Raw genomic sequence first — 55558 nt, 5'->3', positions numbered from 1 at the left:
ATCTTTTAACTGCTTAATTGTATTTATTGTTTCGTTCGAAATTTTCTTATTTATTGAAGTTAACTTTTCTAATCTTCTTAAAGCAGTAGCTGCTAAAGGAAATAAATCTTCCTCTTTTGGCAAAATATCATTGAAATATGTATAGTCACACGTAATAAATTTCTCGTTATCTTTAAAGTCTAAAATTTTAACTCTTTTAATTCCTTCTACTAAAACTTTTACAGTTCCATCTGGTAACTTTAATAATTGTAGGATGCTTCCCTCACAACCATACATAAATACATCTGTTTTCTTAGGATCATCAATCTCTGAGTTTTTTTGTGTTACAAGAATAATCTTCTTATCTTTTTTCATCACCTCATTAAGAGCAGAAATAGATTTATCTCTTCCCACAAACAAAGGTATTACCATGCTTGGGAAGACTACAATGTCTCTTAAAGGTAATAACGGCAATGATATTTTAACATCCATGGGATTAATATGGATATTATATATTATATTGCAATAGGTTTTTGTTACTTATTAAGGATATTAAGCCGCTGATGTTTTGCCAGACTTAGATTTATTTTCGCCTTTAGAATGAACTAAAATTGGTTGTGATTGACCTCTTGCGGCACCTGCATCAACAATTACTTCTTCAATGTTATCTTGGCTTGGGAGATCATACATAGTTTTTAATAATATATTTTCTAAAATTGATCTTAAACCTCTTGCACCTGTTTTTTTGCTAATTGCTTTTTGAGCTATTTCTTTAAGAGCATTTTCTTTAAATGTTAATTTCGCTCCATCCAACTTAAAGAGTTCTTGATACTGTTTTGTTAGAGAATTTTTAGGTTCTTGTAAAATTTTGATCAATGATTTTTCATCTAAATCCTCAAGAGTTGCTATCATTGGTAGTCTTCCAATAAACTCTGGTATCAATCCAAATTTTAATAAATCCTCAGGTTCTAATCCCTTCATCCACTCTCCTGTTTTCTTGTCTTGAGTGTTTTTTACGTCAGCTCCAAAGCCGATTGAAGTGCCTTTATCTCTTTGAGAAATAATTTTGTCTAATCCAGCAAAAGCACCTCCACAAATAAAAAGAATATTTGTTGTGTCTACTTGTAAAAACTCTTGTTGAGGATGTTTTCTACCTCCTTGAGGTGGAACACTTGCGACAGTTCCTTCCATTATCTTTAATAAAGCTTGCTGAACTCCTTCTCCAGATACATCTCTTGTAATGGATGGATTCTCAGATTTTCTACTAATCTTATCAACCTCGTCGATATACACTATTCCACGTTGTGCTTTTTCAACATTATAATCTGAAGCTTGAAGTAATTTTAAAATAATATTTTCAACATCTTCACCAACATATCCTGCTTCAGTCAATGTTGTTGCATCTGCCATTGTAAATGGAACATCTAAAATTCTAGCTAAAGTTTGTGCTAATAAAGTTTTACCACAACCAGTAGGACCAACTAATAAAATGTTGGATTTAGATAATTCTACATTCTTGCTAGTTTTATTTTCATAATTAAGTCTTTTGTAATGATTATGTACAGCTACTGACAAAACTTTCTTAGCGTGAGCTTGACCAATTACATAATCATCTAGTACTGTGCAAATTTCTTTTGGTGAAGGAAGACCATCTTGGTGTTTAACAAAAGTATCTTTGCTTTCCTCCTTTATTATATCCATACAAAGCTCAACACATTCATCACAAATAAATACAGTTGGACCTGCGATTAATTTTCTAACCTCGTGTTGGCTCTTTCCACAAAAAGAACAGTAAAGAATATTTTTATTATTTGTACTCATAATTTTTTAAACGAATCAATTTCATTACTTTATTATAGATGACTCATACTAATCAAGTTTGGATTAGTAAGTTGTCAATATATTGTGTATTATGATCTTTTTTCTACTACTTCGTCAATAAGACCAAATGATTTTGCGACATCAGCGGTCATGAAATTGTCTCTCTCTAATGCAGATTTTATTTCATCAACAGTTTTACCTGTATGTTTTGAGTAAATTTCATTTAATCTTTTCTTTAATGACAAGACTTCATTTGCATGTATTTCAATATCTGTAGCTTGTCCTTGAAAACCTGCTGAAGGTTGGTGAACCATTATTCTTGAGTTGGGTAACGAAAACCTTTTACCCTTAGTTCCTGCAGCCAACAAAAATGATCCCATTGATGCAGCTTGGCCAATACATAAAGTTGATATATCAGGTTTTACATATTGCATTGTATCGTAAATCCCAAGACCAGCTGTAACCAATCCACCAGGACTATTGATATATAAATAAATTTCTTTTTTAGGATCTTCAGCTTCTAAAAATAATAACTGAGCTGTTACTAAGGATGCAATATTGTCATTTATCTGACCTGTTAAAAAAATAATTCTTTCCTTTAGAAGTCTTGAATAAATATCATAAGCTCTCTCACCTTTGCTTGATTGCTCTACAACCATCGGCACTAGATTGCTCATATGTTCTGATAATTTTGTTGTCATAAGTTGATTCTTTCTACTTATACAACTTGTGATTACTTTTTGCTAACTTTTTTTGTTTTTTTAGCGGCTGGTTTTGCTTTTGCTGTTTTTGCAGAAGGTTTTTTTTTCTCTGAAGCTTTTACTGCAGGTTTCTTTTTTGTTTCTTTTTTTGGTTCGTGATCATGTGAATGATCATGGTCATGATCGTGATCATGTTTGTGAGCTTCTTTTAAGATTTTTTCTGCCTCATCTTTTGAAATTTCTTTTTTATTTGGTTTACCTTTTTCTTTTATAAGATTTAAAATTTTCTCCTCATAAACTGTCCCTCTTAGACTGGCTAAAGCAGACGGATTTTTTTGATAAAAATCCATAACCATTTTCTCTTGTCCTGGCATCATTCTTAATTGTTTTTGAACTTCAGCTTGAATTTCTTGTTCACTAACTTTGATTTGATTTTTTTCACCAAATTCATTTAAGATTAACCCAGTTTTAATTCTTGTTTTTGCTTTTTCTTCAAAAGATTTTTTATTTTTTTTAGCCTCCTCTTCAGACATACCTTGTGAAAGAATTTTAACCTCTTCTTCAATTAAGTTTTCTGGAACTTCTTCAACTTTAATTTTTTCAATTTCTTTTAAAATTTGATTTTTTGAAAGTTGATCTAAAGAATTTTTATATTCGTCATTTATTTGTTTTGAAATTAAAGCTTTAAGATCTTTCAAATCTTTAGCTCCTAAATTTTTTGCAAAATCATCATCTATTTTCACCTCTTGTGGTTGTTTAACTGATAAAATTTTACAATTAAATTTAGCTTTTTTATTAACTAATTCTTTTTCAGGATAATTTTCTGGAAGTGTTGCTTCAACAAGTTTTTCATCATCTTTTTTAACACCAATTAGCTGCTTATCAAAACCTTTCAAAAATAAATCTTTACCTAATGTAAGCTGTGTATTTTTTCCTTCACTTCCTTTAAATTCTTTTCCATCAATTGTTGCTTTGTAATCTAATGCAACTAGATCACCTTCTTTTGCTTTCGTATCTGCTGCACCTTCCTTGAAATTTGGTTGGTTCTTAGCAATTTCTTTTATTCTTTTATCTGTCTCACTATCATCAATTTTAACAGTGTATTCATCAAATTTAATGTTTTCTAATGATTTAATCTCTACTTTAGGTAATTCTGTAACTGACAAGACATATTCCAATTCTTTATCTTCACCATATGTCTTTAGATCTAATTTTGGCTGACCTGCTGGTTTAATTTTGTTTTCTTCTAACGCTTTTGTAGATGTGTCTTTTAAAACTTTGTCTAATACTTCACCAAATACAGCTTTGCCAAATTGTCTTTTTAAAATTTCTTTTGGTACTTTTCCTGGTCGAAAACCTTTTAAATTTACTGTTCCTTTGATCTCTTCATATTTTTCATCCATATAAGAGTTCATAGTCTCTTTATCGATAAAAATTTTTAGATCTTTATTTAAACCTTTTTTATTTTCTACAGTTACTTTCATAATCATTTAATGGTAGGGCGAAAAGGACTCGAACCTTCACCGATTGCTCGACTGGTTCCTAAGACCAGCGCGTCTACCAATTCCGCCATCGCCCCAGTTAAATTAGGTGCTTTATATATTATTGAACTCATTTGTCCAATCCGAATAATAGTGTAAAAGGATATAAAAATATAAATAATATGATTATTTCGCCTTGTATTAGTATTTGCAAAACAGATCCTTCAACAGGTTATTGTTATGGTTGTGGAAGAAATAATGATGAAAAAAAACTGTGGAAACTAGAAGAAACTACAGATGAATGGAAACAAAATAATTTAGAAAGTATCAGAAAAAGATTAACTGGTTGGCAGTTAGATAGTTTTAACGAGTCTTATGAGCATAAAATAAATAACGGCATATCTCTATTCAAAAAAAATCTTAAAAATGAGTAAATCAACAATTGTAGTTATAATTTATATTATAGGACTAATCTTTGGTGCTTTAGTTTTAGATATGTGGAGCGCTGAGACTAGCCCTAAAGCATTACTGGGTATTGGGTGGACAGCACTTTTTTTAATTGGATTATTTTTTGCAGAAAAAAATGAAAAAAAATAAATTATTTTTTTTTTCTCTCATTTTATTTTCTTTCTTATTTATAAATCATTCATTTTCAGAAATTATAATTTTAAGTAAATGTGATCATAAAGAAGATAAATATTTAAAAAATGAATACATATTTAATCTTAATGAATTAATTATGACTAGAAATTATGTTTATGCAGAAAAAACTTATCAAAAATATAGAATTACTGATTTAAGTGTAAAAAAATCAAACTCCTATGTAAGAAATATTTACGAAGAGGATGGTAAAATTTTTACTTTAAAACATGGTTATCCTCAATTTTATACTCAAATATTAATTGAAAAGAACAAGCCTGAGATATTTATTAAAAGTGTTATGAACGATATCGAAGGGATTTCAAAAATTTCTACGTGTAAAAAAATAGAAAAATTTGCAAACCAAAGTTAGGTTTTCTTTTTTTTATTTTCCTTAAGTTTATCTAAATTTTTTTTTTTAAAATCAAATCTACTATTTGAAATATTAGATCTATGTTTAGCGAATGCTTGTTTTTGTGCTTGTCGCATAGCTCTTTTTGATGACATAAATTCTAATTTAATATTCTATTTCTAAAGTATCAATTACTTTTAAATTTTTATCTGAAATAACAATCTCACCTGATGATGGTGCGTAGTTTAAAAGCTCAGATATTACCACGTAATGTGTTACAAAAATTATATTTTGTTTTTGATCCCACGTGTTTAAAAATTTATTAAAATCAATAACTTGTTGTTTTCTATTTTTAGCAAATTTTGCACTAAAAAATGAATTCAAAAAATTTTTTGTTTCATAATTTTTAAAGGCTATTTCTGCAGTTTCTTTGCATCTGCACCATTCACTAGAGTAAATTTTGTTTATTAAAATATCATTTTGTTTAAAAAAATTTCCAATTTTTTTTGATTGTACTCTTCCCTCGTCATTTAAGTTTCTTTGGGTTTCACAATTATTGACATCAAAATTAGATGGATCCCCTCCTCCCGGTGCATAAGCATGACGAATAAATATTAATTTACCACCTTTTTGAAGCTCACCAATCATAGCTTCATTTGAATCTGCTTTAATTGGAGAACTTAAAAATATAAATATAATTAAAAAAAATTTTAAAATTTTCATAGATGAATAATAAATTAAAACAACTTAATAAGAAAATTATTAAATGTAGAAAATGTCCTAGATTAATTAATTTTATTAAAAAAATATCTACTGTAAAACGAAAACAAAATATTAACGAAACCTATTGGGGTAAACCGGTTCCTGGATTTGGTAAGATAAATTCGAAATTATTAATTTTAGGTTTGGCACCAGCTGCACATGGGGGAACCAGAACAGGAAGACCTTTCACTGGAGACAAATCAAGCGATTTCTTGTTTTCTTGTTTAAAAAAAGCAAATATTTCTAATCTACCTTATTCAGAAAATTTAAATGATGGATTGAAATTAAAATCAACTTTTATAACCAATATACTGAAATGTGTTCCTCCTGGTGACAAACCAACAAATGAAGAATTATCAAATTGCACAAATCATTTTCAAAATGAGATTGAAACTTTAAGCAAAATAAAAACAATTGTTGCTTTAGGTAAAGTTGCTTTTGATAATTGTGTTAAATATTACAAAAGTAAAAATAAATTAAATGGAAAGTATACTTTTAAGCACGGGAAATATTATGATTTATCAAATAAAATCAGATTGTACGCTTGTTATCATCCAAGTCCTCGAAATGTAAATACAAAATTAATATCTGAAAAAATGATAGTTAATTTTTTTAAAAAAATAAAAAGAGTAACAGCTATTTAGATTTTAAAATATAAGGCTCAAAGCTATTTAAAACTAACTCAGGAATTTTTGTAGGTTTTCCGATTGTATTTACAAATACTAAATGTATTTTTGCATCTACAATTAATAAATCATCTCTGTAAATTGATTGATCCATTACAAAAGAGGTTTTTGACAAAGAGGAAATAAAAGATTTTATTGTTAAATTATCTTCTAAGTACGCTGATTTTTTATATTCAATATTGCATGACTTAACGATTATTAAAGAATTAAACTCATCTTTAATTTTCAAATTACTTAAACCAATAGCTAATAATGCTTCTGTTCTAGCTCTTTCAAAGTATTTTAAATAATTTGCGTAATAAACTACTCCTCCAGAGTCGGTGTCTTCATAGTAAATTTTAACATTATGACTAAAAGTTTTATGCATTGTTCATTAATATCAAATAATGAGAAATTTTTATACAAACTAAGATATAATAACTACAATGAAAGTTTATATAATTTGGTTGATTGGAGTAATTTTATGGAACTTTGGTGTTCCTAATGCCACTCCAACAGAGGACGTAATTGTAGCAATCATACTGTCATTCCTGAGTATGGGTCTAAAAAAATATACTAAACTTTAATTAATTTGCTGAAAAATAAATATTCTGGAAATAGGCTATAGATTTCATTTTAGAATTATCCGTATCCGCCATAACCGCCAAGCCATCTAATTCATCTAAATCTAAATCGTGGAATTTCTTAAAATCCTCTTTTACATTTGATTTAACTGTTACCCATTCATTTAAATTAGTTTTTGTAGTTGACATTACATTATCTATAGATTTTTTTGTGTAAGGACTTGGTGAACTAACTCCAACATCTCTATTGCTTGAAAACACATAGTTAACTGCTCTGTTTGACAATGGTGTTGCACCTGTTTTTTTTACCGCAAAAACTCTAGCGGCAAAATCATGCCCTTTTTTAGTGTCTTCTTTAATTCCTGATAAATCTTTCTCAACTTTCCATGTAATATTTATAAAAGGTGTCTTATTTAGATCAATTTTAACTTCTTTGCCTAGACCAGATGCTGCATTATCGGCAACAGCCTTAAGGAAATTTCCATTTTCATTCTTACCAACAGTATAACTTGTCTCGTTCTTTGCTCCTCTTACTTTTCTGACAGTTAATTCTGAAAGTTCTGCTTCTGTAAACTCAAACACTATAACTTCATTTGCAACAACTGAGCTGATTGAAATCAAAAAAATTGAAATGAGTTTAAAAAATATTTTCATAATTTAAGTTCTTAATACATTATTTAGACAAGATTTAAACATGCAAAAATCAGAATTAATTTTTAAATAAATAATATGAAAACAATTTCAATTTTTTTACTTTTAATTTATTGGTCAATAATGATATCTGCACCAATTATGTCTAATGACCTCAAAATGGGTAGTTCTAGAGCTATAAAATTAAATTTTAATTCTAAGGTATCAGTATAATTTTAGGTGCAAAACAGGTGCCATCATGAATTTGTTTAAAGGCATCGCCGCCATTTTTTAAATCTCTAAATTCAATCCAATCTAGAGAACCTATCTCTTTGTTGGCTAATATTGCTAAAGTTTGCTCAAAATCCTTATTAGTATAACAATAAGTTCCTATTACGGTCACCTCTTGAAGTGTCATTTTTCTAAAATTAAAGGTTCCAGCTGGCTGAGTTAAGCCTATGTGAATAATTGAACCACCTGGCTTAACTACTTCAATAGCCTGTTGTCTTGAAATTTCTAAACCTACTGTATCAAATACAATATCAAACTTATTACTTTCTATTTCGTTATGGTCTGGTGCAACATATTTTGCATCTAAATATTTTGAACACTCATTCAATCTCAATTTATTAGGATCAGAAAGAATTATATTTTTACTATTTTTAATTTTAGATAAAATTAAACCACATAATAATCCTATTGCACCACCACCTTGGATCAAAATTTTACATTCAGATAAAGGTTTTTTTAAAGATTGTTCACCAATTAATACTGCATGCAAAGAAACTGCAGTTGGCTCTGCTACTGGCGCTTCATTTTTATCTAATCCATCTGGGATTTCATAAATATTTGTGTCTGGTGTTGAGACAAATTCTGCAAAAACCCCTTGTCTTTCAATTGGTTTATTCATGCCTAAAATAATTCTATGAGGACAAAGATGTTCTCTTCCACTTGTGCAGTATTCACATTTACCACAAGTTATCAGAGGATTTAAAACAACGTCTTTACCTTTAAATTTACCATTTTGGACTTCACCACTAACTTCATGGCCTAATATTAAAGGAGGAATTCTTCTCTCATCATGTCCATGATACGCGTGCATATCAGAACCACATATTCCTGAAGCATGGATTTTTAAAATACTTTCTCCCGAAACTTCAATTGGATTAGGTTCGTCTCTGTAAACTAATTCTTGTGTTCCAGTATATACTAAAGCTTTCATATTATTTTTTTGCCAACAAGTAATACGTTATCCAGCCTACAAATGCACCAATTAACCACGCATAAGACTGTAAAAACATTAAATTTGTGTTCCAAATTGTTGATGCTGAAAAAATAAAACCTAGAAATACTGAGTAAACACCTTTGATATGCCACCCTCTTGAATAATAGTAACTACTTTCTTTTTCTACTGAATACAAATCTTTGTTACTCAAGCTTTGTTTATTGATCAGGTAATAGTCAGCAACTATTACTCCAAATAACGGACCAAAAAATGCACCAAATGTATCTATAAAAGATAAAATGCCAATTTGACTCAAAATTGTAAGCCAAAAAATAGCCACCAACAAACCGAGGAAAGAAATTATATAGCTTGCACTCCTTAAAGATAATTTATTTGGAACAAAATTTATTAGTGAATATTGAGATGGAATATAATTGGCTACTAAATTCGTGGATGCTGAAGCAATTACGACAAAAAATAGTACCAATGTAGTTATTTGAATATTGTCATATTTGCCAATTATATCAGTGGGATTTGTAAAAATTCTGTCTATGTCTGAAAATTTTTGATTTAAAAGTGCATCTGATCCGGCAACAATAAATATAGAGAAAAAAGAGAAAATAATTAAATTAATAAGCAAACTTAAATTCCCTTTACCCAACTCTTTAGTATTTTTAACATTCCTAGAAATGTCCCCAAAACTAATTATTAATATTGAAAAATAAGCAAAGACAGTTCCTGCTACAGTTAAAAGTGGTAATAAATTATTAATATCAAAAAAGTTTTTGGTATTAATAATATTTACAAATGCTTTTGATGTTAATTTGACATCACTTAAAAAAACAAGAAAGAAAAAAACAACAATTCCTACATAAACACTGATTGCTGAAAAATTTATTATTTTTTTATTATATTGAGCACCAATACTAAACAAAAATGTTTGAAAAATAATTACAATTAAAATTGATGACCAATCTATAATATTTAAACCAAAAAAATAAAAAATAAATATATCTTGTACTAACAATGACTCATCGATAGTGAAAAGTAATATTCTAATAAGATAAGTTAAAATTTTTGATAAAAAATAAGTTTGAATTCCAAATAAGAAAATTCCAACCAAGCTTCTGATTAATCCAAAAAATTTCGCTCCATTAAATCCTAAAGAAGATCTCAACAAAACTACAAAAGGTAATCCAAATTTTTGTGAAGGTTTTCCAATAAAATTAGCAAATAAATAAACAAAAAATGAACCTAATAAAGTTCCTATTAAAACCACAAAGGTGTTTAAATTGTACATTATATAAAGCGAGGCAATTAGAGAAAAACCAATTACACTTTGTACATTAACTCCCCAGTAACAAAACAGGTCTTTCCAATCCCAAGTTTTATAATTTGGATTTACCGAAACTAAATCCCAATTTGATAGGGAGTATTTAACTTTAGGTTGATTCACTAGAAATTATTTTAAACTAATAATTTCTACTGTCCATATAGGAGAGTTGGTAACCAAAGTGCAATTTTAGGAAATATTATAATTAAAACCAAACCAATTATTTGAAGCACCATAAATTGCATCATTCCATAATAAATATCTTTTAAATCCCATTCAGGCACTACCCCTTTTAAGAAATACGCAGACAATGCCACTGGAGGAGATAGCCAGGCGGTCTGGAGATTGACGGCAACTAATATTGCAAACCAAGTAAGATTAAAGCCAAGAGCTTCAATTAATGGTAAAATAATTGGCACAATAATCATTACGATTGGTACCCACTCTAAAGGCCAACCCAATAAAAATATTGCCACCATTACAATCGCTAATATTAAATATTTGTTCATGTCTAAACCTAACAAGAATTCAGTTAATAAAGTTGGAGTACCTAGTCTTGCAAAAACAGCACCAAAAAAGTTTGATGCAGCAACTAAAACCATAATTAAAGCTGTTATCTCTAAAGTTTTAACAAGAGCTTCTTGAAGTTTTGAAAAGGTTAATTTTTTGTATGCTAAAGAAAGTAATAAAGCTCCCATTGCACCACAACCAGCTGCTTCTGTTGGAGTTGCAAAACCAAAAAGTATACTTCCTAATGCTGCAAACACTAACGCTGCTGGAGGAACTAAACCTAAGAAGAATTCAATCCAAACTTCTTTCATACTAGCGGCTCTCATCTCTTCAGGAATTACAGGTCCCAATTTAGGATTTATCATACATCTTATTGTTGTGTATCCAGCGTATAAACTTGCTAAAAGAATTCCTGGAATTATAGCAGCCGCAAATAAATCAATAACTGGAATTTCCATAATTGGGCCCATAACAACAAGCATGATACTTGGAGGTATTAAAATTCCTAAAGTACCACCAGCTGTTATCGTACCTGCAGCAAGCCTGACGTCATAGCCAGATCTATTCATTGATTTTGCAGCCATGATACCGAGTATGGTTACTGAAGCACCAACAATTCCTGTTGCTGCAGCAAAAATAACTGAAACAAAAAGAACAGCGTAATATAATGCACCTCTAACTCTTGCTAGCATCATTTGAAATGATGAGAATAATCTTTCCATTAAACCTGCCTGTTCCATCATAATACCCATAAAGACAAAGAGCGGGACGGCGGCGAGGGTTTGTTCGGTCATGACCATCGAAAACTGGAGGGTCATTAAATAAAAGACCAATTTTCCAAACCCTAAATATCCAAATACGAAACCTAAAAATATAAGTGTAAATGAAATAGGAAATCCTACGAAAATCGCAAAAAGCATTACTCCTACCAGAATAAAACCTAAATATGCTGGATCTATAAATTCAGCTAACATTATTCATCTTCTCCTGGCCATTTTCCTCTAGTAGCAGCCCAATAACTTTTTAATAATTCTGAAATACCTTGGATTAATAAAAATACGATACCAATCAATAAACAACTCTTAATTGGCCACATATAAGGCATCCATGTAGTATCCATTCCTCTTTCGCCTCTTTGAATAGACTCACCTACATAACCAATTGTCATATAAAGAAAGACTATTAGTCCTGGAAAATAAAATAAAATATATAACCAAAAATCAATCGTCCCTTGGTTTTTTGTTTTGAAATTTCTGTATAAAAAATCTGCTCTTATATGAACACCTTTTGAAAGTGCGTAACCTGCACCTAACATGAATAGTGCGCCATACAAAAATCTACTTATGTCATAAGCCCAAATTGTAGGTGCATGAAAAAGTTTTCTTGCCAAAACTTCGTAAGTCATAGCAAAGATAAGTGGCATCAGTATCCAACAAACAACGTTACCTATCCATTTGCTAAATTTATCAATATTTACAATAGAACTTGCCATCCATGATGGCATATCATTTGGCATCTTCCCTGAACCACCTCGCCTTTCGGCTATCATTTCATCTGATATATCTAGTTTAGTTGGTTCTTCAGCCATAAAAATTTTTTAGAAAAATTAGAGCGGACAATTAAGTCCGCTCTAATTGAATTATAGATTAATTATTGGATTACTTTAATGTTGCTGCGTGAGCCATTCCTAGCTTCGCATTAGACATTTGAGCACCACTCCAGAAAGGAACTGCTATATCAGCAAATTCTTTCATAGAGTCCCATACTTCTGCAAAGAATGCATTGTTTGCAGCGTTTGTTTCCAAACTTTTCTTAGCTGCAGCCATGTATTCTGTGAAGTAATCAGAAGGTGTGTCCTCTAATTTAACTCCATGAACTTCAGTAAGCTCTCTTAAAGCTTTACCATTTTCATAGATTCTGTAACTTAAAGATTTAGCTAATGAAGCATTAGCTGCAACTTCAAGAGACTTCTTCTCATGATCGCTCATAGCGTTGTAAGTTTTTCCAGTAATATAAAAGTCAGCATTTACGACTACTTGGTGTAGACCTTGTAGGTAGTAGTGCTTTAATACTTTTTGGAAACCAAACGTTAAGTCTGGTTTTGGACAACACCATTCAGCAGCATCAATTGTTCCTGCTTCTAAAGCTGGTAGAATATCTCCACCACCCATAGCTACAGATGCGATACCGATGTCTTTATATGTTTGTCCTGGAATTCCAGGAGGAGTTCTGAACTTATATTTTCTAAAGTCAGCCATATCTTTAATTGGTTTTGGAAACCAACCTAAAGCTTCTGGTCCAACTGGTTGAATCATAAATCCTTTGATGTCTCTTCCCATTTCTTTCCATAGTCTGTCGTATAACTCTTTTCCACCGCCATACTGGAACCATGATAAGAATGCAATGTTGTCAATACCAACACCACCACCAGCTACTGGAGAACCGAATAGCATAGCTGCAGGATGGTCACCTGACCAATAGTGAGTCCATGCGAAACCACAATCGATTAGGCCTTTGTCAACTGCATCTAAAGTTTCTTTTACACCAACAACAGCTCCAGCTGGCATAATTTCAAACTTAAGAGATCCACCAGTTAACGCTGTTACTGTGTCAGTAAAATCCTTTAACATCTTAACTTCATCAGCTTTTGTGTTAAGAACTGTCTGACATTTTAGTGTTTTTGCAGCATTAGCGTTTGAAATAAATCCAAACACCATTGCAACTGCAAATAACATTGAAATGATTTTTTTCATTTGTTTCCCTCTCTTTATTTTTAAAGTCGAAACTTTGTCAAAGAATGAAAACTAAAACAAGTGTTAATATTGGTATATTTTAAAATTTTTAACAGATTTGTTAGAAATATAATTTTTTTAATTTATAAGAGTTCTAATTTATGAATAATTTTGATTTCATTATACTAGGAGCTGGATCTGCAGGCTGTGTTTTAGCAAATAGGCTATCAGAAAATCCTTCACACAAAGTTCTTTTGATTGAGGCTGGAGGTAAAGATAATTATCCATGGATCCATATTCCAGTTGGTTATTTTAAAACGATGCACAATCCTAATACTGACTGGTGCTACAAGACAGAACCAGATGAAAGCATGAATAATATTTCAATACGTTATCCCCGTGGAAAAACTTTAGGAGGAAGCTCTTCTATCAATGGACTTTTATATATCCGAGGACAACACAGAGATTATGATATTTGGAGACAGCTTGGAAATACTGGCTGGGGTTGGGATGATGTTCTGCCCTATTTTATAAAAGCAGAAAATCAAGAAAGAGGCAAAAGTGAATACCATGGAGTTGGTGGGCCTCTCTCAGTCTCAGATCAAAGAATACATCTTCCTCTTTTAGATGAGTTTCAAAACGCTGCTGAGGAATTTGGTGTACCAAAAACAAAAGATTTTAATACAGGAGACAACCATGGCTGTGGTTATTTTCAAGTAACAGAAAAAGATGGATTTAGATGCAGTACTGCTGTTGGTTATTTAAACCCTGTTAAGCATAGAAAAAATTTAACAATTATTACTCACGCTCATGTTAAAAAAATTAACTTTGAAAATAAAAAGGCAAAATCAGTTGAGTATTGGCAGGATAATGAATTGAAAACAGCTGAGGCAAACAGAGAAATTATAGTTTCTTCAGGTGCAATTGGTTCTCCTCAAATATTGCAAGTATCAGGAATTGGAAATCCAGAAAAACTAAAAAATTTGGGAATTGATATGGTTCATAATTTAAATGGTGTAGGTGAAAATCTACACGATCACTTAATGTTAAGACCTATTTATAAAATTAACGGTTTAAAATCTCTTAATAAAAAAATTAATAGCTTGTTTGGAAATTTGCTTATCGGATTAGAGTATGTTTTTAAAAGAAGTGGTCCAATGACTATGGGAGCAAGTCAACTTTGTATGTTTGCAAAAAGTGATCCTTCTTTAGAATTACCTGATTTACAATGGCACGTTCAACCGATGAGTATGGATACTTTAGGAGCTACAAAAAATCATGATTTTCACGCGTTTACTCCAACTGTTTCAAATATAAGACCTACAAGCAGAGGTCACGTAAGTATTGTTGATAAAGACTCGCGTGTTTACGCAAAAATAAAACAAAATTACCTATCAACTGATCACGATAGAATGATTGCTGCTAAAGGATTAAAATTGACAAGAAAAATTATAATGGAATCTGAAACTTTTAAGAAATATACACCTGAGGAATATAGACCTGGTATTCATATTGATGATGACGAGGAATTGGTGAAAGAAGCATCAAATTTTGCACAAACTATCTTTCATCCTGTTGGTACATGTAAGATGGGACAAGATGAGATGTCAGTAGTCGATGAAAAATTAAAAGTAAGAGGAATAGAAAATCTTAGAGTTATTGATGCATCAATAATGCCTAACATTACTTCAGGAAATACTAATGCACCTACGATTATGATTGCAGAAAAAGGTGCTGACATGATACTACAACAATAATGTTTGCAGAATTTTTTACTCCCGAACAAATTGCTATTTTAACACAAATAATTTTTATTGATTTAGTGTTAGCTGGTGACAATGCCATTATAATTGGAATGGTAGCCTCAAAATTTCCAGTTGAACAAAGGAAGAAAGTTATATTTTGGGGAATTGGTGGTGCAGTAATATTACGGATAATATTAACGTTACTAACAGCTTATTTGTTACAAATTACAGGACTAAGACTTATTGGGGGAATTTTACTTCTTTATATTGTTTACAAACTTTATGTTGATGTAATCAAAGGCTCAGATTCAGAGGAAGATATAAAAGTAGACAACTCAAGTTTTTTAAAAGCAATTTGGACTGTTTTACTTGCTGATTTTACAATGAGTTTAGATAATGTTTTGGGTGTTGCTGGTGCTGCAGGTGATCATTATGGATTACTTGTATTTGGATTGGTTCTATCGATTGTTTTAATGGCAACTGCTGCAACATTAATTTCTGGATGGATAAAAAAATACAAATGGATTGCATGGGTTGGTTTATTAGCAATATTAATAGTAGCTGTTGAGTTGATTTATACAGATATTAAAATAATATTCTTTTAATGTATCTTCAAAAAATTAATCTTAAAAATAAGTACGCACTAGTTACTGGTGCTGGTAAAGGACTTGGGAGAGCTTGCTCTATTGCACTCGCAGAAGCTGGGGCAACTGTAATAGCTTTAAGCAGAACTCCATCTGATTTAAATAAATTAGAAAAAGATATTAAAAAAATTAAAGGTAAAGTAATTAAAGTTCCTTGTGATGTAATGAATTATGAAGATCTAAAAGCAAAATTAGAAAAAATCAAAATTATTGATGTGTTAGTAAACAATGCTGGAACTAATATTCCTGAACCTTTTGAAAAAATTAAACAAAAAAGTATGAACTACTTGGTAGATTTAAATCTAAAAGCTGCATTTAATGTTGCACAATTAGTAGTTAAGAAAATGCTTAAAAATAAAAAGAGACCTGGCTCTATTATTAATATGTCTTCTCAATTAGGTCATGTCGGTATGAGTGGGAGAAATGTTTACAATATGACTAAATTTGGGATTGAAGGTTTGACAAAAGGTATGGGTGTAGAGTTAGCTAAAAAGAATATAAGAGTTAACACAGTAGCTCCTACGTTTGTTGAAACTCCAATGGTTAAAAATTTCTTTAAAAATAAAAAATTTAAAAAACTAGCACTTGGAAATATTCCAATGGGAAAAGCAGCAACTGAAAGTGATGTGGCAACAACAGTTTGTTTCTTAGCCTCACCTGCTTCCTCAATGATAACTGGAACATCAATTATAATAGATGGTGGATGGACAGCTCAGTAATAAATAGATTTTTTTTAATATTTTTCTTATTTTTTTCATCTGCAAACGCAATAGAATTTCAAGGTAAATTCTTACAAGGTCATTTTATTTTAGGGAAAACAAATCCTGATGCAAAGATAATTGTTGGAAAAAAAGAAGTAAGAGTATCAAAAGATGGTTTTTTTGTTTTTGGTATTGATAGAGATCAAAAATATGATCTTATTTTTACAAAAATCTTTGATGGAAAAAAAACTACAATAACCAAAAAAGTTTTAAAAAGAAAATACAACATTCAAAGAATAGATGGCTTAGAAGAAAGCAAAGTAACCCCACCCGAGTCAGTCTATAAAAGAATAAAAAAAGAAAATAATGCAATTGGTGAAGCAAGAGCAATTAATTCTGAATTACAGTTTTTTAAGCAAAAGTTTATAATGCCTGTTGAAGGAATAATTAGTGGTGTATATGGGAGTCAAAGAATTTTAAACGGTAAACCTAGATGGCCACATTATGGAATTGATATAGCAGCAAAACAAGGGACAATGATTAAATCATCAGGTTCAGGTAAAGTTACAATGGCTGAAGATGATTTATATTACACCGGTGGAACAGTAATTATGGATCACGGTCATGGTATATCAACTATATATTCGCATTTAGAAAATGTTTTAGTTTCTGTAGGAGACTTAATTAATCAAGGAGATATTATTGGAACCGTCGGATCGACAGGTAGATCAACTGGACCTCATCTTGATTTTAGAATTAATTGGTTTCAAACTAGATTGGACCCAATGTCTGTTTTGGAAAATTAATAAAAAAACATCCAAATACCAACAAGAATTAATATAAATCCGCCAATTTTATTTAAAAATTTTAAATATTTTGATGCTATGAATTCTCTAAACTTGCCAAATACAAATGCATATGAGCTATCAAATATTGTAGCTACAATTATAAAGATAATTCCAAAATAAATTATCTGATAACTAACAGGTTTATTTATATTAATAAATTGAGGAATAAATGCACCAAGGAACAAAAATATTTTTGGATTAGTTAAAATCACTATTAATCCTTGGAGAAAATATTTTTTTTCAAATTTAGTTACTTGAGTTTTTTTTAAATCAATATCTGACTTAATTGTAATTACTCCAAGTGAAATTAAATAAATTGAACCTAGAATTCTTACATATTTAATAATCACTTCTAGAAAAGGCGAAACTATCTCAAATCCAAGTGCTAATAAAAATAACAAAATTAAAACGCCAACTTGGGTACCAAAAACGTTTAATAATCCTGCTTTTACACCAGATCTTAGAGAATTGGCAATTATCAGACTGACAGTGGGGCCCGGTACTATCACTATTAAAAAACTTGCTATAACAAAATATAGTAATACAAAATCCATGACAGTCTGAATTAATCAATAACAACTTGAAATAAAATTAAAACAAAAAAAATGAAATTTAAATCAAGAGAAACACTGGGAATTATTTTTGCAATAATTGCTTACTTTTCATTTTCAATCCTTGATGCAATTCAAAAAACTGCAGTTATTCATTACTCTATATTTCAATTATTATTTATCAAATATACTTTTGTGCTTTTGTTAGGCTTGATAGAAGCAAAAAGAGCTAACAATAATAATTTTTTTAGATCTAATAATTTAAAACTTCAAATTATAAGAAGTCTACTATCTATTTTAGAGTCTGGTTTCTTTGTTTTATCTTTTAAACACCTATCTTTAGCGAACGCTCATAGCATAGGTGCACTAGCACCTATAATTATAGTTGCATTATCTGTATTTATTTTAAATGAGAGAGTATCAATCAAAACATGGATAGCAATCTTTATAGGTTTTATTGGAGTTTTGATAATTATTAGACCTGCATCTGATGTATTTAGTATAAATTCTTTTATTCCATTGTTAGCAGCTTTTTTTCTGGGTCTTTATCAAATAGCAACAAAAAAAATAACTGAATATGATGCTCCTGAAGTATCCTTGTTCTACTCTTCTTTAGTTGGGATTGTTATAACCTCAATAATGGCGTTTAATTTTTGGCAACCTGTTAATTTTAATTCTTTATATTTCTTTGTGCCAATTGGTTTATTTTTTTCATTAGGTATATACTTCCAAATATTAGCACTTAAAAATGCAAGAGCTAGCATAATACAACCATTTCATTATACTTTAATTTTTTGGGCAATAATTTTTGGATTTTTCTTCTATGATGATGTTCCAGATTTATTTACTATTATAGGTGCAATAATAATTACAACTTCAGGAATATTTGTTATTAATCAAACATCAAAAAAAATAAATTAAAAATTCTTATGACAAAAACACTTAGAGATAAAATTTCCGATAAATTGGTTAATGCTTTTCAAAATAATAAAATTATTTCTCCAATACCTGGCAAATTTACAAAAAAACTTATTGAAGCGGACAAATTTAGAAAATTATGTGAAAGCAAAATAGAAGATCCAACAATAGGTTTTAAAGCTGGTGGAACTGGAATTCCGTTAATGAAAAAATTAAAAGAAAAAGAGCCTTTTATTGCATCTGTTTTCAAAAAAAACTTAATAAAAAGTGGAAAGAAAGTAAAAATAAATAAATATGCTTTAGGGATTGAACTTGAAGTTTGTTATTTGATCAAAAAAACTTTTTTCACTTCAAAAGGTAAGATCACTAATAGTAACGTAACTAAATATATTTCACACATGGCACCCTGTGTCGAAGTAGTTGGATATAGGCAAAAAAGAAAAGGTATTACTTCTTTTGGAGATTTAAGTAGTGACTTTGGAGGTAATATTAAATTTTTGATTGGTCAAAAGAAAAAATTTAAAAAAATTAACATAGGTAATTTAAAAACAAATATTTCAAATAAAAAAGCTAAGCAAAGTGTAGATGGAAACACAAATGCTGTTTATGTAAATCCAATAAATTCATTAAGATTTGTTTTAAATAAAGTTAAAAAAGATAAAATTAATTTAGACAAAGATTTTTATGTTTTTACAGGATCCACAGTTGGGGTTGTGCCTATTATAAAAAAAGGAACATATACAGCAAAAATTGATAAACTTGGATCTGTAAGAGCAGTTATTTCATAATATTATAATCATAAGGATAATTTTATTCATAGAATACGTGTGTAAAAATTAATTAATCATGAATAATTTTATTCTTTTTATAATCACTCTTTTTTGTTGGTCACCCACCTGGTATCTAATTAAATTTCAATTAGGCTATGTTGATCCACTGGTTTCTGTATTTTACAGATTTTTAATAGCTGCATTTATAATTTTTATTTTTTTAATAATTAAAAAAGAAAACTTAAAATTTTCAATCAATCAGCATTTTTGGTTTTTGTTTTTTGGAATTTGCTTGTATTCGGTAAATTATGTTTTCTTCTATTTATCTAACACTTATTTAATTAGTGCTTTTCCAGCAATTGTATTTTCAACTGTGGTAATAATGAATATAGTTGGTGAAACATTCTATTTTAAAAAGAAGCCTTCATTAAAAACTTTAATCGGAGCATCAATTGGTATGGTGGGTATAATGATCATTTTTAATGATGAAATTTTCAATTTTAGTTTTAGCGAAGGAACTCATATAGGATTGTTTCTAGCTCTAGTTGGAACATTTTGTGCATCAACAGGTAATATGGTTCATCAAAGAAACTTAAACAATAATTTTCCTCCAATACAAACAATAGCATACTCTATGTTTTATGGTTCAATTGTTACATTGGTAATTGCAAAATTTCGAGGAGCTGAATTATTATTTGAAACTAGTTTCAGCTACATCTCTTCACTATTTTATCTTTCAATTTTTGGTTCAATATTTGCTTTTGTATCTTATTTGAAGTTGCTTGAAAAAGTTGGACCTGGAAGAGCTGGTTATGTTGGTGTTGTAATGCCCGTATTAGCATTAATTATTTCAACAATATTTGAAAATTTAGAATGGCAATATGATCTAATAATGGGTCTTCCAATTTTAATCATTGGTGCAGTTCTTGTGATAAATCAAAAAATTAGAACCAATTAGATTTCTGATTTAGCTCTCAAACGTTCATAAACTAATCTAGTTTTTATTCCTAAATTCAAAAATGGTTGCGGAGGTAACCATGTAGGTTTGTTCCTCGCTTCTATTGTTTTTATTTCACAAGTACTTTCATTAATCGCTTTAAGAGCAATTTGTTCACCAAATAAAGTTCCTACACCAATACCTGAACCGTTATAACAACCAGCGGCAAAAATATTACTATCAATTTTTTCAAATATTTGAGAACTATTCCTTGTTCTTGATACTATTCCAGACCAAGATGATTTAATTATATCATTGGGTAATTGTGGAAATCTTTTTTGTATTCCAAGTTTCTGATTGAAAGATCTTTTTTTAAGAGTGGAATTTGACATAACAAATGGATTGTGTACTTCAGCTGTATTTCTAATCAAAATTCGTCTGTCTTTTGTCATTCTAATTGTTGCACCCATTGGCCTTACAGGTAGTACGCCCCATTCTTTTGGTTCACCAATAGATTTAAATTCTTCATCAGATAATCTTCTTGTCATGCTAGCAGTTAAAGTAATGGGAAAGTTATAATTTGATTTTATTCCTAATGATTTTAAAAAACCATTCGTAGCAAAAATAATATTTTTTGTTTTAATTTTTCCATTTTTGAAATTACAAAAAATGAAATCTTTATTTTTAGACCAATTTAACAAACAAGAATTTTCATACAAAATAACATTAGTAGGAAGAGCATCAACCATTGCTCTAACTAATTTTCCTGGATGTAGTAGAATACCACCCTTTGTGTAAAGTCCGATATTATAAAAACTAGTACCTAATTTTTCAGACAATTCTTTGTATCCTAATAAACTGTGTTCAAAGCCTAACTTAGATAATGTATTTGAAAAATTTTCTAAAATTTTTTTATCTTGAATTTTTGATGAAGCGAAATATTTACCACTTTCATTCCAATCACAATCTACTTGATGTTCTTTAATAAATTTTTTAACTACATCTATTCCTAATGAATAAATATCAGCTTTCTTTTTGTAATTTTGCAGTTCTTTATTTGATGTAAAACCATCATTCAAAGTTGTATCAACCAAATAACCAGAATTTCTTCCACTAGCACCTTCACCTGCTAGTTGGGCATCTGCTAGTATAATTTTTAAATTTGAATTTATTTGAGCTAATTTTCTTGCAGCAGACAGACCTGTGTAACCAGCCCCTATTATTAACCAATCACACTCATCGTTTGATAGAAGAGACTTGATGTTTGTTCTTGGATTAAGGTCATTAATCCAACTACAGCTATTATCGTTAGTCACTTCCATGAAGTGACTTTACGATAATTGATAAATTTTTAAAAGATTTTAAGAGTTTAATGAAGGTTGTTTCTTCATATCTGCTTTGTTGATACCAGCAACTCTTACCGGTTTCTTCATCGCATCTCTTCTAAATGGTTCTCCAAGTTCTTGGTTTAGAATTACTTCTATAAATGTTGTAATTCCTTTCTTTTGGTCTTCACAAGATTGCTTGATTGCATTTGTTGTTTCTTCCATTGTTCTAACAGTTACACCTTTTAAACCACATGCATCAGCAACTTTAGCGTAACTTAATTCAGGGTCTAACTCAGTTCCAACAAAATTGTTATCAAACCATAGAGTAGTATTTCTTTTTTCTGCACCCCATTGATAATTTCTAAAAATTACCATTGTAATTGCAGGCCATTCTTCCCTAGCGCATGAACTCATTTCGTTCATGCTAATTCCAAAAGCGCCATCTCCCGCAAAACCAATTACCGGAGTATCAGGACAACCAATTTTTGCACCTAATATTGATGGAAATCCATATCCACAAGGTCCAAATAAACCTGGAGCTAAATATTTTCTTGGTTTTTCAAAAGTAGGATAAGCATTTCCTATTGCACAGTTATTTCCAATATCACTTGAAATAATTACGTCATCAGGCATACCAGATTGAATTGCTCTCCAAGCTTGTCTTGGTGACATTCTATCTGAATCTCTTTCTCTAGCTTCTTTATTCCAAACTGTTCCTTCATCATCATCTTCATGATCTAAACTTGAAAGTTTTTGTAACCATGCAGATTTTGTTTGGTGAATTAAATCTTTTCTAGCTTGCCTATCAGTATCTCCTGCGTTCGAAGATAGTTTTGCTAAAATTTGCTCTGCAACTAATTTTGCATCACCACTAATTCCAACTGTTACTTTTTTTGTTAAACCAATTCTATCAGGATTAATATCTACCTGAATGATGTTTGCATTTTTTGGCCAATAATCAATTCCATACCCTGGTAAAGTTGAAAATGGATTTAATCTTGTACCTAGTGCTAAAACAACATCGGCTTTTGAAATTAATTCCATTGCAGCTTTAGAACCATTGTAACCTAAAGGTCCTACTGCTAATGGGTGGCTTCCTGGAAAACTATCGTTATGTTGATAACCAGAACATACTGGTGCATCTAATTTTTCAGCAAGATTTTTAGTAGCATCAATAGCTCCACCAATAACAACACCAGCACCTGAAAGTATTACTGGAAATTTTGCATTAGATAACAAATCAGCAGCTTTAGAAACAGCATCGTTACCTCCACCTTGTCTTTCTAATCTTACAATTGGTGGTAAATCTATATCAATAACCTGACACCAATAATCTCTTGGAACGTTTATTTGTGCTGGAGCTGAGCCTCTTATAGCTTTTTCGATTACTCTGTTTAGAACTTCTGCCATTCTTGATGGGTCTCTAACTTCTTCTTGATAACAAACCATATCTTTAAACAGGTTCATTTGCTCTACTTCTTGAAAACCACCTTGGCCCATAGTTTTGTTTGCAGCTTGTGGTGTTACCAATAATAGAGGAGTGTGATTCCAGTATGCAGTTTTAATTGGAGTTACTAATCCTGTTATTCCTGGTCCATTTTGTGCAATGACCATAGACATTTTGCCTGTAGCTCTTGTGTAACCATCAGCAATTAAACCACCATTTGTTTCATGGGCTACATCCCAAAAAGTAATTCCTGCATCAGGAAAAATATCTGATATTGGCATGAAAGCAGAACCGATAATTCCAAAAGCGTGCTCAATGCCGTGCATTTGTAAAACTTTTACAAAAGCTTCTTCTGTTGTCATTTTTGTCATAAGACTAGAACCCCTCTAAAGTATAATTATTAAGAATTTATAAAATTCGTTTGTCAAATTTCGCGATTAATATATAAGATTTTCTAAATTTCAAACAAACAATTCGACACAACATTATGGCTACAGACATCATTATACACGACGAAAAAGACAACGTAGGAGTAGTTGTTATTGAAAAAATCACTCCAAAACAGGACTGCTCTTGCTGGATTATGGAAAATGACAAGACAGTTAACATTCAATCTGAAGATGAAATCCCTCTAGGACACAAAATTGCAATGAACGATTTAAATGAAGGTGACACTATTATTAAATACGGTCATGATATTGGTAAAGTAGTCAAATCAATCAAAAAAGGTGAACACGTACATGTTCACAACGTTAAAACAAAGAAGTGGTAGTAATATGGAAATCCCAAAAAGTTTTTTAGGTTATAAAAGAGAAAATGGCAGAGCTGGAACAAGAAATCATGTAATCATTTTGCCTGTTGATGATATTTCAAATGCTTGTGCAGAAGCTGTCGCAAACAATATTAAAGGCACAATTGCGTTACCTCACTCGTATGGAAGATTACAGTTTGGTGCTGATTTAGAGTTACATTTTAGAACAATGATAGGTACAGCAAAAAACCCAAATGTTGCTGCTGCTATAATTATTGGCATTGAGCCTAAATGGACTAAAAGAATTGTTGATGAGGTGGCAAAAACTGGAAAACCTGTTGAAGGTTTCAGTATTGAGGGTGCTGGTGACATTGAAACAATCATGAAAGCTTCAAAAAAAGCTCAAGAATTTTCAATGTGGGCTTCTGAAAAACAAAGAGAGGAATGTCCAATAAGTGATCTTTGGATTTCGGTAAAATGTGGTGAGTCTGACACTACTTCAGGTCTTGCATCTAATCCAACAGTTGGAAATTTAATGGATAAATTAGAGCCATTAGGAGTTCATTTATGTTTTGGTGAAACTTCAGAACTTACAGGTGCTGAAACAGTTTGTGAAAAAAGAGGTAAAACTCCAGAAGCACAAGAGAAGTTTAAAAAAACTTGGAATGAATACAATGATTTCATTTTAAAAGAAGCAACAGATGATTTATCAGAAAGTCAACCTACTGCGGGAAATATAGCTGGAGGACTTACTACGATTGAAGAAAAAGCATTTGGAAATTTTCAAAAAATAGGATCAAGACAATTCGTAGATGTTTTAACACCTGCCGAAGAACCACAAAAAGGTCCAGGATTATATTTTATGGATACTTCTTCAGCTGCAGCAGAATGTGTTACATTGCAAGCCGCTGGTGGTTTTAATATTCACTTATTCCCAACAGGACAAGGAAATATTATTGGAAATCCAATTGAACCAGTTGTGAAATTAACGGCCAATCCATTAACAGCAGTCAGCATGAAAGAACATATCGACTGCGATGTTTCTAAAATACTTTCTAGAGAAATGAATTTGGATCAAGCTGGTGATGAACTAATTAAAGCAACTATTAGAACAGCTAATGGAAGGTTAACTTGTGCTGAAGCTTTAGGTCATAGAGAATTTGTAATGACTAAGCTTTACAGAAGTGCTTAATTAAAAATCCTACTTTATGGCTAAAAATAAGTACCTGGTACTTTTACCTGGTATTATACTTGCGTTTGTTCTCTACACATTATCTCAAGGCTTTAATAATATTATTGGTATTGAATTATTAGGATACGAAAAAAGTCCTATATCCACTGCAATGATAGCTATCCTATTAGGAATGTTCTTTGGAAATGTTTTTAAAATAAGAGAAAGTTTCATAAGAGGTTTGAATTTTACTCAAAAAAATATTTTAAAACTTGGAATAATTTGCTTAGGTATTCAATTAAAACCTTTTGAGTTTCTTGAATTTGGTGCAATTGCTATTCCTCTAATTGTAATTTGTATTGTAAGTGTATTAGTAGTTATTAAACTTTTAATTAAGAGATTAAAAATCCCTACAAGAATGGCTTACCTAATATCAATTGGTAGTACAGTTTGTGGAACAACAGCAATAATGGCAACTGCTCCTGTAATTGGTGCCAAAAAAAATGAAATATCTTACGCAATTGCAAACATCACTTTGTTTGGGATTCTTTCAATGCTGATCTATCCATACTTTGCAAATTTTTATTTTAACGGTGAACCACTTTTAATTGGTTTGTTTTTAGGAACTTCCATACATGAAACGGCACAAGTAGCAGCTGCTGGATTGATATATGATCAGCAATACAATAGCCCAGAGACTTTAAATGTAGCAACCGTAACTAAATTAGTAAGAAATACTTTTTTAGTTATAATGATCCCTTTGTTTGCTTATCTGTATAACAGAAATGAACCTAAAGAAAAAAAATACTCAATAATTGATATTTTTCCATATTTTGTTCTAGGTTTTGTAGCAATGATTATTGTTCGAAATTTAGGTGATCTAATTTTTATTTCAAACAACGCTGAACTTTGGTTTAGTACTGTGGATGGAATTAAATCTTTATCAAAAATATTCTTAACAATGGCAATGGCAGCAATTGGTATGTCTACCAATTTAAGAGATATTATCAGTATGGGATACAAACCTTTTGTAGTTGGATTTATTGGAATGGCTACTGTTGGAATTGTTTGTTTAGGGACTATTGAATTGTATCTTTACTTATTTAATTAAGATTTCATCAATATTTGTTTTTTAAAATTTGAAAAAAATCTTCTTATAAAAGCTGCTGCTACACCTAGAAATATTGCAAACATAATTGAGAATAAGCCATAAAAAAATGGCATCTCATTAGAAAAATCTAAAATAAATTGTGAGAAGAAATTTAAATCCGAAATTGCAGAAGTGGTTGTTGCATTTGTATCATGATCTGCAAAAAATGAATCATAAGCAATTGCAATACCAACTGCTAAAATCAAAATAGCCATCAGTGCACGTAATCCTGAGCTATCAATTTTTTCTCCTAATTTTTGTCCAATCTGAACACCAATTATTGATCCAATAACAAGTAGAAATACTAAAAGTAAATCAATCGAGCCATAATTAAATGAATGCAGGAAAGTAACAATTACACTGACAAAAATAGTAACAAATAATGAAGTTCCAGGAACAAGTTTAGTTGGCATCTTAATTATATAAATCATTGCTGGCACTAATATAAATGCTCCACCTATTCCCATTATTGCAGCAATAAAACCAACTACTAAACCAATAACTATTGGAGTAAAAATACTTTCATATAATTTTGATTTTGGAAATCTCATTCTTAAAGGAAGTCCATGGATCCAATAATGAACATGTAATTTTTTTTTAACTAAAACGTTTCTTTTAGCTTTATCTATTTCACCAAGACTTTCGACTAACATTAAAGATCCAATGATTGCTAAAATATACATGTAAGCTAAAGAGATTACGGTATCTATCTTTCCAATACCTTTAAAATAAGAAAAGGTAAAAATTCCTAATGAGGTACCTATAGCGCCACCAATGACAATCATTAAACCCATTTTGTAATCTAAAGTGTTTTTTAGATAATGTGTTGTTGAACCAGAAACTGAAGTGGCTAAGATATTGTTTGCTTCATTTGCAACTGCGTATGCAGGAGGTATTCCTAAAAAAATTAAAAAAGGTGTCATTAAAAAACCACCTCCCACTCCAAACAATCCAGAAAGGACACCAACGATTGCGCTTAATATAAGAATTTCTATTGGATTAACAAAAACTTGCGCGATGGGTAAAAATACATCCATTTAAATAAATAAATTGTTTAAAAACAACTTAGTTAAAAGTAATAAAAGTTCCAACTATAATAACTCCCCAATAAGCAGCTAGACTTAAAAATATACCTGTTTTCATTAAAGAAACTTTTAAGCTAGTTAGTTTATTGAAAATTTTTACGTTAGAAATTTGCATTAAGTGCGTCAATACACCCAGAGAACAAATTGTCAAATATTATTTTAAAAATTAGATAAATTTTTTTTAATAGATCGTTGCACCAAAAACTTTAACCATTTCATCTTCAACACCTAAAACTAACCTTCCCAAAAATTCTCCTGGAATTTCTTTATTGGTCTGTTTTATCAGAACGGTTATATGCTCTCCTCTTCTAAGACACCCAAAAGGCTCGAACGTTTCATGAAGATTAGTGATAAGCTTATTGTTAGCCCATTGTTTTCCAAGCTCTACCTCATTAGCTCCAAAGAGCATCTGAGTTGAAAAATCTCTGGTAAATCCACCATAATCTTTTAAATTTGACGATTTTACCAGGTTAAACCAAATAGGTTTAGCCAACTCATATATTTCATCATCTTTTTTTGATAAAATATCCATAACTTATCTATTTCTAATTAAAGTATCTTAAGAAGCTTTTTTCTTCTCGTTCTCATCCACGATGTGGTAGACAGGAACCTTCTCCATACTAAATTTACCAGTTTTTGGATCTCTTCTAGAAACTGTCAGACAATGCCAATTATCATCATCAAGTTTCATATGATCTCCTCTATAATAGTATCCTGGCCATCTAGTCTCTTCTCTAAATAAAGTATGTTCAGTTACACACTGAGAAGTTAAAGCTCTATGTTTCAATTCCCAAGCTCTCATCAATTGGTGATAATCTTCAGCACCAACATGCTCAAGATCTTCTTGAAGCCATTCAAGCAATTCAAGACCTCTTTTCAACATATTGCCATTAGTCATATAGTTAGATGTAATTCCACCTACATATTCGTCCATAATCTTCTGTAGTCTTTGCAGACCTTGGATTGGTGATATATAACTAGGAGAAACAGTTCCACCAGTGATTTCGTTTTGTGCAACAGTGAAGTTTTCAAGTGGTTTGTAGACCATAGCTTTGAAATCCTCACATTGTTTGTCTGAAACCTTAACCCCTTCAGCTTTTTTATCTTCGATATACTTAACAGCAGCTTTAGCAGCTAATCTACCCTCTGTGAAAGATCCAGATGAAAACTTATGAGCACTTCCACCCACAGTGTCTCCAGCACCAAATAATCCGTCAATTGTAAGCATTCTGTTATAACCCCAGAAATATTCTGGTGGAGATAAATCTTCAGGACCGCTTACCCAAGCTCCTGAACAAGTAGCATGTGAACCCATTACATAAGGTTCTGAAGTTGTTAATTCAGGATTAGTATATTTAGGATCAATATTTTGAGACGCCCATACTACAGCTTGACCAACAGTCATTCCTAAGAAGTTCTCCCAACCAACTGTTTCTAAATGTGGATCTTGGAAAGCTTCAGTTGTAACCATATGAATTGGTCCACCACCAGCAGCAACTTCTTGAATGAAAGCATGATTTCTTAAACAAGTAGGTGTTGGGTGATGATCAATATATTCGCCAACTAATTCTTTAGTTTGATCATACCATTTCTTCTCATAATTTTCCCCATTAGCGTTCTGGGTATACGTTTTTAAGTGTAAGAAATAAGCTCCAACTGGCCCATAACCGTCTTTAAATCTACATAACACAATTCTATTTTCCATTTGTGTCATTTTAGCGCCAGCAGCAATAGGAAGAGCATATGCTGAACCGTTACTCCAAGGAGCATACCAAGTTCTACCCATTCCTTCTCCAACTGCTCTTGGTTTGAAGATATGAGAAGCACCACCAGCTGCAACTATTACAGCTTTTGCTCTGAAAACGTGAAAATCACCTGTTCTCATGTTGAAGCCAACGGCTCCACCAATTCTATTATCTTGAGACTCATCCATAATTAAATGAGTGATCATTATTCTATTATAAATTTTATCAGCAGATTTTTTTGCCGCCTCAGCAACAATAGGTTTGTAACTTTCACCATGGATCATGATCTGCCATTTACCTTCTCTTAAATATCTTCCAGTTTGTTCATTTTTCATCATTGGAAGACCCCATTCATCAAACATGTGAACAGTAGAGTCTACGTGTCTAGCCATGTCATAACCTAAATCTTCTCTAACCATTCCCATTAAGTCATTTCTTGCATATCTAACATGGTCTTCAGGTTGATTTTCTCCCCATTGCATTCCCATGTAACAATTGATTGCATAAAGACCTTGAGCAACAGCTCCACTTCTATCTATGTTTGCTTTTTCTACACAAACAATTTTCATATCTCTTCCCCAGTGTCTAGCTTCGAACGTAGCACCTGTTCCAGCCATACCACCACCAACAACTAATATATCGCAATCTTCGTAATGTGTTTTATGTCTAGCCATTAGTAATAAACTCCTTTTTTAAACGACTCTTTTGGCACTGATGGTAATTCACCTTCAATATTTAAACCTTCTGGCTCAGTATAAAGTCTTTGTGAATTAATCTCACCTTGGTTTGGTTTATCACCTTCAGCAAGTTTTGGAATAAATTTACCCCATGGCTTTGTAGTAATTGGAGAAACAAAGTTTTTCTCTGTTCCATTTCTAAATTTGATCTTCCATGAAATTGTTCCTTTTTCTTCTTCTCTTCTAACTCTAACGCTATGACCCATAGGAGCAAAATCAGCATAACCTCTTACGTCTATTGCATGATTTGGGCATGCTTTTACACATGAATAACATTCCCAACAAAAGTTAGGTTCAATATTTTTTGCACGTCTGATATTTTCATCTATGTGCATAATATCTGATGGACAAATATCCACACAGTGACCACAGCCATCACATCTTGTCATGTATACGAAAGTTGACATAATTATTTATTCTCCTTTTTTAATTTCATCATATTAATAGTGTTTAGGTTGTTCTCTTTTAATACCTAAACCAAACTGTTCAGGCGCGTCAGCAGGAGGAGGTAAGTTGTCTCGTGAACCATCTGCTTCTGCTAAATTTTTTTGGATTGCTGCACCAGGTTTATAAAACATGTGTGCAAATTTAGACCAATAAACTCCTCCAAATAAAACTAAATTTGAAAGGACAAATAAAGTCAAAAATAAATAAGATAATCCTGCTTGACCATTAGATTGTGTGTAAGACCACAATAAACCAAAAGTCGAACAAGCTAATAAAGCTAAAACAAATAAATCAGCTTTAATAATTCTGTACCAAGGATGCGCTTCCGCAGATACATCTACTCTTAAAAAAAACCAAAACCAATAACCACCAACACATGTAAGTATTGCTCCTACATGCCAAATCATAGACCAAGTAGATGAAGTAGGTTTATCAGCTCCTGTGTAGCAAAATACTAAAACTGCTGATGCAACCCAAAATAATATTGTTCCATACATTCCAAGAACATGTGCAAGTCTTCTTTTTCCAAATCCAAGTTCTGCAGTTGTGCCGATATCATAAACTGTTGTCTTTGCGATAATTGAAGCTCTTTCTCCTGTACTCAATTCCTTAACAGCATTAGCTTTAGCTTTTTTGGCATTATTAAAAAAATAAGTAACGTTTTTGTGAACAATCATTTGTATAATTGTTCCTGCTGCAATCAAAATTACCATAGCAATTATGAAGCTTTGCATTGCAAAAGGTGAAACAGTTTCAGCTAAAATTGAAAAAGGATTTGTAGATAACATAATTTTTAATTATTTATAAAGTTAGTTTGAGATTTTCTAGTCTAGTTAAATAAAGAGTTCAACTAAAACTATTGGTCAATTTTGTCATTAATAACAACTTACGGTTTACGTTTGTAATGTTGTTTATTTGGAATTACTGATCTTACCCCACCTTGGGGGTTATCAACGTCACCTTCTCTTCTTGGTATCAAGTGTATATGGCAATGCATTATAGATTGACCTGCAATTTTTCCAGCATTTGTCCCAATATTAAATCCTTTAACATTAGTATCTTTACTTAGAATTTCATTTTTAACTATTTGGATAAGATCATTGCAAGCAATCAATTCATCATTTGTCATGTCAAAATAATCTTTAATATGACGCTTAGGAATTATTAAACAGTGGTGATCAGAAACAGGATAAGAGTCGAAACTTGCATAAGCAAGATCATTTTCGTGAGCAATACCACTTTTTTTTGAATCACAGAATAAACAAGGATTGTTAGGATCTCTCATATTTAAATTAGAGTATTATATATTTTTCTAAGTTTATTAAAGGAAACATTATTTCGACTTTTCCATTTTAATTCATCTATTTTTGACACTGACATAACTACCTTTCCTGATCCAATAAGAATTATTTCTTCATAATCATTAATTTCTTTAATTGATATATCTTTAAAATTAATTTTAACTTTTTTACTTATAAACTTAAGTGTATTTCCAAAATAACAATTTTTTTTTGGAGAAAATATTTTTCCATTTTTAACAAAGACTAAATTTGAAGTGCCTGTTTCTAATATTTTATTGTTTGCAACTAAAGCAATATCAAATTTAGAAGAGTCGACCTTACTAAGTTTTGCTAAAATTTTTTTGTAATAAAGATTTTTATAATTTGGCTCAACTCTTTTATATTTAAATAATAAAAGACTAAAATTTTTTTTAATTTTTGGTCTTTTTCTTATAGATACAGATATTAGTTTTTTATTTAAAGCAATTCTAAATAAATTATCAGGACCTTTGTAAAGTGTATTTTTTTTAATTAGATCTAAAATAATATTCTTTAAGTTTTTTTTTCTAATTGCATATTTTTTTGTAGATTTAATTAAGTTTTCAATATGTGGTTTTAACAATATTAACTTGGGAGGTTTTCCAACCATACGCATTGTTGTAAATACACCTCTGGATCCCCAAAGATCTTTAAATGCAACTTCTTTAAGATTGCTTAGCTGATAAGATTTTTTTAATAAGAGTGTTACCATTTTCTGTTAAAAAAGATTCTGGATGAAATTGAAATCCGTATATTTTGTTTTGATTATCCTCAAGGCCCATTGGTATTTTTGTTTTACTACATCTCATAGTTATTTTAATAGAATTTGATTTAAATGGCTCCATTAATTTTAATGAATGATATCTTCCTACTTTAAACTGTTGATTATGTTTAAAAATTTTACTTTGATTATTTGTTTTTATTTTAGATTGAAAACCATGGTAAATTTTTTTCTGTTGTATTATTTTGCCACCCTCATTATGTAAAATCATTTGATATCCAAGACAAATACCAATAATTTTTTTCTTTCCTTTATATTTTTTATAGATTTTTGAGGTAGTGGGATAATCCATTGGTGATCCGGGTCCTGGTGATAAAACAATCACATCACTTCTATCAAGTAATCTATCATTTACTTCATAATAGTTTGAGCAAATTACTTTATCAAATTTTGCAAATTGATGAACAACATTCCATGTGAAAGAGTCTTGATGATCAATTATGTAAATCATTTAAATAACTCCAATAAAGATTTTGCTTTAATATAATTTTCGTTAAATTCTTTTTTTGGAGAGCTATCTAGCACTACTCCAGACGCAGCTGAAATCTCTGATTGATTTTTATAATTTAATATAGATCTGATTATAATATTAAACTTCATGTCTTGATTAAATTTAATAAATCCAAAACTCCCAGTAAAAATATTTCTACTTTCTTTTTCTTGATTATTTAAAAGTTCTAAAGTCCTAATTTTAGGACAACCAATTACAGATCCACCTGGCATCATTGCTTTAATAATATCAATCAATTTAGTATTTTTATTTAATATTCCACCAATTGAAGTCACATAATGAAAAAGATGCTTATATTCCTCGACATATTTTTTTTTAAGTATTTTTACACTTCCAGGTTTGCAAATTTTGGATAAATCACTTCTTTCCATATCAACTATCATGTTGTGTTCTTTGGTTTCTTTCTCATTATTTTTAAAATACCTAAGAGCTATACTTTTATTTGATAATAATTTTTTCTTAAAGGTACCAGCTATTGGTTTGGTAATTATTTTATTTTTTTTCTTATCTATTAATGTTTCAGGAGAACAACTTACTATAGAGTAATCCTTATCTTTAATCATAAATGACTCTGGTGAAGAATTAACTCGCATTAATTTCCAAAAAAAATTAACAGGATTGATTAAAGATTTATTCTTATATTTTGTGCAAATTTTAATTTGATAAGTCTCTCCTTGTCTTATTTTTTTTGAAAATAATTCAAATATTTTTCTATATTTTGCATAAGAAATATTAATCTTGAAAGGACTTAGTATTTGAGTTTTATTAAATTGATAATTGAAGGTGTGTTTTTTGATATTAGATATAACTTTAATATCCTTTCTAATTTTAATTATTGTCTCGGGTTTATAAAAAATTCCTTTATAAAAATTTATTCTTTTTTTATTTTTTAATTTAATACCAATTAAATTACATAAAATTTCATAACCAAAAAAACCAAGATATAAATCTGTTTCTTTTTTAAACTTTTTTTTCTCGATGGAATTAAGAAATTTATATATATTTTTTTTTGTTAAAATGATCTTTTTAGAAAAATCAGTATAAATATTGTATCCACCATCTACTTTATAAATTATTAAAGGCTTATCTGATTGATACAGATCCTCTAAGTAAGGGTTGAATTTAAGTTTATGCTGGCTGTGTTCTTTCAATTGCTTTCTCTACTATAGGTAAGTGTATCAGACCTGCAAATAATGATAATGCGATAGATCCGTACCATGCATAGTCAAAATTTCCATTTAATTCATAAAATACACCACCTAGATATGCTCCTAAGAAAGAACCAATTTGATGGCTTACGAAAACTATTCCATATAAAAGTCCAACGTATTTTGTGCCAAATATATGGGCCACAATTCCATTTGTTGGAGGAACTGTAGATAGCCATAAAAATCCAAAAGTAACTCCAAAGACGACAGAATTAAATATACTTGGTGGTAAAAAAATAAAATAAATAATTGAAACTCCTCTTAATAGGTAAATTGCACTTAATATTTTTTTCTTACTATACCTTGTTGCTAAATAGCCACTCGTAATCGTACCAGCCATATTAAATACACCAATTAAAGCTAGCACCATTGCTGGTGTCCAGTCAGGCAAACCTTTGTCTGCCATATAAGTTGGAATATGTGTTGCTACTAAAGCAATATGCCAACCGCAAACAAAAAAACCTAAAGTAAGATAGATAAAACTTTTATTTGCAAATGCTTCTTTTAAAGCTTCTCTTGCAGTTTGATTGTTATCTTTATTAACACCAACTGGTATTTTTGGAGTGCTAACAAATAAAGATATTACCAAGCCAATTCCTAAAAGAAGAGAAAAGTATAAAAGAGTATTTTCCCAACCTGTTTCAACTAAAGAATATCTTACAAGTAAAGGTGAAACAAAATATCCAAAAGAACCTGCACATGTAACTATACCTGTTGCAATAGTTCTATTAGATGCTGGAAAATGCTTAGCTACAACTGATACAGGAATACCTATTGCCGTAGAACCTAACCCAATTCCTATCATTACTCCTATAGTTAAAGTAAAGTAACTTCCAGTATTAAATCCAGAATAAAAAAATAAAACTCCAACTAAATAAAAAACAAAACCAATAAATATTGCAACTGCTCCTCCATACTTATCAGTAATTACACCAAATAATGGACTAAATACTCCCCAGAGTAATAACTGCAATCCCATAGCAAATCCAAAATGAGAAATAGAAATATCTAAGTCAGTATTGAAATCAAAATAAAACAAACCAAAAGTCTGTCTTATACCTAAAGAAATTATTACTACTATCGATGCAGCTATTAGAGTAATTAAAGCTTTTTTACTTATAGTAAAATTTTCTGAGCTCATTTAAGACTTTTGAGAGCTTGTTTTATATCAGCTATAAGATCTGCTGGATCCTCTAAACCAATATGCAGTCTAACTATGTACTCGTTTTTAGCTAATTTAAGATAGCTTCTATTTCCTTGTTCTCTAACATTTTGATGCAATGCTAAACTTTCAAACCCTCCCCAACTGTAACCGTGTCCAAATAATTTTAAATTATTTACAAATTTAACAACTGCCTTTTCACTTTTGGCTTTAATTCTTAAACCCATTAAACCTGAAGCACCTGAATAATATTTTTTCCACATTCTAAAATTGTAAGAGTCTTTTTTGTATGGATACAATAATTTTATATTTTTAAATTTAGATAAAAATTCTGCTACTTTTTTTGCATTTTCTCTATGTCTATCTAATCTTACATCTAAGGTTCTTAATCCTCTTGTAATTAAATAAGCATCATCAGGTCCTAATCTTAAACCTGTAACTCTTTCAGTTGCTTTTACTTTTGGAAATACCTTTTTATTAACCGCTAAACTTCCACCCATTACATCAGAATGACCTGAGTAATATTTTGTTGCTGAAACAATTGCCATATCAAAACCGAGTTTAATAGGTTTTAAAAAATATGGAGTTCCCCATGTATTATCAATTGCTGTTAAAATTTTATGTTTTTTTGCGATGGAGACAATCTTCCCTAAATCTTGAAAATCAAAAGTGTTACTTCCTGGGTTTTCTACAAAAATTAATTTAGTTTTTGTGGTGATTGCTTTTTCTAATGTCTTAAGATCGTGTGGATCATAAAAAGTTGTTTTGATATTAAATTCTTTTAAAAAATCTTGTGTCAAAAGTCTTGTTGGACTGTAAACTGGATCAGCTGCAATAATTTCATCACCAGGTCTTGTAACACTGAAGATTGCAAGGAATACTGCTCCAAATCCAGTAGGTGTTAAAAAAGTAAAATAACTCTCTTCAAGTTTAGATAAAATTTGCTGCAAAATATGAGTTGTAGAAGTTCCTTGTCTTCCATAATCAAAATGTCCACCTGTTGGGTTTTTTTTTGCCTTGTCTTGTGTTTTTCTAATATCTTGCATCGATTTGAATATAATCGTTGATGCACGTACAATTGGTGGATTAACTGACTGATTATGAAAGTCTTTCGCTGTATGTTTTAAAAATGTTTTAAAAGAATTACTCATAATAAAATTTGATATGTTTAAAAGACAATGCTATATCCCGTAAAAAACGTCAATAAATTAATAAATAGGACTAAATGAGTTATCCGAAGAAACATAGGGGTCGAAGAAAACAAGGCTCCAAAAAGAGAAGAGCAAAAAGAAAAAATAAGAAGAAATAATTCTTTTATTCTTTAATCCAACCACCGCCAAGAACTCTATGACCATATTGGTCTTTGCTATAGAATACGCATGCCTGTCCTGGAGATATTCCATCCTCAGGATTTAATAGATGAACATTTGCAGTATTATTATCTTTTAAATCTACTTTTGCCTCAAGAAGACTACCTGTTGATCTAACCTTTACAAATATATTTTGATCAAGATCTTTTTCATCAGTTAATAAATTTAAATCTTTTAAAGATATTTCTTTTTTTCCAAGGTTTTCTTTAGGCCCTACTATAATTTCATTTTTATCTGAATTTATTTTTAAAACATATAAAGCTTCTTTATCTGAAACCTTAATTCCTTTTCTTTGTCCAATTGTAAAATTAATAATACCATCATGAACACCAATTACTTTTCCATCTAAATTTTTAATGTTCCCTTTTTGAAAAGAGTCTGGTCTAAATTTTCTAATTACTGATGCATAATCTCCATTAGGCACAAAACAAATATCCTGACTATCTGGTTTATCAGCTACATTTAAATCTAGCTCTTTAGCAATTTCTCTTGTTTTATCTTTTAACATTCCACCTAATGGAAATCTTAAATAATCTAGCTGATCTCTTGTTGTGTTAAATAAAAAATAACTTTGATCTCTATTTTCATCAATTGCTCTGTACATATTATTGGTGTTATTTGATGTAATATTTTTTACATAATGTCCTGTAACTAATGCATCTGCTTTAAGATCTTTTGATACTTCAAATAAATCTTTAAACTTTACTGTTTGATTACATTGAACACATGGAATTGGAGTTTCACCTTTTAAATAACTATCAACAAAGTTATCTATTACTCCTTGTTTGAATTTATCTTGATAGTATAAAATTTTATGCTCAATACCTAATTTATGAGCAACACGTTTTGCATCCATTATATCTTGACCTGAACAACACTGTTTAGATTGCGCTACTTCTTTTCCATCATCATAAAGTTTAAGAGTTATTCCTATAACTTTATAACCTTCGCTTTTCATAATTCCTGCTACAGTTGACGAGTCTACCCCACCAGACATTGCAACAACGACTGTTGTATCTTCAGGTTTTTTGTCAATTCCGATAGAGTTTAATTCTTTATTCATTAGGTGGTATTTATACTGATTTACAATATAAGTTAAATTAAATGATTTTAGATTATGAACCAGGTGACAAAGTCACTAATCCTGAGAATAAAGACTGGGGTATTGGACAAGTACAATCAATCATAAAAGATAAGGTTACTGTCAATTTTGAAAATGCAGGTAAAAAAGTAATAAACGCAAAAAATATAGAATTAAAAAAAATTGGTAAATAAAAAATGGACTTACAAAAAATTATTGAAAATTTAGTTGATGCTTTTTTATCAGCAGGAGATTTATCTCTTCAGCTTAGAGAAAAAGGATTAAGCAAAGAAATTAAATCTGATAATACACCAGTAAGCAATGGTGATATTGAAGTAAATAATTTTATTTCTTCTCAAATATCAAAAGTAACACCTGACATTCCAATTATTTCGGAGGAAACTTCTGAAAATAAAGATAACTCTAAATTGAAAGATTTTTGGTTGGTGGATCCTATAGATGGAACGTATGATTACATAAACAATTTAGAGGAATTTACTATTAATGCAGGTTTAATTATTAACAATAAACCTGTTGCGGGCTTAATAAATGCTCCTGCTAAAAAAAGAATGTTTTATTCATATGGGAAAGGCAAATCTTTTGAGTTTGCTAATGAAAAAACAATAAACCTTTCTGAGTTAAAGTCTAAAAAAACAGAGCCACTTAATTTCATTTCTTACAGCAATAAAATTAAACCTGAGATACAAAAAATTTATGATGAATTAGGTGTTAAGGAACATACTAGAATGAAAAGTTCTTTAAAATTTTGTGTTGTTGCTGCATGTGAATTTGATGGTTATGTTGCTGAGCCTAGAGCTTACGAATGGGATATTGCAGCAGGACATGCAATTTTAGAAAATGCAGGGGGATCTGTTAGAGACTTTAATGGGAATGATATTTTATATGGTAAGAAAGATTTAAAAAATCCAAGTTTAATTTTAAAAAGTAAAAATATAATTTAATGGATGAGCAATTAAGAATTATTTTAATTATAATAGTATCTGTATCAATTTTTGGATTACTAGTTTTTGTTTTTGTTAAAAATTATATTAGAAACAAAATAAATCATCTTGTTGATGAAGAGAAAAAAAGAAAATTAAAGTAATTTAATTATCTTTTCATATTCATTTTTATCAATATCCATTACTTTTTTTGATGTTTCAAAATCAAATCCGTTTCTTGCAAGTAAAGAAATATCTTTTTTATAAAACAAAGTTCTGTTATCCTCTGCTCTTGCTGGTCCTATTCTCTTTTTCTTACATAATTTTATTGCTGAAAAGAAATCCTGATCAGAATTATCTTCTTCTATTTTCTCAACTGTATCTTTAATAAAACCATTATCAATTCCTTTGCCCATTAAATAATTTCTAATTTTATTTATGGAATTTCCTCTTTGGATCATGCTCTTAGCTTTACTTTCTGAATAAAATTGATCATTAATAAATTTATTTTTTTCTAGATCAGATAGAACAATATCAATTAATTTATTTACATCTTTTTTTCTAGAATCTGTTGCAGAAAGTTTCATATATTTTTTTAATAAATATGTTTTAAGCTGTTGTTTTGAAGGTGCATATTTTTCAACATAAGCAAACGCAAAATTCCTCATTTCATCAACAGTAACTTGAAGTGTTTTTCTCTTATTTCTTATAGGAATCATTGTTAGATTTTATATAATATAAACATGATCGAACAAATTTATAACTATTTCACAATTGATGTGCTTTATATGTGGATCAATTTAGGAGTTATACCTTTTTGGTTCATCTTAATTGTATTTCCCCAGTCTCACTTGAGCAGATATGTAGTAACTACTATATTTCCATTTCTATTATTAAGTGGGGTTTATATTTATATTTTGTACAGATCTTTCACCGTTGGTTATGACTTCGATGCTAATTTTAGTTTATATCTTGGTTTAGTTGAGTTATCTCGACTGTTTGAAGATAATCTATACCTAACTCTTTTCTGGACTCATTTTGTAGCTATAAATTTATTTGTTGGTGGATGGATAGTTAAAGACTCTCAAAAATACTATGTAAATAAAGTATTAATGTCAGTTCCTTTAATAATTACATACTTAATTGGTCCTATTGGTTTGTTTATTTATTGGATAATTAGAATATTTTACGCCAAAAAATTAAATCTATATGAGTAATCATATAGATTTTTATTTTGATATCATCAGTCCTTACGCTTACATCGCATATAAAAAAATTTTAAAAATTAACAATGTTGATTTTAAATTAAAGCCAATATTGTTAGGTGGTCTTCACAACTTAGCAGGTATTACTGCTCCTGCATTTAACAAATATAAAATGAAAAATATGCAAAATGATTGTGAGCTTGTTGCAAAAAAAAACAACATTAATTTCAAGTGGAATTCTAGATTTCCAATAAACTCTTTAAGTATAATGAGAGGCTATCTTTGTATTGAGGATAATAAAAAAGAAGAATACTTAAATAGTTTTTTTGAAGCTTATTGGAATGAAGATCAAGATTTGTCCAAAGAAGAAAATATTAAAATACTATTAAAAAAATTAAAAATTGATGAGAACGATTTTTTTAATTCGATTAGTAACCAAAACATTAAAGATAAATTAAAACAATTAACACAAGAAGCTTTTGAAAAAGAGATTTTTGGAGCTCCAACTTTTATAATAAATAATAAAATTTTTTGGGGTCAAGACCGTCTAGAATACGCTTTAGATGAAATTAAAAATATTTAGACTATTTTAAAACCACTATTGCTAATAGATCCAAAACCACCGTCAATGTGAGAGATGTTTTTAAAACCTTTTTCAGTTAAAGATTTTACCGACATTTCAGATCTGATTCCTCCAGCACAAAACAAAACCACTTCTTTATCTTTATCAATTTGACCATTTTTATAAACATCACTATTAGGATCAAGAAGAACTTCTAAATTTCCCATAGGTATATGGTTAGCTCCTTCAACTTTTCCTGTAATTTCTAATTCATTTAATTCTCTAATATCAATTAGATTGCATTTGTTTTCTTTAACCATTTGATAAGCTTCATCAGCATTTATAGTTTTTATATCACTCATAAAATTTAATAATTTTATTTTAAAATATCAAAAAAGGACTATATAGCTAGAGTATTATGTTAAAAATAAATTCTAAAGCACCTAGTTTTGTTATTCCATCAACTTCAAAAGATAAATATTCTTTAAAAGACTCACTTGGAAAATATGTAGTTTTGTATTTTTATCCAAAAGATGACACACCTGGATGCACAATTGAAACTAATGATTTCAATAAATTATTAGCCAAATTTAAAAAGCTTGACTGTGAAGTATACGGAATTTCAAAAGATAGCTTAAAAAGCCATGATAAATTCAGAGATAAATACAAAATTAAATTTGATCTACTTGCAGATGAAGAGATTAAAGTATTAAAAAAATACAAGGTCTGGGGTAAGAAAAAATTTATGGGCCGTGAATTTATGGGGATTAATAGAACTACTTTTTTAATTGATAAAAAAGGTAAAATTCTAAAAATCTGGGAAAACGTTAAAGTAAAAGATCACGCCAAAGAAGTCCTAGAAACATTAAAAGATATTTCAAAATAAAAAAAGGCCCCTTATTTCTAAGGAGCCTTTAATTGTTATATATATAGAGATATTTTAGTCTCTTATTGCGTAAGCTTTAACACCAACTTCAGCAACATCAGTTCCAAGTTTTTCAGCTTGAGAACTAATTCTAAGACCAATTGTTTGTTTTAGAACTTTAAACGTGATGTAAGAAAGTATGAAACTAAAAGCACATACCGCTATTACACCTGTTAACTGAGTTCCAAAATTTGTATCTGAATTACTTAATGGCACCACTAAAGTTCCAAAAATTCCAGCAAATAAATGAACAGGAATTGCACCTACAACATCATCAATTTTTTTACTTTCTAAAAATTTTGTACCAAAGTACATGATGATTGATCCAACAGCTCCAATAGCAATTGCAAGTACTGGACTTGGAGTTAAAGGTTCTGCTGTAATTGCAACCAAACCTGCTAATGCTCCGTTAAGCATCATTACAATATCAGTTTTACCACCTAATAATCTTGTAACGACTGCAGCAGTAACAGTACCGGCAGCTCCTGCTAAATGAGTGTTGACTGCAATTTTACTAATTGCATTTACATCATCGAACGTTCCCATTGCAAGTTGACTAAAACCATTAAATCCAAACCAACCAAACCACAATAAAAAAGTTCCTAATGTAACAAGCGGTATTGAAGATGCTGCAAAAGGTACTAAAGATTTTGTTTCACCTTTTTTATTAAATCTTCCTTCTCTTGCACCTAATAATATTACACCCGCTAAAGCAGCTGCTCCACCACATGCATGAACTAAAGTTGAACCAGCAAAATCAGAGAAGCCTGAAGTTGCTAACCAACCTCCGCCCCACTGCCAACCCATTGAAATAGGATAAATGATGCCGGCCATGATCGCTGCAAAAATAAAAAATGGCCAAATTTTAATTCTTTCTGCTACAGCACCAGATACTATTGATGCAGTTGCACATACAAACATTGTTTGGAAAAACCAATCAGAATAATCTGAATAACCTGTTGAAAGTTCAGAAGCATCACTCCACATTGAGAATGATCCGATAAACCCTCCTTCAGGAATTCCGTAAGCTAAATTGTAACCACAGAAAAAAAATATTAATGAACAAATTGCAAACTTACCAATATTTTTTGCTGCAATTGTTGAAACACTTTTAGTTGTCACCAGTCCACTTTCAAGCATACAAAAACCTGCTGCCATGAATGCAACTAAAACACCACCAAGATAAAATCCTAATGAATTGAAAATATATTGTCCTTCAGCTGACATTGTTGTTTCTGCTGAAGCTAAATTATTAAAGCTTAAAAATATTAATAAGCTTAATGATATTTTTTTTAAATGATTAATCATTATCTCTCCTTTTTTTGATCATGTCGTTTTAATAAACATTAAAATTTTAAGTACTGCTGATAGGTCAAAAGAGTTATGAGAAATAAGCATATGTGTAAAAAAAAGGCCCCATTTCTGGGGCCTTTGGTTATTAACTAACTAGAGAGAGATATAAGTTAATTCTTTGTTTAGAGGCTCTTCAATGAGATAACGACATGGAGATCGAAGAGCCTCTATATTGCATGCAATTAGTCACGTATTGCGTAAGCAATCACACCTGTTTCAGTAACGTCTGTACCTTTAGTTTCAGCTTCTTTACTTAATCTGATTCCAAACGTACCTTTCATTATTGACCATACGATGTAAGACACAGCAAACACAAAAATGTTAATTGAAAGTACACCAATTAATTGTGCACTGAACGATGCATCAGCGTTTGTTAATGGCACTGCAAGTGTTCCCCAAATTCCAGCAAATAAGTGAGCTGGGATTGCACCTACAACATCATCAAGTTTAAAGCTAAATAATAATTTAGTTCCAAACACTACGATTAATCCACCAACAGCTCCTATTAAAATTGCTGCAAATGGAGATGGTGCTAATGGTTCTGCAGTGATTGCTACTAGACCACCAATTGCTCCGTTTAACATTTGAATAACATCTGTTTTACCGTACATTAATCTTGTAATGATACCAGCGGCCATTACTCCACCACAAGCTGCAAGGTTTGTATTGATAAAGATTGATGAGATCGCAACTGCATCATCAAAAGTACCTAATGCTAATTGTGAACCACCGTTAAATCCAAACCAACCTAACCATAGGATAAATACACCTATTGTTACTAATGGAATTGAAGATGCAGCAAAAGGTTGTAACGCTTTTGGTTGACCTTTACTGTCAAATCTTCCACTTCTAGCACCTAACAACATGATACCAGCTAAAGCAGCTGCACCACCAGTTGAGTGTACTAAAGTTGAACCAGCGAAATCAGAGAAGCCGATTTCTGCTAACCAGCCTCCACCCCACTGCCAACCCATAACGATTGGATAAATAATTCCAGCTAAGATAGCTGCAAATAAGAAGAACGGCCATAACTTGATTCTTTCAGCCATAGCACCTGAGCAAATTGAAACTGTTGTTGCACAGAATACCATTTGGAAGAACCAGTCTGAACCATCTGAATAACCAGTGTCAATTGCACTTGCATCTGACCATGGTGTAAACGATCCAATGTATCCGCCTTCTGGAATACCATAAGCTAAGTTGTAACCAACTAGCCAAAACATAATTCCAGCAATTGCATACAAACCAATATTCTTTGCACAAATTACTGAAACACTTCTTGAAGTTACCATTCCAGATTCTAACATTGCAAAACCTGCTGCCATGAACATGACAAGGAAACCACAAATTAAAAATAGTAGAGTGTTAAATATAAACCCCACTTCAGCAGAAACAGTTGTCTCTGCCATACCTGCACTACTCATACTTAGTAAAAATACTAAACTTAGTAATGGTGCAGATATTCTCTTTATTATTTTAGTCATAAGACCTCCACTTGTTAAAGTGATGGTTTATAAATTTAAAAAAATTAAAAACTAACGCTGATTAAGAAAATTGGGTATGCAGTTTTTGCATATAGTAACAGCCCTAAACGTTTTTTTTCAATCGTTTAGGGCTGTTAAAAAAATATTATCTATTGAATACTTCTTTTAAAGCTTTTGCTGGTAAGAATTTTACCTTCTGAGAAGCAGCGATTTGAATCTGCTCACCAGTTCTAGGATTTCTTCCAACTCTAGCTTTTCTTTTAGCTACTTTGTAAGTACCAAATCCAGCGATTTTCACTGAATCATCACCTTTTAGTGCATCTAAAATAGTGTTGGTAATTGTATCAAAAGTTCGCTCAGCGTCTGCTTTGCTCAAGTTTAATGAGCCAGAAAGCTTTGCTACTAGTTGTTTTTTGTTCATTTTAGCTCCGGTTTTGTTGGTTAATATTGATACTTGTCATAAACATTGATAAATCAAGCTTTTTTTTAGTGTCTTTATTAAATGAATACACAATATATTGTTAAAAATTAAATAAACGTTGATTTTATTGATCTTTTTAACAGTTTATAAATTTAAATTATCTAAATAAACCAAGGTCTTTTAGGTCATTAAAGGTGGTGAAAAACATCAATGATAGCAACAAAAACAATCCGATTCGAAAAAATCCTTCTTGTGTTTTTTGAGACAAAGGTCTTCCCAAAACCTTCTCAAATGCATAAAACATTAAGTGTCCACCATCTAACATTGGTATCGGAAACAGGTTAATTAAGCCTAAACTTATTGAAATATAAGCCATCATACTAATAAAAGCTAACACCCCAAAAGTTGCTACTTGCCCTGATATTTTTGCAATCCTAATAGGGCCACCCAGTTGCGAGGTATCTGCTTTCCCCATGATCATTCCACCAATGTATTTTAATGAGGAAACGCTTACGAAATAAACTTCATTTGCTGCATGGTACAATGCTTGTGCTGGTCCTAATTTAACATGATTAATTTTATCATTGTAAGCACTTAATTTTATACCAACCATTCTTTTATTAATTTTATTTCCTAAGCCATCTTCACCTTCAACAATATTTGGTTTTACTTTTAAAATTAATTCTTCATAAGAACGCTTAACTTTAAAATCTATCAAGTCTGATGTTGACATTGTGATGTATTTAGAGACTTCCATGATGCTTTTAACTTCATTGCCATCAATTTCTAAAATAATGTCTTGGTTTTTTAAGCCTCCAACCATTGCAGGGCTATCTTTTTGAACTTCGCTAATTACAGCAGGAGTAAAATCTTTTCCAACAAAAGTATAAATACAAAAGAAGATTGCTAAAGCTAATAAAAAGTTTGCCAAAGGACCACCGAATACAATTAAAACTCTTTGATATAAAGGTTTTAAAATAAATAATTTATCTCTCTCTTCTTCATTATATTTTTCTAAAATTTCTTCATGATCAGCTTGTGAATACACATTACGATCTCCAAAAAATTTAACGTATCCACCTAATGGTATTGCGCATACTTTCCATCTAGTTCCATGTTTATCATTCCAACCAAATAATTCTTTACCAAAACCAATAGAAAAATCAGTGACCCCAACTCCATATTTTCTTGCAAAATAATAGTGTCCATATTCATGGATGAATACAACAACTAAAATAAGAATTAAAAATGGAACTAAATAACTAAGCATATTTATATATTTTAAGTTAATATCAAATTAATCACAACCCCTCATTACCAGTAGTAAGTCTTGGGCTTTTGAACATCTTTTAAAAAAGACTTAGAATGACCTAATCGTCCTCTATTAATAGGCTCAAAATTAGTAATAAATCTCATACCTCTCAAAGGATCTTTTCTAATAGGCTCAATAAAAGTAATTTTTGGTTTATTATGTTCTTCTCTGATCTTTTTAATCTCCTCTGCCCTTTCAAGATTTCTTTTCTTTATATATTTATCTATTTCTTTTTCATGATCAGATTTAACTTTTTCTTTTTTAATTTCCTTAAGTTTAATTTTATATTTTAAATCTAAATTTGGCTTCGTTTCACGAACTTCTTTTTTGTCTAATGTCTCATATCTTTTGCAGGCATCTTTAACCATTTGATTAAAGTTTGGCTTCGTTTCACCAAATTTTCTTTTACGAGAATTAGATTTTTTATATCTAGAGGCGTACTTTACTTTCTTCATTATCTGCCTCCTTTCTTTCTTTGAAGTTCTTTCAACTTCTCATAAAGTTTAAAATATTTAGAAAGAAGTCTGTCTTCTATAGTATTTAATTTTAAAATAGCGCTGCCGTCATGACAGTCTCTTGCAAAAGAAAGTCCTGATTTTCTAACAATAATATTAGAAGATAACATCATGGTTTTGTCTCCTCCTTCAACAATTTCTGCTATTGGCTCTTTATATTTATCAGCCTCATACTCTTGCATTTCATGATTTAAAATTCCTGCTTCAATGAAAGGTATTCTTTTAGATCTTATAGCAATATCAATCATTTTAGAGACTATAAGTTCTTGCTGAATACCTATAGGCTTTAACTCTTTACTTAAGCGATCAATGATATCGTTAATGTCATCAACATTTTCACCGATAACAGCAATTTTACTACCATAAAGTCCATGTTTAATAGAGTTTAAGCTAGACTTTAATTTTCCTTCATTGCTAACAGGTCCTGTAGATTTTTTAGAATTTCTTCTGTTAGCTAATATTTTCTTCTTACTTGTTGGCATAAGTGCTCCTTATAAATTTTAGTCATAGAGTTCCCTCTATGAAGATTAATAATTTAAATTTGAAAGGCTCACCTATTAGGCATTATTTAAGGCCGCATAGTATTTACTATGAACTTATTTTCTAACACAAAAAAAAAATTAAAAAACTGAACATATGTAGAACGCGACAATTTAATAATCAATAAAAATCACTCAATAAACACTTGATAAGATATCAATGTAATCGTTGCGGATTTAATTGTAAAAAAATATTGTTAAATAAATCATGAATTGTAAATGTGTTTTAATAAAAAAAATTAACTAGTGTGCAAATTCAATAAGACCACAGAAATTATTTTGAAGTCTTATTGATTAGTTGGTAATAAAAAAAAACAAAAAAAGAGAAATATTTAAAAAATATCACTAACCTTAAACGATTAAAACATAATAATTTAAAGCAACTTTTTTTTAAAATTATAAAAAAAATATTAAAAAAAATTTCTAATTTTCTAAATTTTCATCATAACCTGCAGTAGTTTTTTTAGTAACAACTTCAGGAAATATCCATATTCCAATTATCATAAGTGGAGCAAGTGCTGCAATAGATAGGATTAATGATTTATCACCAAGAAAATTCTCAAATAAAATTACACCTATTGCAACAAGCACCACATAAGAAGTCAAAAAAATTTTGATCTTAATTGGCATTAAATATTATTTTTGATTTTGTTTATCAGCTAATACTTCTTCCTTTATATGTTTTGTATTATATCCATTAAAAAAAGTACCAAACAATCCTCTATTTAAATCTGAAGTACCAAAAAGCCAGTCAGCAAATGGAAATGTCAAGTTCATGTTAAGGCCCATCATTATACCCTTATTGTGATGAGCTGCATGATGTCTTCTGATTGTATTGATAAAAGGAAAGTTTCTTACAAACCAATTATCTTCTACATGGCAGCAAAAATGCATAAATTCATAAAGAAGATAAAATGAGGTAGTTGAACAAATGAACAACCATCCAACATTAGGAGAAATCAAATAAGATAATACTATCACACCTGGTGCAGACAATAATGTGATGAATATTGCTAAAGCATAAGGAGGAAATACGGTCACTCTCCAGTCATGAGCACCTGCAAACCTCATTTCTTCCTCAGTAAAGAACTGGTGATGCTGCAAAGTATGTCTGGAATAAATTGCTCTAGCACCTGGAAAGTTTTGAGGTTTATGCATTACAAATTTGTGTATCCACCATTCAAAAATATTTGCACCAATTAATGTTACCGGTACAATTAACCATTCCCACCATTGGATATTATTTAAATGTGAAATAAAATAATAAAGTGCTAAAGCACCAATTGCGTAAACTAATAGCACATGCACATAACCGTTATAAAAACCTTTTAAATTTGATCTATATACATCTCTAAATTCTTTTTGACCTCTGTTAAAATTTCCATTTTTTAATTCTAAATTTTCTGCACTCATTATGTTCCTTTTAAAATTTGTTAATATATCTGTAATATATCACAACTTGCTAATTTTTGTCAATTACCTCTTTCTTTTTGCTGTATAGCAAAAATTGATGAATAGCCATTTGACCAATTAGGTGGAATAATAAATTCACCAGAATCACACTTAATTTTATTATCATATATTCCCCTAACTATAGCTTGTTCATATTTAGATTTTAATGGTTGAGGAGTAAACGGTACAGAATCTCCTGAACTTAAAACGTAGAGCATTAGGGGCCTTGACAACTCTGAGTTGTTAGGTTTTGATCCATGAACGGTTCTGTAACTGTGGATTGTTATTGATCCTGCTTTTCCTTTTAGTATTTTTTTATTTTCTAAATTAACTTCAGCTAAATTTTTTTCAGATATATTACCTAACCATTTACCTTCATCATAATGATCAATAATATTTTTTTTATGAGATCCTTTTATAATTTCTAATGGGCCTTGAGCTTCAGTACAATCTTCAAGATAAACACCAATTGTAATAACAGAGTCATTTGTATGAGGAAAATAAGGCTTATCTTGATGCCATTTAACTTCTGTGCCGCCTTTGGGGTTTTTAAAGTTTAACTTAGATTGATAAAATCTGACTACAGGTCCTAAAATATCTTCAGCAACATCGCCAATAGGACCATCGGTCAATAATTTCCACAAGTCATCATTATAATCACATGGACTAGATACTCTTCTTAGTTTTGGACTTTCTTTTGTATGATCAGGTTGAATGTCGTATATTGCATTAGATTTACTTAAGCTTTTACTTTCATTTATGAAATCATTCACAGCTTTTTTACATTTTAGAATCCATTCATCATTAAGAACATTTTCAACGTTAATACCGCCATCCTCAAAAAACTCTAACCTTTGCTCTTGAGTTATAAACTTAGGTTTTGATTTTAAAATATCTTCTTTTTTCATCTATATTATTTTATTCATTAATTTATTGGTTTTCAAATCCTAATAATTTGTCAGGTAACCAGGTAACTAAATCTGGAAAAATCATGACAATTGCTAAAGCAACTATTTGGATCCCTACGAAAGGTATTACTCCTTTATACATTGTATTAAGCTTCATTTCTGGGGGTGAGACTCCTCTTAGATAAAAAATTGCTGGTGCCATAGGTGGAGTTAGATAGCTTGTCTGAATCATTATTAAAACTAAAACACAGAACCAAACTGGATTAAATCCAATATCTGTTACTATAGGTGCAAATATTGGTATAAAAATTAAAAGAATTGAAATCCATTCAAGAAAAAAACCTGCAATAAATATTATACCTAAAAATGCAAACAATAATATCCAAGGTGACAAGTTTAGTGTGTTAACAAATTCTTTCATAATTGACATTCCACCTGATGCTGCAAAAACACCAGTGAACAAACTTCCAGCCATTAAGATAAACATAATCATTGATGTAACAGTGATAGTTTTAATTAAGGCATCTTTAAAAGTTTTAAGAGTAAATTTTTTATAAAAAATTGTAAGAATTAAAGAGCCAGCAGCTCCTAATGCAGCCGCTTCAGTTGGTGCTGCAAAGCCAAGCATAATAGATCCTAAAACTGCAATAATCATTAAAATTGGAGGGACTAAAGCTTTAATAGTTATCAATATTTTTTCATTAAAACTTAGTCTGTCTATTTCATCTTCTTCTGTAATAGTCGGTCCATTTTCAGGTCTAACTATACAAAGAATTAAAATATAAGTTATATAAAGTGCTGCTAAAATTAATCCAGGAAAGATCATTCCAACCATTAAGTCTCCTATAGAAACATCTGCTATAGGTCCTAACACGACAACAACCACTGATGGCGGTATAATAGTCCCTAATGATCCTCCAGCACAAATAGTACCTGAAATTAATGAATGTGAGTATTTATGTTTTAACATTGCAGGGATAGCTAACAAACCAACAACAGTTTCAGTGGCACCTATCACTCCAGTAGATGCTGCAAAAATTATACACATAATAACTGTTCCAATTGCAAGACCACCAGGTAATCTTTTTGTCCACATGTGAATTGCGCTAAATAGTTGTTGAGCAATTCCAGATCTTTCGAGCATTGATCCCATAAATACAAATAAAGGCACTGCTGCTAAAATAAAATTAGATGCTATTCCCTCAATTTTAGAGATAAATTGATAAAACACAGCATCACCAAATGTTATTAAACCAAATGCAAAAGCTATGCTTATTAGCGATAGGGCAACTGGAAAACCAAAAAAGATTAAAGCAAATAATGCAGGAAACATCCACAATGAAATCATTTTTTATTTCTACCCTTTAAAATTAAAATTGACTTAAAACACTCTGCGAAAGATTGTAAAAACAAAATAAAAAAACTTAAAAACATAATGAAGTGCATTGGCCAAATTGGTGGATTCCAAGCAGAATGACCAGTGCTTTCACCACTTAAAAAAGAATATTGAGTATGTTGATAAAGTTTAAATGACAAAACACTCAAACAAGGAAGTATAAAAACAATATAGAATATCAAATCAATGATTGATTTTTTTTTATCTGACAATCTATTATAAAAAATATCTATTCGAATATGTTCTTGTTTTTTTAATGTTAAAGCTCCACCTAACAAAAAATGAAAACCCATTAGCAAGTAACCAAATTCATATGCCCAAATTGTAGGATTATTTAAAACGTATCTTGCAAATACCTCATAACAAGTTGCTACTATCAAAGGAATAATCAGACCTGAAGCAATATAGCCAGGAAAACAAGTTATAATTTCTATGTATCTTATGAGTTTATTCAAAAAAATTCTCTGCAATATCTCACCCTAAAAATTTAGGGTGAGATTATCTATTTTATATTATCTTACTTTTACGTTTCTGTACTTTCCAGAGTCCTTCCATCTAGAAAAATACTCATTTTGGTGATCCAAAACTTTCTTAAAGTAAGCATTTTCTTTAGCTACACCTTCGGCCCATTTTAAACCAGCTTCTCTACCTGCGTATTGAACTTCTGCATCTAGCTCAATGATTTCATTCCCTTTACTTTTGAAATATTCAAGAGCTTTTGCATCTTCATCTCCAATAGTTAACCAAGAATCCATTGTAGTTATAAATGCGGCATCTTTTATTAGTTGCTTATCAGCATCAGATAATTTACCCCAAGCCTTTTTATTTATTACCAATTCAAAAGGTGCTGTTGGTTGATGCACGCCTGGTATGATCACATATTTAGTAACTTTATCAAAACCTGGTGTAATATTTTCCCAAAGTGTTCCCCACTCTGTTGCATCAATTGTTCCTCTTTCAAGAGCAGTATAAACCTCACCTCCAGGCATAGTAACTGGTGAAGCTCCCATACCTTTAGAGATTTCTAGCCACGCTCCAGCCGTTCTAAGCTTTAAACCATTTAAATCATCTAAACTTTTTACTGGTTTTCTAGAGTGAAGAAATACTTCCGCAGTTCTAACGAATAGCGGCATTGAAATTAGGCCAAACTTTTGATCTCTGAATTCAGCTTGCATTTCTACTCCACCGCCTCTGTATAACCAGTGTAACATTTTTTCAGTATCGCTTGATCCTGCGTAGCCACCAAATAAAACTGTGGTCTTATCTTTACCCCAGTCATAACCCATCCATGTATGACCCATATCGGCAACACCATTTTTTACAGTTTCTGAAACTTTCAAACCAGGTCCAAGAGTACCAGCTGGAAAAACTTCAATTTGAATTCTTCCATTAGACATTTTATCTACGTTAGTTGCAAACGCTTTTGCACCAATTTCCATTAAAGGTCCACCACCCCAACTAGCGGCCATCTTAAATTTATGTTTATCAGCCGCAATTGAATGAGAAGTGAGTACTAATGAAAAAGTTGCAATTAATAAAAATAATTTTTTAATTTTATTAATCATAATTACCCTCCATTTAGTTAGTTAATAATAAAAGTATGCACAATTAACAAATTAAAGTCAATCAGTGATATATCTCAGATATACTATGAATAATTAATTTTGTTTTCTTTTTTCTACTAATGATAGAAATGTTTCGTATTCTTTATCAGAAACAGAGTAAGAATGCTCTTCGTCGGGAAATGATCCATTTTTAACTTCCTGAACATATTTCTTAAGACCGTTTACTGCTACTTCAGTTAAGTTAGCGTATCGTTTGGTAAATTTAGGTTTAAAATCTGTAAACACACCTAATAGATCATAAGACAATAGGATCTGACCATCTGTTCCACTCCCTGCGCCTATACCAATAGTAGGTATATCCAACTGTTCTGAAATAACTTTTGCTATTTTAGCAGGTACAGCTTCAAATTCTAACATAAAACAACCAGCGTCTTGAATTGCAAAAGCATCTTCAAGAATTTTCATTGCACCTTCTGCAGTTTTTCCTTGAAGTTTAAATCCTCCAAACATCGCAATTGTGTGTGGTGTTAAACCAATGTGAGATGCAGTCGGTATTCCAGAGTCTACTAATGATTTTAAAATATGTGCTTGTGATTTTCCTCCTTGAGGTTTCACGGCATCACAATCTGCTTCCTGCATAAATCTAGTAGCATTTTTTAATGCGTTATCTACAGTGTTATAGCTCTGGTATGGCATACAACCTAAAACAAATGTATTGGGCGCACCTTTTCTTACAGCTAAAGCATGCATTACCATCATATCCATAGTCGCTGGAATAGTACTTTTGTGCCCATGTGCTACCATTGCAAGTGAATCTCCTACTACACAAACATCTACACCTGCTGCTTCAGCCCAACTCGCAGAAGTATAATCGGGAACAGAGGAATAAACCATTTTTTCTCCTGAATGTTTTGAGTCTATTATCTCTTGAATTAATCTTTTCTTTTTTTCAGACATAAATATATTTGTGATATATCATAAACTAAGTTATTTTTATTGTTATTGTCAATAATTAAAATTAGATTTAAAAATGTCTAAAACATTAGCTGAAAAAACATACTCAATTATAGAAGAAAAAATTGTTAAACTGGAATATCAACCAGGATCATTCATCACTGAAAATTTTTTAGAAAAAAATCTTAAATGTGGAAGGACGCCAATAAGAGAGGCTATTCAAAAGTTAGCTGGCGAGGGTTTAATTAAAGTTTTACCTAGAAAAGGTCTACTTATAACAGAAATAAATATTAACGAACAACTAAGCTTAGTTCAAGTTAGAAGAGAAATTGAACGCCTAATGGCAAAACTAGCAGCTAAAAATTCAACCATAAATGAAAAAAAACAGTTTAAAGAAATATCTACTGCTATGAAAAAATGTAGGCAAAATGATACTGTTAAATTTATAAAACTAGATAGGCAAATGAATGATTTATTATCTTTATCATGTGGTAATGAATTTGTGAGAAGATCAATAAAGTTAGTAGCAAGTTTATCACGAAGGTTTTGGTTTTATAGAAACAAGGGTGAAATAGAAGATTTAATAGTAATGGCTAAATTACATTCTGCAGTTTGTGACGCAATATCTCAGGGTAATGAAAAATTAGCTCAATCAAAGTCTGATAAGTTAATGGATTATATAGAAAATTTCACGAAAGATTCTATTAACAATATATAACAAATGGAAATTGTTGATAAAAGAATTGTAGAAGATATTTCAACAGATGTTGTTGTTGTTGGAGGTGGAGCAGCTGGTGTAGCTGCTGCAAATACAATTTCAAAACAAAATTTAAAAGTTGTTTTAATTGAAAAATATGGTTTTTGTGGAGGTGGTGCTGTTGCTGGTTTGTCTGGTACAATTTGTGGTATGTATGAGGCCTCTGACAAGATAAAAAATACACCTAGTCAAGCTGTGTTTGGTTTTGCTGATAAATTTTCGGAAGTTTTGGAAAAAAAAGGTGGTTTGACAGAGCCAGTAGCTTATGGGAAAACTTTTACCAGAGTTCATGATCCTTTAGTTTGGAAAGATACTGCAGATTATTTTTTACAAGATAAAAATATTACAACTATATACCATGCAATAGTTACAAAAGCTCTAGTAGAAGGAAATAACAAAGTTGAAGGTGTACAAGTTTGGAGCAAACAAGGTACTTTTAATATAAAAAGCAAAATTACAATTGATGCTTCTGGTGATGCAGATGTAATTGCTATGGCAGGACTTCCTAATTTCATTGGTGATAAAGGTAAAGTACAAAACCCAACTATGATTTTTAAAATATCAGGTGTGGATATTGAAAGATTTAAAAAAATATATGGATTAAATTCAATAATGCCTCAAGAAGTAACGGATTTAATTATCAAAATGAATAAAGATAACAAATATAAACTCCCTAGAGCCAAAATTTGGTTATTCCCAACAACAAAACCAAATGAACTTTTATGTAATTGTACAAGAATAATTGGTGAGGATGGCAGAGAATTAAATTCGCTATTCTATAAAGATTTCACTGAAGCTGAAACTCAAGGTAGGAAACAAATTCGCGAATATGCAAAATTTTTTAAAGAAAATTTAAAAGGTTGTGAAGAATCTTTTGTAACTGATACAGGCACACAGGTCGGTATAAGGCAATCAAGACAAATTGACGGAGTTTACAAACTTAAAAATACAGATGTTGTTAATGGGAAAAAATTTAAAGATGGTATCGCAAGATCACCTTGGCCAATTGAGCTTCATTCTGGAAATAAACCAAAAGTTGAATGGTTGTTGGATGATGTTTACGAAGTTCCACTAAATTGTTTCATTCCTCAAAAAGGAGAAGGTATCATTGCAGCAGGAAGATGTTTATCAGCCGAGCATGAGGCGGTTGCATCAGCAAGAGTTACCGCACAATGTTTTAGCTATGGTCATGCTGTTGGGCACGCAGCCTCAATTTCAATAAACGAAAACATTTTATTAAGAGATGTAAAAGGAGAAAACGTAAGAGAAATACTTAACAAAGATGGGGCAAGATTAGATTAATGAAAATTAATTTTTAATTTAATATTTAAGAAAAAATAATAATTTTATTATCCCTTACATGAACCAAAAATCAGCTGAATATACTTATTTTTTTTTAAATTTATAATATAGAGAAAATAAAATAAGACCTACAAGGACAATTCCTA

The 55558-nt window shown here is 30.5% G+C and carries 67 protein-coding genes and 1 tRNA gene (1 of these 68 cut by a window edge); 23 read left to right on the top strand and 45 right to left on the bottom strand.

Features of this window, described 5'->3' with window-relative positions; genetic code table 11:
- From lon to ACTTA5_RS06170, 5 genes are all read right to left on the bottom strand, one after another.
- Positions 1–471, bottom strand: the start of a protein-coding gene (lon, locus tag ACTTA5_RS06190) for an endopeptidase La (RefSeq protein ID WP_440648721.1). The gene continues 1908 nt to the left of window position 1, outside the view; 471 of the gene's 2379 nt are visible here — the first part of the coding sequence; the start codon lies at positions 469–471; its stop codon lies off the left edge, out of view.
- A 60-nt stretch (positions 472–531) separates the two neighbouring features.
- Positions 532–1800 (bottom strand): ATP-dependent Clp protease ATP-binding subunit ClpX, encoded by a 1269-nt coding sequence (gene clpX, locus ACTTA5_RS06185; protein ID WP_440648719.1) that lies wholly within the window; start codon positions 1798–1800, stop codon positions 532–534.
- Between the two features lie 89 nt (positions 1801–1889).
- Positions 1890–2501, bottom strand: a complete 612-nt coding sequence (gene clpP, locus ACTTA5_RS06180) for an ATP-dependent Clp endopeptidase proteolytic subunit ClpP (RefSeq protein WP_262589313.1) — start codon at positions 2499–2501, stop codon at positions 1890–1892.
- Between the two features lie 32 nt (positions 2502–2533).
- On the bottom strand, positions 2534–3985 hold the full coding sequence (tig, locus tag ACTTA5_RS06175; protein ID WP_440648717.1) for a trigger factor: 1452 nt from the start codon (positions 3983–3985) through the stop codon (positions 2534–2536).
- Between the two features lie 10 nt (positions 3986–3995).
- Positions 3996–4080 (bottom strand) — tRNA-Leu (locus ACTTA5_RS06170).
- Between the two features lie 84 nt (positions 4081–4164).
- On the opposite strand from ACTTA5_RS06170, the gene ACTTA5_RS06165 reads away from it, so the two are divergent.
- From ACTTA5_RS06165 to ACTTA5_RS06155, 3 genes are read left to right on the top strand one after another with little or no spacing between them, the layout of a single operon-like run.
- Positions 4165–4416 carry a DUF1289 domain-containing protein gene (locus ACTTA5_RS06165; protein WP_075506630.1) on the top strand — a complete coding sequence of 84 codons (252 nt, stop codon included), beginning with the start codon at positions 4165–4167 and terminating at the stop codon, positions 4414–4416.
- The gene (locus tag ACTTA5_RS06160; protein ID WP_179850442.1) at positions 4409–4579 is read left to right on the top strand and encodes a hypothetical protein; all 171 of its coding nucleotides are present in this window, start codon (positions 4409–4411) and stop codon (positions 4577–4579) included. Before ACTTA5_RS06165 ends, ACTTA5_RS06160 begins: the two co-directional genes overlap by 8 nt.
- Positions 4566–4994: a hypothetical protein gene (locus ACTTA5_RS06155; protein WP_440648715.1), complete on the top strand. Its 429-nt coding sequence runs from the start codon at positions 4566–4568 to the stop codon at positions 4992–4994. The genes ACTTA5_RS06160 and ACTTA5_RS06155 overlap by 14 nt, the downstream gene beginning before the upstream one ends.
- On the opposite strand, the gene ACTTA5_RS06150 is transcribed toward ACTTA5_RS06155, so the two are convergent.
- Positions 4991–5128, bottom strand: coding sequence for a hypothetical protein (locus tag ACTTA5_RS06150; protein WP_179850441.1), 138 nt, complete (start codon positions 5126–5128; stop codon positions 4991–4993). The two genes, ACTTA5_RS06155 and ACTTA5_RS06150, sit on opposite strands and share 4 nt — an antisense overlap.
- 10 nt (positions 5129–5138) lie before the next feature.
- On the bottom strand, positions 5139–5696 hold the full coding sequence (locus tag ACTTA5_RS06145) for a histidine phosphatase family protein (RefSeq protein ID WP_440648713.1): 558 nt from the start codon (positions 5694–5696) through the stop codon (positions 5139–5141).
- A 2-nt stretch (positions 5697–5698) separates the two neighbouring features.
- On the opposite strand from ACTTA5_RS06145, the gene ACTTA5_RS06140 reads away from it, so the two are divergent.
- Positions 5699–6379: a uracil-DNA glycosylase gene (locus ACTTA5_RS06140; protein ID WP_440648711.1), complete on the top strand. Its 681-nt coding sequence runs from the start codon at positions 5699–5701 to the stop codon at positions 6377–6379.
- Here ACTTA5_RS06140 and ACTTA5_RS06135 read toward each other — a convergent pair.
- The gene (locus ACTTA5_RS06135) at positions 6372–6788 is read right to left on the bottom strand and encodes a YbgC/FadM family acyl-CoA thioesterase (protein WP_440648709.1); all 417 of its coding nucleotides are present in this window, start codon (positions 6786–6788) and stop codon (positions 6372–6374) included. The genes ACTTA5_RS06140 and ACTTA5_RS06135 overlap by 8 nt on opposite strands.
- Before the next feature lie 58 nt (positions 6789–6846).
- Between ACTTA5_RS06135 and ACTTA5_RS06130 the strand changes: the two genes are divergently transcribed.
- Positions 6847–6987, top strand: coding sequence for a hypothetical protein (locus tag ACTTA5_RS06130; protein WP_440648707.1), 141 nt, complete (start codon positions 6847–6849; stop codon positions 6985–6987).
- Here ACTTA5_RS06130 and ACTTA5_RS06125 read toward each other — a convergent pair whose 3' ends face one another.
- From ACTTA5_RS06125 to ACTTA5_RS06100, 6 genes are all read right to left on the bottom strand, one after another.
- The gene (locus ACTTA5_RS06125; protein ID WP_440648705.1) at positions 6988–7638 is read right to left on the bottom strand and encodes a DUF3047 domain-containing protein; all 651 of its coding nucleotides are present in this window, start codon (positions 7636–7638) and stop codon (positions 6988–6990) included.
- A gap of 193 nt (positions 7639–7831) precedes the next feature.
- Positions 7832–8836 carry an alcohol dehydrogenase catalytic domain-containing protein gene (locus ACTTA5_RS06120; protein WP_440648703.1) on the bottom strand — a complete coding sequence of 335 codons (1005 nt, stop codon included), beginning with the start codon at positions 8834–8836 and terminating at the stop codon, positions 7832–7834.
- A gap of 1 nt (position 8837) precedes the next feature.
- Complete coding sequence (locus ACTTA5_RS06115; RefSeq protein ID WP_440648701.1) at positions 8838–10295, bottom strand: cytosine permease; 1458 nt, start codon at positions 10293–10295, stop codon at positions 8838–8840.
- A gap of 26 nt (positions 10296–10321) precedes the next feature.
- Complete coding sequence (locus tag ACTTA5_RS06110) at positions 10322–11656, bottom strand: TRAP transporter large permease (RefSeq protein WP_440634050.1); 1335 nt, start codon at positions 11654–11656, stop codon at positions 10322–10324.
- Positions 11656–12270 (bottom strand): TRAP transporter small permease subunit, encoded by a 615-nt coding sequence (locus ACTTA5_RS06105; protein ID WP_075506706.1) that lies wholly within the window; start codon positions 12268–12270, stop codon positions 11656–11658. Before ACTTA5_RS06105 ends, ACTTA5_RS06110 begins: the two co-directional genes overlap by 1 nt.
- 70 nt (positions 12271–12340) lie before the next feature.
- Positions 12341–13435 (bottom strand): TRAP transporter substrate-binding protein, encoded by a 1095-nt coding sequence (locus ACTTA5_RS06100; RefSeq protein ID WP_262589327.1) that lies wholly within the window; start codon positions 13433–13435, stop codon positions 12341–12343.
- A 140-nt stretch (positions 13436–13575) separates the two neighbouring features.
- Between ACTTA5_RS06100 and ACTTA5_RS06095 the strand changes: the two genes are divergently transcribed.
- From ACTTA5_RS06095 to ACTTA5_RS06080, 4 genes are read left to right on the top strand one after another with little or no spacing between them, the layout of a single operon-like run.
- The gene (locus ACTTA5_RS06095; protein ID WP_440648699.1) at positions 13576–15171 is read left to right on the top strand and encodes a GMC family oxidoreductase; all 1596 of its coding nucleotides are present in this window, start codon (positions 13576–13578) and stop codon (positions 15169–15171) included.
- Positions 15171–15764 carry a TerC family protein gene (locus ACTTA5_RS06090; RefSeq protein ID WP_075506621.1) on the top strand — a complete coding sequence of 198 codons (594 nt, stop codon included), beginning with the start codon at positions 15171–15173 and terminating at the stop codon, positions 15762–15764. The genes ACTTA5_RS06095 and ACTTA5_RS06090 overlap by 1 nt, the downstream gene beginning before the upstream one ends.
- Positions 15764–16522: an SDR family NAD(P)-dependent oxidoreductase gene (locus tag ACTTA5_RS06085; protein WP_440648697.1), complete on the top strand. Its 759-nt coding sequence runs from the start codon at positions 15764–15766 to the stop codon at positions 16520–16522. The genes ACTTA5_RS06090 and ACTTA5_RS06085 overlap by 1 nt, the downstream gene beginning before the upstream one ends.
- Positions 16507–17310 carry a M23 family metallopeptidase gene (locus ACTTA5_RS06080; protein ID WP_440648695.1) on the top strand — a complete coding sequence of 268 codons (804 nt, stop codon included), beginning with the start codon at positions 16507–16509 and terminating at the stop codon, positions 17308–17310. The genes ACTTA5_RS06085 and ACTTA5_RS06080 overlap by 16 nt, the downstream gene beginning before the upstream one ends.
- Here the strand turns inward: ACTTA5_RS06080 and ACTTA5_RS06075 are convergent.
- Positions 17307–17906: a LysE family translocator gene (locus tag ACTTA5_RS06075; RefSeq protein WP_440648693.1), complete on the bottom strand. Its 600-nt coding sequence runs from the start codon at positions 17904–17906 to the stop codon at positions 17307–17309. The genes ACTTA5_RS06080 and ACTTA5_RS06075 overlap by 4 nt on opposite strands.
- A 51-nt stretch (positions 17907–17957) precedes the next feature.
- On the opposite strand from ACTTA5_RS06075, the gene ACTTA5_RS06070 reads away from it, so the two are divergent.
- The 3 genes from ACTTA5_RS06070 to ACTTA5_RS06060 are packed head-to-tail and all read left to right on the top strand — an operon-like array spanning position 17958 to position 20549.
- A complete protein-coding gene (locus tag ACTTA5_RS06070; RefSeq protein WP_440648691.1) occupies positions 17958–18824 on the top strand; it encodes a DMT family transporter in 867 nt (288 codons plus the stop codon).
- An 8-nt stretch (positions 18825–18832) separates the two neighbouring features.
- The gene (locus ACTTA5_RS06065; protein ID WP_440648689.1) at positions 18833–19609 is read left to right on the top strand and encodes a fumarylacetoacetate hydrolase; all 777 of its coding nucleotides are present in this window, start codon (positions 18833–18835) and stop codon (positions 19607–19609) included.
- Positions 19610–19667: 58 nt separating this feature from the next.
- Positions 19668–20549, top strand: coding sequence for a DMT family transporter (locus tag ACTTA5_RS06060; RefSeq protein ID WP_440648687.1), 882 nt, complete (start codon positions 19668–19670; stop codon positions 20547–20549).
- Here ACTTA5_RS06060 and ACTTA5_RS06055 read toward each other — a convergent pair.
- Entirely contained in the window at positions 20546–21850 is a 1305-nt protein-coding gene (locus ACTTA5_RS06055) for an NAD(P)/FAD-dependent oxidoreductase (protein WP_440648685.1), read from the bottom strand. The two genes, ACTTA5_RS06060 and ACTTA5_RS06055, sit on opposite strands and share 4 nt — an antisense overlap.
- Positions 21851–21889: 39 nt before the next feature.
- A complete protein-coding gene (gene xsc / locus ACTTA5_RS06050; RefSeq protein ID WP_075506615.1) occupies positions 21890–23674 on the bottom strand; it encodes a sulfoacetaldehyde acetyltransferase in 1785 nt (594 codons plus the stop codon).
- Positions 23675–23790: 116 nt separating this feature from the next.
- On the opposite strand from xsc, the gene ACTTA5_RS06045 reads away from it, so the two are divergent.
- Genes ACTTA5_RS06045 through ACTTA5_RS06035 form a run of 3 tightly spaced genes read left to right on the top strand, consistent with a single transcriptional unit; the run spans position 23791 to position 26336 of the window.
- Positions 23791–24075, top strand: coding sequence for a UxaA family hydrolase (locus tag ACTTA5_RS06045; protein WP_440614486.1), 285 nt, complete (start codon positions 23791–23793; stop codon positions 24073–24075).
- Between the two features lie 4 nt (positions 24076–24079).
- Positions 24080–25246 carry a UxaA family hydrolase gene (locus ACTTA5_RS06040; RefSeq protein ID WP_075506613.1) on the top strand — a complete coding sequence of 389 codons (1167 nt, stop codon included), beginning with the start codon at positions 24080–24082 and terminating at the stop codon, positions 25244–25246.
- A 16-nt stretch (positions 25247–25262) separates the two neighbouring features.
- Complete coding sequence (locus ACTTA5_RS06035) at positions 25263–26336, top strand: YeiH family protein (RefSeq protein WP_440648683.1); 1074 nt, start codon at positions 25263–25265, stop codon at positions 26334–26336.
- Here ACTTA5_RS06035 and ACTTA5_RS06030 read toward each other — a convergent pair.
- From ACTTA5_RS06030 to mnmA, 13 genes are all read right to left on the bottom strand, one after another.
- Entirely contained in the window at positions 26333–27412 is a 1080-nt protein-coding gene (locus tag ACTTA5_RS06030) for a TSUP family transporter (RefSeq protein ID WP_440648681.1), read from the bottom strand. The two genes, ACTTA5_RS06035 and ACTTA5_RS06030, sit on opposite strands and share 4 nt — an antisense overlap.
- Positions 27413–27440: 28 nt before the next feature.
- Complete coding sequence (locus tag ACTTA5_RS06025; RefSeq protein WP_440614490.1) at positions 27441–27575, bottom strand: hypothetical protein; 135 nt, start codon at positions 27573–27575, stop codon at positions 27441–27443.
- 66 nt (positions 27576–27641) lie between these two features.
- On the bottom strand, positions 27642–27992 hold the full coding sequence (locus ACTTA5_RS06020; RefSeq protein WP_075506610.1) for a hypothetical protein: 351 nt from the start codon (positions 27990–27992) through the stop codon (positions 27642–27644).
- Between the two features lie 27 nt (positions 27993–28019).
- Positions 28020–29879 carry an adenylyl-sulfate reductase subunit alpha gene (gene aprA, locus ACTTA5_RS06015; RefSeq protein ID WP_440648679.1) on the bottom strand — a complete coding sequence of 620 codons (1860 nt, stop codon included), beginning with the start codon at positions 29877–29879 and terminating at the stop codon, positions 28020–28022.
- Positions 29879–30349, bottom strand: a complete 471-nt coding sequence (gene aprB / locus ACTTA5_RS06010; RefSeq protein ID WP_440648677.1) for an adenylyl-sulfate reductase subunit beta — start codon at positions 30347–30349, stop codon at positions 29879–29881. Before aprB ends, aprA begins: the two co-directional genes overlap by 1 nt.
- A gap of 33 nt (positions 30350–30382) precedes the next feature.
- Positions 30383–31177 (bottom strand): adenylyl-sulfate reductase, encoded by a 795-nt coding sequence (locus ACTTA5_RS06005; protein WP_440634933.1) that lies wholly within the window; start codon positions 31175–31177, stop codon positions 30383–30385.
- 98 nt (positions 31178–31275) lie between these two features.
- Entirely contained in the window at positions 31276–31674 is a 399-nt protein-coding gene (locus ACTTA5_RS06000) for an HIT family protein (protein ID WP_440634934.1), read from the bottom strand.
- Positions 31675–31676: 2 nt separating this feature from the next.
- On the bottom strand, positions 31677–32420 hold the full coding sequence (locus tag ACTTA5_RS05995; protein WP_440648675.1) for an aminotransferase class IV: 744 nt from the start codon (positions 32418–32420) through the stop codon (positions 31677–31679).
- Positions 32374–32940 carry an aminodeoxychorismate/anthranilate synthase component II gene (locus ACTTA5_RS05990; RefSeq protein ID WP_440648673.1) on the bottom strand — a complete coding sequence of 189 codons (567 nt, stop codon included), beginning with the start codon at positions 32938–32940 and terminating at the stop codon, positions 32374–32376. Before ACTTA5_RS05990 ends, ACTTA5_RS05995 begins: the two co-directional genes overlap by 47 nt.
- Positions 32937–34151 carry a chorismate-binding protein gene (locus ACTTA5_RS05985; protein ID WP_440648671.1) on the bottom strand — a complete coding sequence of 405 codons (1215 nt, stop codon included), beginning with the start codon at positions 34149–34151 and terminating at the stop codon, positions 32937–32939. Before ACTTA5_RS05985 ends, ACTTA5_RS05990 begins: the two co-directional genes overlap by 4 nt.
- A complete protein-coding gene (locus ACTTA5_RS05980) occupies positions 34129–35349 on the bottom strand; it encodes an MFS transporter (protein WP_440648669.1) in 1221 nt (406 codons plus the stop codon). Before ACTTA5_RS05980 ends, ACTTA5_RS05985 begins: the two co-directional genes overlap by 23 nt.
- Positions 35346–36521, bottom strand: coding sequence for a trans-sulfuration enzyme family protein (locus tag ACTTA5_RS05975; protein WP_440648667.1), 1176 nt, complete (start codon positions 36519–36521; stop codon positions 35346–35348). Before ACTTA5_RS05975 ends, ACTTA5_RS05980 begins: the two co-directional genes overlap by 4 nt.
- Before the next feature lie 163 nt (positions 36522–36684).
- Complete coding sequence (gene mnmA / locus ACTTA5_RS05970; RefSeq protein ID WP_440648665.1) at positions 36685–37803, bottom strand: tRNA 2-thiouridine(34) synthase MnmA; 1119 nt, start codon at positions 37801–37803, stop codon at positions 36685–36687.
- A 41-nt stretch (positions 37804–37844) separates the two neighbouring features.
- Here mnmA and ACTTA5_RS05965 point away from each other — a divergent pair, with 41 nt between their 5' ends.
- The 3 genes from ACTTA5_RS05965 to ACTTA5_RS05955 are packed head-to-tail and all read left to right on the top strand — an operon-like array spanning position 37845 to position 38926.
- Positions 37845–38015, top strand: coding sequence for a DUF3553 domain-containing protein (locus ACTTA5_RS05965; RefSeq protein WP_075506600.1), 171 nt, complete (start codon positions 37845–37847; stop codon positions 38013–38015).
- 3 nt (positions 38016–38018) lie between these two features.
- Complete coding sequence (locus tag ACTTA5_RS05960; RefSeq protein ID WP_440648663.1) at positions 38019–38783, top strand: 3'(2'),5'-bisphosphate nucleotidase CysQ family protein; 765 nt, start codon at positions 38019–38021, stop codon at positions 38781–38783.
- Entirely contained in the window at positions 38783–38926 is a 144-nt protein-coding gene (locus ACTTA5_RS05955) for a hypothetical protein (RefSeq protein WP_179850440.1), read from the top strand. Before ACTTA5_RS05960 ends, ACTTA5_RS05955 begins: the two co-directional genes overlap by 1 nt.
- Here ACTTA5_RS05955 and ACTTA5_RS05950 read toward each other — a convergent pair.
- Complete coding sequence (locus ACTTA5_RS05950; RefSeq protein WP_440648661.1) at positions 38918–39481, bottom strand: regulatory protein RecX; 564 nt, start codon at positions 39479–39481, stop codon at positions 38918–38920. The two genes, ACTTA5_RS05955 and ACTTA5_RS05950, sit on opposite strands and share 9 nt — an antisense overlap.
- A 24-nt stretch (positions 39482–39505) precedes the next feature.
- On the opposite strand from ACTTA5_RS05950, the gene ACTTA5_RS05945 reads away from it, so the two are divergent.
- Together ACTTA5_RS05945 and ACTTA5_RS05940 are read left to right on the top strand one after the other, a co-directional pair.
- On the top strand, positions 39506–39979 hold the full coding sequence (locus ACTTA5_RS05945; RefSeq protein ID WP_440648659.1) for an ABA4-like family protein: 474 nt from the start codon (positions 39506–39508) through the stop codon (positions 39977–39979).
- Positions 39972–40550, top strand: coding sequence for a 2-hydroxychromene-2-carboxylate isomerase (locus ACTTA5_RS05940; protein WP_440648657.1), 579 nt, complete (start codon positions 39972–39974; stop codon positions 40548–40550). Before ACTTA5_RS05945 ends, ACTTA5_RS05940 begins: the two co-directional genes overlap by 8 nt.
- Here the strand turns inward: ACTTA5_RS05940 and ACTTA5_RS05935 are convergent.
- Entirely contained in the window at positions 40547–40891 is a 345-nt protein-coding gene (locus ACTTA5_RS05935) for a rhodanese-like domain-containing protein (protein WP_440648655.1), read from the bottom strand. The two genes, ACTTA5_RS05940 and ACTTA5_RS05935, sit on opposite strands and share 4 nt — an antisense overlap.
- 56 nt (positions 40892–40947) lie before the next feature.
- On the opposite strand from ACTTA5_RS05935, the gene bcp reads away from it, so the two are divergent.
- Positions 40948–41415 carry a thioredoxin-dependent thiol peroxidase gene (gene bcp / locus ACTTA5_RS05930; protein ID WP_440648653.1) on the top strand — a complete coding sequence of 156 codons (468 nt, stop codon included), beginning with the start codon at positions 40948–40950 and terminating at the stop codon, positions 41413–41415.
- 54 nt (positions 41416–41469) lie between these two features.
- Here bcp and ACTTA5_RS05925 read toward each other — a convergent pair whose 3' ends face one another.
- From ACTTA5_RS05925 to panB, 13 genes are all read right to left on the bottom strand, one after another.
- Positions 41470–42762, bottom strand: a complete 1293-nt coding sequence (locus ACTTA5_RS05925; RefSeq protein ID WP_440648651.1) for an ammonium transporter — start codon at positions 42760–42762, stop codon at positions 41470–41472.
- A 227-nt stretch (positions 42763–42989) separates the two neighbouring features.
- Positions 42990–44291, bottom strand: coding sequence for an ammonium transporter (locus ACTTA5_RS05920; RefSeq protein WP_440648649.1), 1302 nt, complete (start codon positions 44289–44291; stop codon positions 42990–42992).
- A 145-nt stretch (positions 44292–44436) separates the two neighbouring features.
- The gene (locus tag ACTTA5_RS05915) at positions 44437–44712 is read right to left on the bottom strand and encodes an HU family DNA-binding protein (protein WP_075506581.1); all 276 of its coding nucleotides are present in this window, start codon (positions 44710–44712) and stop codon (positions 44437–44439) included.
- 157 nt (positions 44713–44869) lie between these two features.
- Entirely contained in the window at positions 44870–45982 is a 1113-nt protein-coding gene (gene rseP / locus ACTTA5_RS05910; RefSeq protein ID WP_440648647.1) for an RIP metalloprotease RseP, read from the bottom strand.
- A 44-nt stretch (positions 45983–46026) separates the two neighbouring features.
- Complete coding sequence (locus ACTTA5_RS05905; protein WP_440648645.1) at positions 46027–46479, bottom strand: hypothetical protein; 453 nt, start codon at positions 46477–46479, stop codon at positions 46027–46029.
- Positions 46479–47021 carry a hypothetical protein gene (locus ACTTA5_RS05900; protein ID WP_440648643.1) on the bottom strand — a complete coding sequence of 181 codons (543 nt, stop codon included), beginning with the start codon at positions 47019–47021 and terminating at the stop codon, positions 46479–46481. The genes ACTTA5_RS05905 and ACTTA5_RS05900 overlap by 1 nt, the downstream gene beginning before the upstream one ends.
- Before the next feature lie 480 nt (positions 47022–47501).
- Positions 47502–47708, bottom strand: a complete 207-nt coding sequence (locus ACTTA5_RS05895) for a hypothetical protein (RefSeq protein ID WP_440648641.1) — start codon at positions 47706–47708, stop codon at positions 47502–47504.
- 6 nt (positions 47709–47714) lie between these two features.
- Complete coding sequence (locus ACTTA5_RS05890; RefSeq protein ID WP_440648639.1) at positions 47715–48491, bottom strand: sterol desaturase family protein; 777 nt, start codon at positions 48489–48491, stop codon at positions 47715–47717.
- 59 nt (positions 48492–48550) lie between these two features.
- A complete protein-coding gene (locus ACTTA5_RS05885) occupies positions 48551–49438 on the bottom strand; it encodes a phytanoyl-CoA dioxygenase family protein (protein WP_440648637.1) in 888 nt (295 codons plus the stop codon).
- A 22-nt stretch (positions 49439–49460) separates the two neighbouring features.
- Complete coding sequence (locus tag ACTTA5_RS05880; protein ID WP_440648635.1) at positions 49461–50786, bottom strand: TRAP transporter large permease; 1326 nt, start codon at positions 50784–50786, stop codon at positions 49461–49463.
- Positions 50783–51289 carry a TRAP transporter small permease subunit gene (locus ACTTA5_RS05875; protein WP_440648633.1) on the bottom strand — a complete coding sequence of 169 codons (507 nt, stop codon included), beginning with the start codon at positions 51287–51289 and terminating at the stop codon, positions 50783–50785. The genes ACTTA5_RS05880 and ACTTA5_RS05875 overlap by 4 nt, the downstream gene beginning before the upstream one ends.
- Before the next feature lie 57 nt (positions 51290–51346).
- Positions 51347–52399, bottom strand: coding sequence for a TRAP transporter substrate-binding protein DctP (gene dctP / locus ACTTA5_RS05870; RefSeq protein ID WP_440648631.1), 1053 nt, complete (start codon positions 52397–52399; stop codon positions 51347–51349).
- A gap of 93 nt (positions 52400–52492) precedes the next feature.
- Positions 52493–53356, bottom strand: a complete 864-nt coding sequence (gene panB / locus ACTTA5_RS05865; protein WP_440648629.1) for a 3-methyl-2-oxobutanoate hydroxymethyltransferase — start codon at positions 53354–53356, stop codon at positions 52493–52495.
- A gap of 73 nt (positions 53357–53429) precedes the next feature.
- Between panB and ACTTA5_RS05860 the strand changes: the two genes are divergently transcribed.
- Complete coding sequence (locus ACTTA5_RS05860) at positions 53430–54071, top strand: GntR family transcriptional regulator (protein WP_440648627.1); 642 nt, start codon at positions 53430–53432, stop codon at positions 54069–54071.
- A gap of 3 nt (positions 54072–54074) precedes the next feature.
- Positions 54075–55412 carry an FAD-dependent oxidoreductase gene (locus ACTTA5_RS05855; RefSeq protein ID WP_440648625.1) on the top strand — a complete coding sequence of 446 codons (1338 nt, stop codon included), beginning with the start codon at positions 54075–54077 and terminating at the stop codon, positions 55410–55412.
- Positions 55413–55558: the final 146 nt, after the last annotated feature.

The sequence above is a fragment of the Candidatus Pelagibacter sp. HIMB1521 genome (genome assembly GCF_052047875.1).
Taxonomy (GTDB): domain Bacteria; phylum Pseudomonadota; class Alphaproteobacteria; order Pelagibacterales; family Pelagibacteraceae; genus Pelagibacter.
This window is presented reverse-complemented; position numbering and strand designations above follow the sequence as displayed.

What these genes read in the sequence shown, in the direction of transcription:
- ACTTA5_RS06145 (WP_440648713.1), bottom strand. Translation starts at nt 5,696, where the DNA reads ATGAAAATTTTAAAATTTTTTTTAATTATATTTATATTTTTAAGTTCT.
- ACTTA5_RS06160 (WP_179850442.1), top strand. Translation starts at nt 4,409, where the DNA reads ATGAGTAAATCAACAATTGTAGTTATAATTTATATTATAGGACTAATC.
- ACTTA5_RS05855 (WP_440648625.1), top strand. Translation starts at nt 54,075, where the DNA reads ATGGAAATTGTTGATAAAAGAATTGTAGAAGATATTTCAACAGATGTT.
- ACTTA5_RS05950 (WP_440648661.1), bottom strand. Translation starts at nt 39,481, where the DNA reads ATGATTCCTATAAGAAATAAGAGAAAAACACTTCAAGTTACTGTTGAT.
- ACTTA5_RS05935 (WP_440648655.1), bottom strand. Translation starts at nt 40,891, where the DNA reads ATGAGTGATATAAAAACTATAAATGCTGATGAAGCTTATCAAATGGTT.
- ACTTA5_RS05895 (WP_440648641.1), bottom strand. Translation starts at nt 47,708, where the DNA reads ATGCCAATTAAGATCAAAATTTTTTTGACTTCTTATGTGGTGCTTGTT.
- ACTTA5_RS06090 (WP_075506621.1), top strand. Translation starts at nt 15,171, where the DNA reads ATGTTTGCAGAATTTTTTACTCCCGAACAAATTGCTATTTTAACACAA.
- ACTTA5_RS05900 (WP_440648643.1), bottom strand. Translation starts at nt 47,021, where the DNA reads ATGCCAACAAGTAAGAAGAAAATATTAGCTAACAGAAGAAATTCTAAA.
- clpX (WP_440648719.1), bottom strand. Translation starts at nt 1,800, where the DNA reads ATGAGTACAAATAATAAAAATATTCTTTACTGTTCTTTTTGTGGAAAG.
- ACTTA5_RS06035 (WP_440648683.1), top strand. Translation starts at nt 25,263, where the DNA reads ATGGCTAAAAATAAGTACCTGGTACTTTTACCTGGTATTATACTTGCG.
- ACTTA5_RS05940 (WP_440648657.1), top strand. Translation starts at nt 39,972, where the DNA reads ATGAGTAATCATATAGATTTTTATTTTGATATCATCAGTCCTTACGCT.
- ACTTA5_RS06140 (WP_440648711.1), top strand. Translation starts at nt 5,699, where the DNA reads ATGAATAATAAATTAAAACAACTTAATAAGAAAATTATTAAATGTAGA.
- ACTTA5_RS06040 (WP_075506613.1), top strand. Translation starts at nt 24,080, where the DNA reads ATGGAAATCCCAAAAAGTTTTTTAGGTTATAAAAGAGAAAATGGCAGA.
- aprB (WP_440648677.1), bottom strand. Translation starts at nt 30,349, where the DNA reads ATGTCAACTTTCGTATACATGACAAGATGTGATGGCTGTGGTCACTGT.
- ACTTA5_RS06060 (WP_440648687.1), top strand. Translation starts at nt 19,668, where the DNA reads ATGAATAATTTTATTCTTTTTATAATCACTCTTTTTTGTTGGTCACCC.
- ACTTA5_RS05860 (WP_440648627.1), top strand. Translation starts at nt 53,430, where the DNA reads ATGTCTAAAACATTAGCTGAAAAAACATACTCAATTATAGAAGAAAAA.
- ACTTA5_RS05880 (WP_440648635.1), bottom strand. Translation starts at nt 50,786, where the DNA reads ATGATTTCATTGTGGATGTTTCCTGCATTATTTGCTTTAATCTTTTTT.
- ACTTA5_RS06080 (WP_440648695.1), top strand. Translation starts at nt 16,507, where the DNA reads ATGGACAGCTCAGTAATAAATAGATTTTTTTTAATATTTTTCTTATTT.
- ACTTA5_RS05990 (WP_440648673.1), bottom strand. Translation starts at nt 32,940, where the DNA reads ATGATTTACATAATTGATCATCAAGACTCTTTCACATGGAATGTTGTT.
- ACTTA5_RS06150 (WP_179850441.1), bottom strand. Translation starts at nt 5,128, where the DNA reads ATGTCATCAAAAAGAGCTATGCGACAAGCACAAAAACAAGCATTCGCT.
- ACTTA5_RS06065 (WP_440648689.1), top strand. Translation starts at nt 18,833, where the DNA reads ATGACAAAAACACTTAGAGATAAAATTTCCGATAAATTGGTTAATGCT.
- ACTTA5_RS06020 (WP_075506610.1), bottom strand. Translation starts at nt 27,992, where the DNA reads ATGGATATTTTATCAAAAAAAGATGATGAAATATATGAGTTGGCTAAA.
- ACTTA5_RS06055 (WP_440648685.1), bottom strand. Translation starts at nt 21,850, where the DNA reads ATGGAAGTGACTAACGATAATAGCTGTAGTTGGATTAATGACCTTAAT.
- ACTTA5_RS05955 (WP_179850440.1), top strand. Translation starts at nt 38,783, where the DNA reads ATGGATGAGCAATTAAGAATTATTTTAATTATAATAGTATCTGTATCA.
- tig (WP_440648717.1), bottom strand. Translation starts at nt 3,985, where the DNA reads ATGAAAGTAACTGTAGAAAATAAAAAAGGTTTAAATAAAGATCTAAAA.
- ACTTA5_RS05960 (WP_440648663.1), top strand. Translation starts at nt 38,019, where the DNA reads ATGGACTTACAAAAAATTATTGAAAATTTAGTTGATGCTTTTTTATCA.
- ACTTA5_RS06155 (WP_440648715.1), top strand. Translation starts at nt 4,566, where the DNA reads ATGAAAAAAAATAAATTATTTTTTTTTTCTCTCATTTTATTTTCTTTC.
- ACTTA5_RS05925 (WP_440648651.1), bottom strand. Translation starts at nt 42,762, where the DNA reads ATGATTAATCATTTAAAAAAAATATCATTAAGCTTATTAATATTTTTA.
- dctP (WP_440648631.1), bottom strand. Translation starts at nt 52,399, where the DNA reads ATGATTAATAAAATTAAAAAATTATTTTTATTAATTGCAACTTTTTCA.
- clpP (WP_262589313.1), bottom strand. Translation starts at nt 2,501, where the DNA reads ATGACAACAAAATTATCAGAACATATGAGCAATCTAGTGCCGATGGTT.
- ACTTA5_RS06165 (WP_075506630.1), top strand. Translation starts at nt 4,165, where the DNA reads ATGATTATTTCGCCTTGTATTAGTATTTGCAAAACAGATCCTTCAACA.
- aprA (WP_440648679.1), bottom strand. Translation starts at nt 29,879, where the DNA reads ATGGCTAGACATAAAACACATTACGAAGATTGCGATATATTAGTTGTT.
- ACTTA5_RS05945 (WP_440648659.1), top strand. Translation starts at nt 39,506, where the DNA reads ATGATCGAACAAATTTATAACTATTTCACAATTGATGTGCTTTATATG.
- ACTTA5_RS05920 (WP_440648649.1), bottom strand. Translation starts at nt 44,291, where the DNA reads ATGACTAAAATAATAAAGAGAATATCTGCACCATTACTAAGTTTAGTA.
- rseP (WP_440648647.1), bottom strand. Translation starts at nt 45,982, where the DNA reads ATGCTTAGTTATTTAGTTCCATTTTTAATTCTTATTTTAGTTGTTGTA.
- ACTTA5_RS06135 (WP_440648709.1), bottom strand. Translation starts at nt 6,788, where the DNA reads ATGCATAAAACTTTTAGTCATAATGTTAAAATTTACTATGAAGACACC.
- ACTTA5_RS05975 (WP_440648667.1), bottom strand. Translation starts at nt 36,521, where the DNA reads ATGAGTAATTCTTTTAAAACATTTTTAAAACATACAGCGAAAGACTTT.
- bcp (WP_440648653.1), top strand. Translation starts at nt 40,948, where the DNA reads ATGTTAAAAATAAATTCTAAAGCACCTAGTTTTGTTATTCCATCAACT.
- ACTTA5_RS06075 (WP_440648693.1), bottom strand. Translation starts at nt 17,906, where the DNA reads ATGGATTTTGTATTACTATATTTTGTTATAGCAAGTTTTTTAATAGTG.
- ACTTA5_RS06085 (WP_440648697.1), top strand. Translation starts at nt 15,764, where the DNA reads ATGTATCTTCAAAAAATTAATCTTAAAAATAAGTACGCACTAGTTACT.
- ACTTA5_RS05915 (WP_075506581.1), bottom strand. Translation starts at nt 44,712, where the DNA reads ATGAACAAAAAACAACTAGTAGCAAAGCTTTCTGGCTCATTAAACTTG.
- ACTTA5_RS05995 (WP_440648675.1), bottom strand. Translation starts at nt 32,420, where the DNA reads ATGGTAACACTCTTATTAAAAAAATCTTATCAGCTAAGCAATCTTAAA.
- ACTTA5_RS06105 (WP_075506706.1), bottom strand. Translation starts at nt 12,270, where the DNA reads ATGGCTGAAGAACCAACTAAACTAGATATATCAGATGAAATGATAGCC.
- ACTTA5_RS06130 (WP_440648707.1), top strand. Translation starts at nt 6,847, where the DNA reads ATGAAAGTTTATATAATTTGGTTGATTGGAGTAATTTTATGGAACTTT.
- ACTTA5_RS05965 (WP_075506600.1), top strand. Translation starts at nt 37,845, where the DNA reads ATGATTTTAGATTATGAACCAGGTGACAAAGTCACTAATCCTGAGAAT.
- ACTTA5_RS06120 (WP_440648703.1), bottom strand. Translation starts at nt 8,836, where the DNA reads ATGAAAGCTTTAGTATATACTGGAACACAAGAATTAGTTTACAGAGAC.
- ACTTA5_RS06110 (WP_440634050.1), bottom strand. Translation starts at nt 11,656, where the DNA reads ATGTTAGCTGAATTTATAGATCCAGCATATTTAGGTTTTATTCTGGTA.
- ACTTA5_RS06005 (WP_440634933.1), bottom strand. Translation starts at nt 31,177, where the DNA reads ATGTTATCTACAAATCCTTTTTCAATTTTAGCTGAAACTGTTTCACCT.
- ACTTA5_RS05905 (WP_440648645.1), bottom strand. Translation starts at nt 46,479, where the DNA reads ATGAAGAAAGTAAAGTACGCCTCTAGATATAAAAAATCTAATTCTCGT.
- ACTTA5_RS06100 (WP_262589327.1), bottom strand. Translation starts at nt 13,435, where the DNA reads ATGAAAAAAATCATTTCAATGTTATTTGCAGTTGCAATGGTGTTTGGA.
- ACTTA5_RS06070 (WP_440648691.1), top strand. Translation starts at nt 17,958, where the DNA reads ATGAAATTTAAATCAAGAGAAACACTGGGAATTATTTTTGCAATAATT.
- mnmA (WP_440648665.1), bottom strand. Translation starts at nt 37,803, where the DNA reads ATGAATAAAGAATTAAACTCTATCGGAATTGACAAAAAACCTGAAGAT.
- ACTTA5_RS05890 (WP_440648639.1), bottom strand. Translation starts at nt 48,491, where the DNA reads ATGAGTGCAGAAAATTTAGAATTAAAAAATGGAAATTTTAACAGAGGT.
- xsc (WP_075506615.1), bottom strand. Translation starts at nt 23,674, where the DNA reads ATGACAAAAATGACAACAGAAGAAGCTTTTGTAAAAGTTTTACAAATG.
- ACTTA5_RS06045 (WP_440614486.1), top strand. Translation starts at nt 23,791, where the DNA reads ATGGCTACAGACATCATTATACACGACGAAAAAGACAACGTAGGAGTA.
- ACTTA5_RS06025 (WP_440614490.1), bottom strand. Translation starts at nt 27,575, where the DNA reads ATGCAAATTTCTAACGTAAAAATTTTCAATAAACTAACTAGCTTAAAA.
- ACTTA5_RS05980 (WP_440648669.1), bottom strand. Translation starts at nt 35,349, where the DNA reads ATGAGCTCAGAAAATTTTACTATAAGTAAAAAAGCTTTAATTACTCTA.
- panB (WP_440648629.1), bottom strand. Translation starts at nt 53,356, where the DNA reads ATGTCTGAAAAAAAGAAAAGATTAATTCAAGAGATAATAGACTCAAAA.
- ACTTA5_RS06095 (WP_440648699.1), top strand. Translation starts at nt 13,576, where the DNA reads ATGAATAATTTTGATTTCATTATACTAGGAGCTGGATCTGCAGGCTGT.
- ACTTA5_RS06030 (WP_440648681.1), bottom strand. Translation starts at nt 27,412, where the DNA reads ATGGATGTATTTTTACCCATCGCGCAAGTTTTTGTTAATCCAATAGAA.
- ACTTA5_RS05885 (WP_440648637.1), bottom strand. Translation starts at nt 49,438, where the DNA reads ATGAAAAAAGAAGATATTTTAAAATCAAAACCTAAGTTTATAACTCAA.
- ACTTA5_RS06000 (WP_440634934.1), bottom strand. Translation starts at nt 31,674, where the DNA reads ATGAGAGATCCTAACAATCCTTGTTTATTCTGTGATTCAAAAAAAAGT.
- ACTTA5_RS06125 (WP_440648705.1), bottom strand. Translation starts at nt 7,638, where the DNA reads ATGAAAATATTTTTTAAACTCATTTCAATTTTTTTGATTTCAATCAGC.